Here is a 56667-nt window from a genome sequence, read left to right as displayed (position 1 = left end):
TTTTATGATTATTCTAAAATGTTCTTATAATAATCCGCCGATTGACAGGAACAGTGGTGCAAATACCAGTGATACAACTGTCATCAGTTTGATCAGGATGTTGATAGATGGTCCTGATGTATCTTTGAACGGATCACCTACAGTGTCTCCAACTACAGCTGCTTTATGAGCCTCGCTTCCTTTTCCACCGTGGTTTCCATCTTCAATGTATTTCTTAGCGTTATCCCATGCTCCACCTGCATTAGACATGAAGATTGCCATCATAACACCTGTTACAAGTGCTCCTGCAAGAAGTCCGCCAAGTGCAGAAGGTCCAAGAAGGATTCCGACTACCAGCGGTGCAAGTACTGCCATGACACCAGGAACCAGCATTTCTTTTAATGCTGCTGTTGTTGAGATTGCAACGCATGACTTGTAATCTGGTTTTTCTGTACCCTTCATGATTCCAGGCATTGTCTTGAACTGACGTCTTACTTCTTCGATCATCTGGTATGCTGCTCTTGATACAGATGACATTGTCATAGCTGAGAACAAGAACGGAAGCATTCCACCGATCAGCATTCCGATGATTACACGTGAGTCAAGGATATCAATTGACTTAAGATGTACTGCTTCTGCGTAAGATACGAACAGAGCAAGTGCTGTCAGGGCTGCAGATCCGATAGCAAAACCTTTACCCATAGCTGCTGTTGTGTTACCAACGGCATCCAGTTTGTCAGTGATCTGACGAACGTGTGGATCAAGCTCGGACATCTCTGCAATACCACCGGCATTGTCAGCGATCGGTCCATAAGCATCTACAGCTACTGTGATGGCTGTTGTAGAAAGCATTCCTACAGCGGCAAGCGCGATACCGTAAAGTCCGCATGTCTGGTAAGCAATAAAGATACCAACGCAGATCAAAAGGATCGGGATTGCTGTAGATTTCATACCTACTGCGAGACCACTGATGATGGTTGTTGCAGATCCAGTCTCTGACTGTTCTGCGATTTCTTTTACTGATTTGTAATCTCCGGACGTATATACTTCTGTGATGATACCGATCAGAAGTCCTACGATCAGACCAGCTACGATAGCGATTGCTGCCTTAAAGTCTCCGAAGAATACTTTACTGAGTACACAAGATACGATCAGTACCAGTGCACTTGCTACATAAGAACCAGTCTTTAATGCTTTGTGTGGATTTGAATTCTCATCACCTTTTACAAAGAATGTTCCAAGGATAGATGCAACCAGTCCGAGTCCTGCGATCAGAAGCGGGAAGATTGCTCCCTCAGCTTTATAATACACGATTCCAAGTGTCAGTGCAGAAACGAGTGCTCCTACATAAGACTCAAAAAGGTCTGCTCCCATACCTGCAACGTCACCTACGTTATCTCCTACATTGTCAGCAATAACGGCCGGGTTACGCGGGTCATCTTCCGGAATACCAGCTTCCACTTTACCTACAAGGTCAGCTCCTACGTCAGCAGCTTTTGTATAGATACCACCACCAACACGGGCAAACAGAGCGATTGAAGAAGCTCCTAAACTAAATCCTGTAATAATATCAACGTTTTTAGTCAGAATGTAAATCATGCTGACACCAAACACACCAAAACCAGCTACACACATACCCATTACAGCTCCACCGGAGAATGCAATTGAGAGTGCTTTGTTCATTCCTTTTTCTTTTGCTGCATTTGCAGTTCTTACATTTGCCTTAGTAGCTACTTTCATTCCACAGTAACCTGCAAGCGTAGAGAACAGAGCTCCTACTACGAAGCATACAGCAGTGATCCAGTTCCCGATTCCTACTCCGATGAGTATAAATAATACAGCAACGAAGATGATCAGAATCTTATACTCTGCTGTCAGAAATGCCTGCGCACCGTCACTGATAGCAGCGGCAATTTCTTTCATTCTGTCGTTTCCGGCGTCCTGTCTTCCTACTCTTGCTGCCAGATAAGCTGCAAAAAGAAGTCCAAGAATTCCAAATACCGGAACAAGGTACAATAACATTTCCATAAATTCTCTCCTTCCGTCCGACTTTGTCAAATTCATGTCAGACAGATATATCTTAACATATTCTTAACTTTTGATGGCATTATTTTTTATTTTTGTACGTTATTCCGATTATTTTCTGTGTATTGTCCAAATTTCCGACCTTTCATTGATTATTTATAATCTATTTTTACCAATAACTTTCTTGTATAGAAGATTAATTATAATCTATCTTCATAAGCACAAGCCCATTCGGTGGTGCCGTCGCTCCCTCTGAAGTATGAACTTTTGCATCCAGAATTTCCTTTACCTTTTCCGGAGCATAGAATCCTCTGCCAACGCGGATCAGGACTCCCGCAATAATACGGACCATATTATAGAGGAAACCATTTCCTGTAATACGAAGCACGATTTCATCGTCTTTTTTCTCAATTATCAAATCATACACCGTCCGGACGGTATCCTGCGTATTCGTTCTGATATTACAGAAGCTTACAAAATCATGTTCTCCAACCAAATATTTTGCACCGGCACGCATAGCCTCAACATCCATTGGAAACGATACGAACGTACAATATCTTGTCTTTAACGGATTTGGTACCGCCGCATTGTATATATGATATTCATAAGTCTTTGAAATATTTTCCTGATATCTCGGATGCCAGTCTGCCGAAACTTCATCGGACCTTACTACTACAATATCTTCCGGAAGCCTCTGGTTCAATGCATACGCAAATCTCTCAGGCGGAATGGAAGATTCTGTATCGAATACCGCTACATTTCCCAGTGCGTGTACCCCTGAATCAGTCCTGCTTGCCCCGATAATTCTGATTTCTTCCCCGGTAAGTCTTGCTAATGATTTATTCAGTTTTTCTTCAATCGTAACTCCATTTGGCTGGACCTGCCAGCCGCAGTAATTAGTTCCATCATATGCTACGAATATTCTGATTCTTTTCATGATGACCTCCACACAATCTGATACAATTATTTTTTAGTAACAAGATTACATAAATTTGGGACGGAGGTTTTTTAATTCCTCCGTCCCTGTATACATTTTAAAACACCCAAATATGCACCGGCACGCATCTTCCGATCACCACCACCAAAATCACATAAGCAATTACAGTAATATATGCCATTCTGTCTTCTTTATGATATTTTAACGGTTTCATCTTTGTGCGTCCTTCGCCGCCACGGTAACATCTCGCTTCCATCGCCATTGCCAGATCATTGGCTCTTCGGAATGCCGATACGAACAACGGAACCAGAATCGGTATCATACTCTTTGCTTTCTGAATCATATTACCGCTTTCCAGATCAGCTCCTCTTGCGATCTGTGCTTTCATGATCTTATCGGTCTCTTCCAGAAGGATTGGAATAAAGCGGAGTGCAATCGACATGATCATCGCAATCTCATGTACCGGAACATGGATCTTGTTCAGTGGCCCAAGTAACTCTTCGATTCCATCTGTCAGCTCGTTCGGAGTCGTTGTAAATGTCATAAGCGACGAACCGATGATCAGGTAGATTAGACGGATTGCCATATATACCGCAGTCCTTAATCCCCCTTCTGTAATCGTGAAGATCCACGCGTGAAACAGTACTGCCCCGTCTCTTGTAAGAAACAGATTGAACAACACTGTAATCATCAGAAGCATGATGACTGGTTTCAATCCCCTTACAATAAAGGAAAATGGAACTCTTGACATTTTAATAATAATGATCAGGAACAATGTTGTCATCACATATCCCGGAATGCTGTTGAATAAAAACAATGAAATCAGATATAACAGCGTCCCCACCAGTTTCACTCTTGGATCTAATCTGTGTAATACACTCTTTGCCGGATAATATTGTCCGATTGTAATATCTCTTATCATATCTTCTTCTCCAGTGCCTGCATAATCTCATCTGCCGCTTCTTCTACAGTCGTTACATTTACCTTGACTGGTAAACCTTTTTCTTTCAGGTCATGCATGACATACGTCACCTGCGGAGCTGCAAGTCCGATTTTTTCCAGTTCCTGATAATGTGCAAATACCTCTTTCGGCGCACCATTATACATTACAGACCCTTTGTTCATCACAATGATCCGGTCTGCATATCTTGCAATATCTTCCATACTATGTGATACCAGAATGACCGTCATATCACTCTGTTTATGCAGGTATGCGATCTGATCCAGAATGTCATCTCTTCCCTTTGGATCAAGTCCCGCCGTCGGCTCGTCAAGAACCAGTACTTTCGGACGCATTGCCAGAACTCCTGCGATCGCTACTCTTCGTTTCTGACCGCCCGAGAGCTCGAACGGAGAAGATTTATAATATTTTTCTTTCAATCCTACCAGTTTCAGTGCTTCCAACGCACGCTTTTCACACTCTTCTTTGCTCAGCCCCTGGTTTTTCGGTCCAAAGCACACATCTGTCAGTACGTCAATCTCGAACAACTGATACTCCGGATACTGGAACACCAGTCCTACCTGATTACGGAGTGCACGCATATCATATCCATTTTGGTAAATGTTCTCTCCATTATAATACAGCGCACCGTCCGTTGCTTTCACAAGTCCGTTCAGATGCTGGATCAGAGTCGATTTCCCCGATCCGGTATGACCGATGATTCCCACAAATTCACCGTGTGGAATCTCCAGGCAAATGTCTTTGAGTGCATGTTTTTCGTATGCAGTCCCGGGACTGTATACATAATTCAAATGTTCTATCTTAATTGCAATGTCTGTCATTTCTTCTCACCATTTCTCACATCAAATGTTCTATTGTTGTAAATGCGTAATTGCTTCTACCAGTTCTTCTTTTCTTAAGATTCCTTTTGGAATATCCAGTCCACGTTTTCGAAGTTCATCTGCCAGGATTGTCACCTGTGGTACATCCAGGCGATAGCTCTTAAGCTCATCCACCCTTGAGAATATCTCTTTCGGAGTTCCCTCCATCACAACTTTGCCGTGATCCATTACAAAGATCTTATCCGCATCTACTACTTCTTCCATATAATGCGTGATCAGAATTACTGTAACATTCTTCTGTTTTCTGAGTTTGTGGACCGTCTTTAAGACTTCTTTTCTTCCAACCGGATCAAGCATCGCCGTTGGCTCATCCATAACGATGCATTTGGGTTCCATTGCTACAACCCCTGCAATTGCAACCCTCTGCTTCTGTCCACCGGAAAGCTTATTCGGAGAATGATGTCTGTACTCGATCATTCCAACTGCTTTCAGGCTTTCTTCTACACGCTGCCAGATCTCATCTGTCGGAACTCCCAGATTTTCCGGACCAAATCCTACATCTTCTTCTACTACAGTACCGATGATCTGATTATCCGGATTCTGAAACACCATTCCTGCCGACTGTCTTACGTCCCAGAGTTCTTCTGGATTACTTGTATTCTTTCCATTCACCCATACGGAACCTTCTGTCGGAACTAAAATTGCGTTTAAATGCTTCGCAAGCGTTGATTTACCGGAACCATTGTGTCCGAGAACTGCTATAAACTGTCCTTCTTTTGCTTCAATATCCACTTCATCAATAGCACGCGATGTTCCAATCACATTGCCTTCTTCATCACGTTTTTCATATTCATATACTAATTTTTCTGTCTGGATCATTTCCATCTTTTATTTTCCTCCGCGTCATATGTGTTGGAAGTTGCTATGATTCTGCTGTTTCGTTTCTTTTTTTTATGTTTTTCTTATGCTTTTTCCGGTTCCGGATACTCTGTTCCCATTGTATCAACGGTTACTTTTTTCATCTTCTGCTCATCAAGCGGTCTGTCACTGTAGTCTGTATCTGTCTCAGCAATCTTATTTACAATATCCATTCCTTCGATGATCTTACCAAATGCAGCATATGCACCGTCCAGATGTGGTGCAGCTTTATGCATGATAAAGAACTGTGAACCTGCTGAATCCGGATGCATAGCTCTTGCCATAGAAAGTACACCTTCTGTATGTGCAAGATTATTTGCGAAACCGTTCTGAGCAAACTCTCCTTTAATTGTGTATCCCGGGCCTCCCATTCCTGTTCCGTCCGGGCATCCTCCCTGGATCATAAATCCATTGATGACACGGTGAAAGATCAGTCCGTCATAATAACCTTTCTTCACCAGTGAAACAAAATTATTAACTGTATTCGGAGCAACTTCCGGGTACAGTTCTGCTTTCATAATATCTCCATTTTCCATCTCAATTGTTACGATTGGATTTGTCATTTTATTTTCCTCTTTTCTTTTTGTTATCTACAGGACCTGCCACTGGCAGCTCCTTATGAACGCATAGCATTACAAAAGCGCCGGCAAAACCGACGCTTCCATTTTAGCGGATAAATCCTTATCCGTAAAGACTTCTATATCATTTTTATGGATTATTCACTTTTTTCAAAATAAAATCCATCAAACTTGTATTTGAATACACGATAAATAAATTTCTCATAATCCATCTTATAAGTTACAATTGCTTTATGATCTGCATCATACTCTGTAAAAGTCCCCTTTAATCCCGAATCTACAAGTACATTATCTCCTATTTCCTGCGCACTGCTGACATATCTGGAATAAGGTACTTTAAACGAATCTACAAGTTCAAATGTACCTTCATTTTCATCCACCAGATATTTGTAATACTTGGAATTCTTTCCGTCAACCGCAGAACTTACTTTCAGACCTATCGACGACCAGTCATAATCCGGTCTTGTCTCACTGATTCCAATATTATTATCAAACATATACAGATAATACTGCCCGTCCGCAAGGCTTTCATCTGTCTCATATGTGATCGTATGCTGGCCACCCTGTATTGTAAAATCTCCTTTCTTATTCAGCAGAAGACTTACATAAGAAGTATCTTTCCAGAAATCTTTTTCACCGATCATATAAGAAACCACCGGCCCGTCATAGATATTATCTACTTTGATGATTGTTGACGTCTCTCTTGAACTTAAAAGTACTGACCCATTTCCTATATACTGAATCGTGTTGATATGCATCCAGTCCAGTTCATCGGAAGAATTTTTCACACAGGTCTTTTTATATTCGCCAAACAGATCTCCCAGGTCCAGTACCTCTGTCACCTCACCGGAATTTACATCCAGTTTCAACACAATGTCTTCCACGCTGTCCTGCGTCGTATCAGTTGCAAGAATCAACATATTTCCATTTTCATCAAACACATAATCATGGTGCAATTTGTAATTGCCAAGATCATATACCTTTGTTACCTGCCCAAGACGGTTCACCTGTGCCATCTTCTTTTCGGAAATACTGTAATACATCGAATTCTCGTCAAAGATAAGCCTGTGACTTCGGTATCCCAGAAGAGGAACTTCTCCTCTTAAGACTCCGTTATTGTCATAATAATACATAAAATCCTTAGAAGTACTGTCATTTCCAAGTACCACATACAGCCCGTCTTCTAACTTGTCCGCACTTTGTTTTACATCCGTATCAAGCTGTACTGCCTCTTCTCCATACAGACTTCCCATCTCATATACGATTTCATTCGTATCCGTAGAACCGTCTTCATTCGTTATATAGAATGTAATCGTATTCTCCGTATCCGGGATCAGACCGATCACCTGAAATTCATGCTCTTTCTGATACTCTTCATCCTGATATACATTTCTGCTAAAGTCGGCAATATCATCCTCCTTTACATGAATCGTATAAGAAACTTTCACCGCCGAATCTGTCTCAAAATAAACATACAATGACTGTGTATTGGTTCCAAAAGGATTGTATTCGATCAGCATATTACTCAGTGTATACTCCTGAGATTCTTTTTTCTTTTCCAGTTCGTCCGCTATTTTCTGCTGTTCTTCTGCATTGTATGTTTTTTTGATCTTCTCGTAGATTTTTTTCTGTTTTTCATTCATTACATATGCTTCATTATCTGACTTTTTCTGTTCTTTCTTTTCATCAGACTCTGAAACCTGTTCTTTCTTCGTTGTGCTCTTCTCTTTCGTGTCTGCATTTGCACACGCTGTCATTCCCATCGCAAGTATCATAGCCAACATTCCTGCAGTCATGATTCGCTTTTTCACTTTTTCTATCCTACCTTCTTATTATTTTTTCACAGTTATAAATATTTTAACAAGAATTTGTGTTAAAAATATGAAATATGGTCATTTTTATTTTAATTATTCATTTTTACTCTGCACCTCCGTATTTTTCAACTCATATATTACGATTCCACCTTTTTCTTCACAGCCCGTTTTCCACAACTCCATTAGATCCAGTCTGACTTTTTCCCCGTAAGTAGCCACATCGATCCACATACCCTGTTCATTCTTTTCATATCCGACCACAAGAAACCAGTGCCAGATGAAATCTTTGTACTTTTCAACATTCAAATGTCTCAACATCAGATATGGTACCGGAAGTCCCTTATCAATCTGTTCGCATATGATCTTCTCTGCCTCTTCTGCAGTACCTGTCCCGTCGAATTTTTCCATATCAATCTGATAATCCGTTCCATATTTTTCATTCACATCTGAAATATATTTTGCCAGACCTTCAATATACCATTCCGGCTTTTTTACGCCCTGAACTCTTGGACGGATGTATGGTTTCATAATCTGACTGAATTTTTTGTATGCTTCTTTATCCATCTGTTCAAGATCGAACGGATATAATTTTTTCATTCCCTTATATTTTGCCAGATAAATACAGCTGTCACATGCCGTTGCAGCTCCACATCCACCAACATTCATAACAATATTCGTGAACCAGTCCTGATTTCCTCCGAATTCTCCATCAATCATAAAATATTCCAATTCTTTTTTCATATCTGCTCACCTGTCCTGTCTATTTGTCTATATAATAATGCAGCCATCTGCTTCCAACACCTGGTATTACTTTTTCAGACATCTGAAAGAAATTCTAACATACTTTCTCAAGCGTACGCAATGGGCGGGGATTGCAGATTTTCTGCAATCCCCGCCCATTATTTCTCTATATTTTGTTATTCTTATAAGCTTCTTGACATCTCTTCGCATACTTTCATAGCTTCGATGATAGAACTTCTGAAGCCGAGCTCTTCTAATGTACGAACAGCTTCAATTGTTGTTCCTGCCGGTGAACAAACCATATCTTTTAATTCTCCAGGATGTTTTCCTGTATCCAGAACCATCTTTGCACTTCCAAGAACAGCCTGTGCTGCAAACTGATAAGCCTGTTTTCTTGGCATTCCGCCTGAAACTGCTGCATCTGCCATAGCTTCGATCAGCATGAATACATACGCCGGTGAACTTCCACTTACTGCTGTTACTACATCCATCAGACGCTCAGGAACGATCTCTGCACGGCTGAAACTTTCCAGAAGGCTCTTTACATATGCGATCTCATCTTCTGTAAGATGTTCATTCGGGCAAACTGCTGTCATACCTTCTCCAACCATAGCCGGTGTGTTAGGCATTGTACGAACGATCTTTACATCTTTTCCAAACTGTTCTGCAAGCCATGCAAGTGTCTTACCTGGTGCAATTGTAATGATAATTTGTTTGTCTGTCACAACATCTTTGATATCAGCAATTACGCTCTCATAAAACTGAGGTTTTACAGACAGAATAATTGTCTCTGCTTTCTGTGCAACTTCTTTATTGTCTGCTGTTACATTGATTCCGTATTCTTTCTGAACTCTTTCTCTTCCAGGTGCAAAAAGATCTGCCCCGATAATTTCTTCTGCAGGAATTACATTATTCTTGATAATTCCGCCCATAATTGCTGATGCCATGTTACCTGTACCGATAAATCCTAATTTCATCCTTATTACCTTCCTTTTTAACCTGTTATGTTCTTTTTGCTCCCGGCACGTGACACATAAACATTCTGTTATGTCCGCTCCGTGCTTTTGTATACGTTTTTTAAATTTGTATACAAATCATTTCTACTGTGACTATATCACTCATTTCTCAAAAAGTCAACACACAACCTTGAATTTTCTTTGAAAACACGTTATAATTTGTATACAAATACAGAAAATGTATACTTTTATATAAAAGCTGATATGCACTGCTATAACTTACTACGTTATTGTGAAAGTACTATTTGAAGGGGGCATTTACTATGGCAGAAAAAAGTCCGTCTCTTGCCACACAGGCTTATCATACCATCAAAGAAAATATTCTGAATCTTACCTATCCTCCGGGCATGGTCCTTACCGAGGCTATGCTCACCAAAGAGCTCGAAATGAGCCGAAGCCCGGTACGCACTGCGATCCAGATGCTTCAGGTCGAAGGACTTATTGTCTCGGACTATTACAAATCTATGACTGTAAAAGAAATTACAGATAAAGATATCAATGAGATTTATCAGTTACGGGAATTATTAGAGGGGGCCGCTTTCCGTCAGATTTTTACCTCCGGGCGGTACGAAGAGTATTCTTACCGTATTGAAGAGAAAGTCGTGCGTATGTGCGCCGCTGCAGGCGATCTGTATGAATGGGAGATTGCAGATACTGCCATGCATATGGAGATTATCAGTATTTTTGACAATGACAGAATCAACCGGATCTATGAAAATAATCTTTCCGAACTGATCCGCATTGGCCAGTATTCTATCCGAAACGGGATGAAAATTCCCAGAACAAATGACAATCTGAAAAAAATGATTTCTTATATGAGAAAGGGAAACTATGAGAAAGCGTTTGAAATCTTGAAAAACGACCATTTCGGAACCGGCCGTAACACCGCATTAAAAATGCATTAATAAAATACGTATATAAAAAACTTGCCAGCTGTACGATCTGCAACTGGCAAGTTCTTTATATATCTCTTATTTTTTAAAATGTTCCAACATGATTGGCATACATTGTTTGGAATATTCTCCCAATGAATATGCTCCTTTGTTCAAACACCAGTCCGAAACCAGCGCACGTTCACACATCGAGTAATATCTGACCAGTTCATTCACCGGTACTTCATCCGATATCTCTCCTCTTTTTTGTCCTTCATCGATCACACTGCTGATCAGTTTATAATATGTCCGGTTCTGATCCAAAAGTGATCTGTGCCCCTGTGCTACAAGCTGTGTTGAATAAAGCGAAGCCAGAAGATCAATGCTGATCTTTTCTTCCAGCATCGAATGTGCTTCGTAGTTTAGATAAAGAAGCTTCTCATAACAGTTCATATCCGGATCCATCTTGGTCTTTAACACTTCGTAATTATCATCCAGAATAATCGACAATGTATTCAACAATTCATCTTTGGTATTAAAATAATAATAGAACGATCCTTTGGATGTTCCTGACAATTCAATAATGTCATCTACCGTTGTTCCATTATATCCTTTTTCATAAAACAACTGCCATGCCGCTGTTACAATTCTTCCTTTTACACTTTTTTTGTTGTCTGTTTCTATTTCCATTTGTTTTCTCCTTATCCGCCCTCTTTTAAAGTACTTTTAGTATAACATACTTATTTTAACAGTGTACACAGAAAATTCTTCTTAATACTTTACTTCAAAACTACTTTCCAGTTCCGGCTCCATCTCTTCGGTATCAATCCAGTCAATCTGGATAAACTGGTTCCGGTTCAATCCCTTCATGAGTTCAAAGATCAGAGTCTCTCTTCCCTGTACTTCCATAACTACCGTCCCATCATATTCATTCTTCACCCATCCGGTCAGATTCATAGATCTTGCCAGATATTTTGCTGTATAACGAAATCCCACGCCTTGTACTCTTCCATGGAATATCATATGTTTTCTTACTTCCGACATCTATTACCACCTCTGAATAATTCAGGGTACTGCGCTACGCAATACCCTGCCTTTTTACATCCCGCTATGCAAGAAAAGCGAATATTTTCAACTTCTTTTGCATAACTTTCTTCACTCGAAATTCTTATGAACAAGCCTGCTGTACTCTTCATAAGCTTCTACTCCCTCAAATGCATCTTTTAACGCATCTCTGATTCCTATATAATACCAGCCTATGATCTTTTTATCCTTCATCCTGAAACGGTTCCATAGTTCTTCTCCATATACCGGATAATCCCTGTCAATATCGCGCATATTCGATAACTTGTCCGCCAATCCTACCATCTGTACTTCTCTCGGTGCATTTCGTATATGTTCGATCGTTGCAGACTTGCGTTCCATCCATGTCTTGGTTTTATCTTCGCTTTCCTGTGCTACAATTCCTGCCACTCGTTCCGAAAATTCCCGTGCAAGGATTTCTCTCGATACACCTTCACAATCTTCAATCGTATCATGTAAAACTGCTGCACTGATAATCTCCTCGTCCTGCGTCATCGTTGAGACAATATCTCCCACTTCGATCGGATGCACAATATATGGCCTCCTGGTTCCTTTCCTGAACTGTCCCGCATGTGCTCTCGTGGCAAATTCAATTGCCTTATTAATCATAATGGTACCTCTCTTTTATCGCATATGGTCTTTGGAGCCGATGATACGGCCTGATTAGTTATGTCTTTAATATATAAATAATATCACCTGATACTTTAAATGACAATAATTTCAGTATATAATAAAAGAAAAGTTGCCTTTGGACCCCGCCGCCTGCTGTCCCTTTCAAGCGCATGGCGGTTTGGATATCCTGGCACTATAAATTGATCAGGGGGAGATAAATTATGGAACAAAAAACAATCTTTATTACAGGTGCTTCCAGAGGCATCGGGAAAAGCATCGCACTTTTATTCGCTTCCCGCGGATATCATACATTTTTGAATTGCTCTTCTTCTGTAGATGAGCTCAAAAAGCTCCGGGCATATATCACCGAAAAATACCATACTCCATGTACACTTGTACCGGGTAATGTAGGAAATCCTGACCACGTACGGGCAATTTACAATAAAATTTATCAGGAATGTACACATCTTGATGTACTCGTCAACAATGCAGGTATTTCCTATATTAATCTTCTGACTGATATGACAGATGAGGACTGGAACCGGATCATTCAAACTAATCTTTCTTCCGTATTTTACTGTTGCAGACAGGCGATTCCTCCGATGGTTTCCAAACGTTCCGGAAAAATCATCAATATTTCTTCCATGTGGGGGACATCCGGTGCTTCCTGTGAAGTTGCATACTCTGCTTCCAAGTCCGGCATCAACGGATTTACCAAAGCGCTCGCCAAAGAACTCGCACCGAGTAACGTTCAGGTTAATGCGATTGCCTGCGGAGTAATCGATACCTCTATGAATGATCAGCTTACCAGCGAAGAGAGAAAGGCTCTTGAAGAAGAAATTCCGGCCGGCAGATATGGTACTCCGAAAGAAATCGCTCAGATGGTATGGAATATTGTACATGCTCCAGAATATATGACCGGACAGATCATCGGAGTTGACGGCGGATTTCTATAAAATTTTTTTGACCAACCGATATTCATACAATACTGTTTCTTAAACATAAGCGAACCGTGCAATAAATATTGCACGGTTCGCTTATGTTTTTCTTTTTATATGTTTTTATTCAAAATCAAGTTCCACGGGGCAATGGTCCGACCCCATGATCTCAGTCAGGATTTTCGCATCTTTTATCCTGTCTTTCAGGCTTTCAGATACACAGAAATAGTCAATACGCCAGCCTGCATTCTTCTTTCTTGCACTGAAGCGGTATGACCACCAAGAATAGATTCCCTCTGCATCCGGATAAAAATAGCGGAACGTATCAATGAACCCCGCATTTAACAGATTCGTAAATTTTCCTCTCTCCTCATCCGTAAATCCCGCATTTTTACGATTGGTTTTCGGATTCTTCAAATCAATCTCTTTATGTGCTACATTAAGATCTCCGCAGAAGATCACCGGTTTCTTTTCTTCTAATTTCTTAAGATATGCAAGAAACGCATCTTCCCATCGCATTCTGTAATCCAGTCGTGCAAGTTCGCTCTGTGAATTTGGTGTATAGACTGTAATAAAATAAAAGTCTTCAAACTCTAACGTAATCACACGGCCTTCTTTATCATGTTCTTCTATTCCCAATCCATAGCTCACGGAAAGAGGCTCTTCTTTTGTAAAGATTGCCGTTCCGGAATAACCTTTTCTCTCAGCATAATTCCAGTACTGATGATATCCCGGCGTATCTAGTTCCAGCTGCCCAGCCTGCATCTTTGATTCCTGTATACAGAAAATATCTGCATCCGCTTCATTAAAAATATCCATAAATCCTTTTTGTGCACATGCACGGATTCCGTTGACATTCCACGATATAAACTTCATATCTTCCTCCCGACCGTTCTTACTTTTTTGTCCCGGATTCACCCATATAGGCGCAGTTTAATAATATACTTTTCTTAAAAACAATCCTCTTGCCGGAGCTAAAAATCCTGCAAGGCTTCTGTCCTCTGCTGCAATTACGACCGGCAGCATGGATGCATCCCTCTTTCCTGCACCAATCTCCAGAAGTGTTCCTGTAAGGATTCTTACCATATGATATAAAAATCCGGTTCCGTAATAGGTGATCCGCACTTTTTCTCCGCTGCTTACTATCTTAATGTTTGTAATCTTACGGATTGGATCTTTGCATTCTTTATCATCCGTAAAACTTGTAAAATTCTTTGGTCCTATCAGATATTTTGTTGCATCACGCATTGCCTCGATGTCCAGTTTTTCCGGATAATGATAGCAATATCTTCTGGAAAAAACATCCGGTTTTTCACGACAGTCAATATAATATTCGTATTTTTTCCCTTTGGCACTCTTGCGTGCATGAAAACCATTCTTGGCAAGTTCTACTTTCACAATACGGATATCTTCCGGAAGATATCTGTTCAGTGAATCTTTGAGTTCCTTGGTATCATATAATTTAGAAAGTTTCACACTTGCAACCTGTCCACGTGCATGAACACCCGCATCTGTTCTTCCCGATCCATCTATATGCACACGATATCCAACCAGTTTACCGATACTCCACTCCAGAATATACTGTATTGTGTTATCTGTTGTGGCCTGTCTCTGCCATCCCTGATATCTGCTTCCATCATAGGAAATGGTTAACTTATATGTTCTCATATTATTTCACCCAATCTATTCTATCGTTCATCTTCTATCATTTTATCTGTTTCTATTATTTCCATATACTGTAAAGATAATTCTATATCTGTTTTCTTTTTGAAAAAGGGAGAAGCAAATAATTTTTTGCTTCTCCCTTATATTCTATCACTTTATTACTTTATAAGCAATTCATTCTTATTCTAATATCTTCTTTAATTCATCCATAAACGTACTTACATCTTTAAATTCTCTGTAAACAGATGCAAATCTGACATAAGCAACTTCATCCAGTGCCTTCAGTTCATCCATGACTGCTTCTCCGATCGCACTGCTTGGAATCTCTTTTTCCTCCAGGCTGAAAACTTTTGTCTCTATTCTGTCAACAACTTTCTGAATATCTGCTGTTGCAACCGGTCGTTTATAGCAAGCACGCACAACTCCATTCTCTACTTTCCGACGATCATACTGCTCTCTTGTATTGTCCTTTTTGATCACAGTCAGTGGAATTGTCTCTACTTTCTCATATGTCGTAAAACGTTTGCCGCATACATCACATGAACGGCGGCGTCTGATAGAACTCCCGTCTTCTGCCGGTCTGGAATCGATAACTCTTGTATCCGGATTATTGCAATATGGGCACTTCATCTGAATCGTTCCTTTCTGTCCATTATACTGTCTTTATATTCAAATACAGTATATCTTTTCCACAAACATAAGTCAAACAAATTTCTCCTATTTTTCTTCATGGATTTCCACCAGAATCAGGTCCGGACCAATCCTTTTAATGCAGGAAAAAGGAATGATATACTCCGTCCCATCTCCGAAAAAATTACACCATTTTCCTCCCTCCGGTACCACCAGGGCCTCTATGCATCCTTTACATTCATCAATGATCAAATCCTCTATATAACCAAGCTTTTTACAGTCACAGCAGTTGATCACTTCTTTTTTCTTCCATTCACTTAATCGAACTTTTGCCATCTTCCCTCACCTGTTTTGACAATATTCTGCTCTTTATTCCATTTTATACTCATTTTCTGTAATAAAGAGTCCTGTTTTAAAATATGCAAAGCCCCCTTCTCCGGTCAAAAAAACAGCCTGTACATCCACAGTGCTACACTGCGTCTATACAGACCGTTTTCCTTTTTATTCTTCGATCATAATAACAGCCACCGGACACTCTTCTTTGGCCTCTATTGCTGCACTTTCATGTTCCGGTGTCACTTTGGCATAAGCTTCTGCCAGGCCGTCTTCATCAAATCGGAACACCTCCGGACATGTTGCGATACATGCTCCGCAGGAGATACATCCGTCTATAACCTTTGCTTCCATGAAACATCCCTCCTTGTAAAATCTCTACAACAGTATGTCTCATTTTCAGCAAATTATTCCTGTTCTTATCTAATCACTGTACCGGTTTTTCCCTTAAGTGCTTCATCGAATTTGTCAAATGATGTGATCAGCGCACTTCTTCCTTCTCTCTTTTCGAGAAATTCAACTGCTGCTCTGAATTTTGGATACATGTTATATTTTCCAAAATGTCCTTCTTCCATGTATTCTTTTGCCTGAGCGACGCTGATCTCTCCAAGCTCTTCCTCTTCCGGTCTGTCCATGTTGATCTTAACTTTCTCAACACTTGTCAGAATGATCAGTTCATCGGCATCTGTCTCTTCTGCCATCTTTCCTGCAGTCAGATCTTTTTCGATTACGGCACTTGCTCCTTTCAGGCGATGATCCTGTTCCAGTACCGGAATACCGCCTCCTCCGCAGGCTATAACAACCTGATCTGCATCCAGTAATGCTTTGATCGCATCAATCTCTACGATGTTGACCGGATTCGGTGCAGATACAATACGGCGGAATCCTTTTCCAGGCTCTTCTACTACATAATTACCTTTTTTGCGCTCGGCACTTGCCTCTTCTGCATCCATATAACGTCCCAGAACTTTTGTTGGTGTATAGAACGCTTCATCGTACGGATCAACGATCACCTGTGTCAGAACTGTACTGACAGTTCTGTAAATACCACGATTCATCAATTCTTCACGGATTGCATTCTGAAGGTCGTATCCGATATAGCCCTGACTCATAGCAGAACATACAGACATTGGTGCTGCCGTATACTCTTCATGTTCTTTGGCAAATTCATTCATTGCTGTATGGATCATACCAACCTGAGGTGCATTACTGTGTGTAATTGCAACCTGATATCCTTTTTCAATCAAATCACCGATAACTTTCGCAGTCTTCTTTACTGCCTCTTTCTGTTCTGGTAATGTCGTACCAAGTGCTCTGTGTCCTAATGCAACTACAACTCTTTTTTTCATAATCTATACCTCTGCTTTTCTAGTATTTTTCTACGAAATAAATATAAGAGAATTATAGTATTTTTCCATGTAAAATGCAATCTTTTTTACCCTTATATTCCCTATAATTCAGTCATTTATCCTGTATACATTTTATAATCTGTCAAAATCCATATCCAGAAGCTCATCAAAAGATTGAATAGAAGCGTCTGCTTTTTCTACTTTGCCGAATCCGTAAGCTGCATAGATCATCGGTATTTCTGCTTCCTTACACGAATTCGCATCTCCCTGTGTATCTCCAACATAAACCGCCTCACTCAGACCATTTCTTTCCATGATAATCCGGATATTCTCTCCTTTTAATCTTCCGGTATAAGCCGGGCAAGTGAAATCCTTAAAATACTCTCCTAATTTTGAATACTGCAAAAATGCTTCAATATATCCGTCCTGACAGTTACTTACAATATACAGTGGATATTTCTCACTTAATTTTTTAATTGTCTCCTGTACACCTTCAAATATCACACATGGACCGGCCGCAACCAATCCATTTTCATATTTCAACATTTTCTCCATGAGCTTCATCATCTCATCTTTCGGCATCTCCGGAAAAAGACTTTCACCAATCGCTTCCATTGGCTTTCCAAACTCTTTTTTCAGATCTTTTTCTTCAAGCTCTTTGTGTTCTATTCCTTCATCCTTGATCACTTTATTCCATGCAACTGCTACCATTTCGGTTGAATCCCATAAAGTACCATCTACATCAAATATAATTCCCTTCATTTCCTTCCTCCGTTATCTTTTTGTTCATAAAACTGTCTTTCCTAAGTATACTATACTTCAAGGCTTTACTACAAGCCCGGTCTTCTTTCAGTCTTTCAGCAGTATCTTTTCCCGTGATTCTATACCTTCCCATGGATTTATCCATATTTCTACATTCTTTTTCAGTTCTTTATTATAATATTTGATCTTTATTATAATCTTACCGTCTGTATAATCATCATACAGCTTTCCTGTGTTTTTATATTCATATGAATACCCCATCTGTCCGTGATTTTTCAGATCCTTCCATTCCCTGGATGATAATTCTTTATTCTTTCTTTTTCATCTTTACGTTTTGTATCTTCTTCGCATTCCATCCCCAAAAGCTCTGTTATGGACACTTCAAAAATCTCCGCCAGTAATTTTAATTTTTCTATATCCGGAATGGCACTGTCTGTTTCCCATTTGGATACAGACTGTCGTGACACTCCTATTTTTTCCGCAAGCTGTTCCTGCGTCATAGATCGTTTTGTTCTCAACTTATATATCTTTTCACCTAATGTCATTTTCTCACCTTCTTATGGTTGACAGCTTTCATTTTTCGTAATTTTCAGATTTTTCATCCACTTTTTTATTTCTTCATATTCACCCGCCTCTTGCTGTGCTATACTGAAGACAGTTTATACAATGTCTGAATCTGCAGAACGCATAGCGATATAAAATATGATTCAGCAACATATGACCGGTTTATGAAAGGAGACTACTATTATGAAAGTTATTGTAATCGGACCAAAAGGTAAAATGGGGAAACTGATCACACAGGTCGCTGCCAGTCGTGACGATATGGAACTGGTGGGTGCAATAGCACCAAAGGGACGGGATTATATCGGAAAGGATCTGGGCACTGTTGCCATGACAGGCTTCGAACTCGGAGTTCCTGTAACCGATGACCTTGAAAGTATCATTGATTCCTGTGATGTCATCATTGATTTTTCCACAAAAGAAATGGCCATGGAAGTTCTGGATCTTGCTATTGCCCATAAGAAAGCACTGGTATGTGGATCGACCGGATTTTCCGCTGAAGAAATGAAACGCTTCGAAGAAGCCGGCAAACAGATCCCGATGCTCTATGCGGCTAACACTTCAAAACTTGTGAATATCATGAACAAACTTCTGGAACTTGTTACTGCAACTTTAAAAGACGAGATTGATATCGAGATTCTGGAAATGCATGATCAGTGGAAGAAGGATGCACCAAGCGGAACTTCTAAAGAGATGGGTGAGATCATGGCTCATGCTCTCGGCAAAGAGCTTAGTGATATTGCAGTCTACGGACGTGAAGGCGAATCACCTCGTGAACCTGGAACCATCGGCTATCATTCCCTTCGTGCCGGCAATATTCCAAGCAGCCATACCGTATACTTCGGAGGCATGGGCGAACGTCTGGAAATTACCCATCACTCCTATAACTGGGAATGCTTTGCAAGAGGAGCCTGTGACTGTGCTGCTTATCTTGAAGGGAAATGCCCTGGGTTCTATTCCATCAAAGATGTGCTTGGAATTTAATCCACTAATGAATGGATCAAACACAGAACTACAAAAAATCCGCCATTGGAAGTTCCTTACGAACGCATGGCGATAAAAATAAAAGGTACATTCCCTTGCATTAAAGTCTGCACAGGAATGTACCTTTTATTTTATTCCGGCCGGATATCAACCTTTTCACACATTAAACAATCAGACCTTCCAGCTCGTCCTTGGACATCACACCCATATCTCTCTTAACGACTTCTCCGTCTTTGAACACCAGAAATGTCGGGATAGACATTACACGATACTGTCTTGCAAGTTCCGGTTCCTGATCTACGTCAATTTTGCATACTTTGATATCTGTACGTTCTTCTGCAATCTCTTCCACGATCGGTGCCATCGTCTTGCATGGTCCGCACCATGTTGCCCAGAAATCTACCATTACAGGTACTTTTGACTCCAGTACTTCTTCATTAAAATTATCTTTTGACAAATGTATAACTGCCATATCTATTTCCTCTCTTTCGTAATGACTATTATCATGTAACTACATGCTTATTATAACCGATTCCCCAAAGTTATCCATATAAATTCTATAAAATATTCTGAAAAAATTATTCAATAATAATTTTGTATGAAGCCTCAAATTCTCCGCCCGCTTCCAGAGCATTTTCCCAGTCTCTGTCTTTTAATTCCCCGTCGAATCTTTCACTGTCACAACGTCCATACCATGGTTCAATGCATACAAACGGAGCCTGTTTTTTCGGTGGTGACCAGATTCCTGCAAGTGGTGCGTCAAATTCTACTGCCAGATATTCCTTCCTCTGTGGATCCGTCAATGCGACCCTTTGAATCTGATGCCCTTCAATTACCAGCGCATCCCCGTCAAACAAATGCTCATCAATAGAAAGGAAGCCGTCTGTCAGCTTATATTCTTTTTTCTGTGTTGTAACAACTCCACCTTCTCCGAATACCGTATTCGTCAGTGATTCCGGTGCATTTCCTTCTCCATCCTTAAACTTCAGGAAATATTCTGACTGCTTCTCGCCTTCTCTGACCGGGCAGAAGAATGCCGGATGCGCACCGATCGCAAAATACATATTTTTCTCATTTGTATTTTTTACTTTCCACATTACCCTGACAGCTGTTCCTTCCAGTCTGTATCCAATCTCCAAATGGAAATGAAACGGATAGACTTTACGGGTTTCATCGGTATCCTCCAACGCCAGCCATGCCTCATCTGTGCTCCGGCTTATCAATGTAAAGTCCATATCTCTTGCAAATCCATGCTGATTCATCGGATATTCTTTGCCCTCATGTCTGTAAACTTTATTCTTTACTCCGCCGACAAATGGAAATAACACAGGCGACGTCCTTCCCCAGTATTTTGCATCTGCATTCCACAAATATTCCTGTCCGTCAGCCTTACTTTTCAACGACCGCAATTCTGCTCCGTGAATATTCACAGTTACTTCTATCTGTTCATTTTCCAATCTGATCTGTTCCATCAATCTCTCATCCTTTCTGTCTGCTCCATTCCTTCTAAACCTTTTCCAGATCCAGTTCTGTTCCATTTAGCACTGCTGACACCAGACCGTCATGTCCGTCATAAACGAGTTTCAGCGAGAAAAACGGAACCTTTTCTGCTATCAGTTTTAAAAATATCTTATCTCCTCTCCAGAGATTCAGATCCTGTATCTTATTAATATCAACCCATTCCAAAACGCCTTCATCACAGGCAATCTGTTCCCCTTCAAAACCATCTGCGTGAAACAAAGACATATATTCTGTCACTCCGTCTCCCGATACAAATGTTACAAGTCCACAGAACCTGTAAGAAGTAAGCGTATACCCGGTCTCTTCTTTTACCTCTCTTAGAACACATTCTTCAGGGCTTTCATCTGCCTCAAAGTGCCCTCCGACACCGATCCATTTTCCCTCATTCACATCATTTTTCTTCTTAATTCTGTGAAGCATCAGATATTTATTATCTTTTTCAATATAACAAAGTGTACTGAGTCCTGTCATTTCATCCTCTCTTTCTGTTATTTTTACATTTAATTTATCTGATTTTACTGCTTTAGTATCCACGGCATTCATGATATGATATGGATACCAGCGTTATAAATATCAGCGTTATACATGCCAGATTTTGTTTCTGGCATTATTATACCTATACTACAGGAGAATTGCAATGAACCGTACAATAGAATACCTGATTACCGAAAAAGAAGACGGACTCCGGATTGAACAATTCTTACGAAGGAAAGGATATTCCGGTCAGAATCTTGCCGAAATCAAACGTATGCCAAAAAGTATACTGGTAAATGGTGTCCATTATTATATGCGCCAGACACTGACTGCCGGAGACATTCTAAAAGTCATTATCTGTGAAACAAAATGCTCTGAGAAAATCCCCCCGGTGGAGATTCCACTGGATATTATCTACGAAGATGAAGACATCATCGTGATCAATAAACCCGCCGGCATGCCGATTCATCCGTCAATGAACAATTATTATAATTCCCTTGCCAATGCACTTGCATGGTACTACCAGAAGCAGGACAAACCTTTTATCTTTCGCTGTTGCAACCGTCTTGACCGCGATACCTCCGGACTCACTGTGGTCTCCAAACACCTTGTCAGCGGAAGCATCCTTTCTACCATGACTAAAAACCGGGAAGTACACCGCGAATATCTTGCAGTAGTAAAGGGCCGTGTCACACCTTCATCCGGAACAATCTGCGCCCCACTTGCCCGAAAAGAGGGAACAATCATTGAACGCATGGTAGATTTTGAACACGGTGAGGAAGCCATCACCCATTATAAACTGATAAGAGAAGCAAACGGACACAGTCTGGTCTCATTAAAACTTGAGACAGGCCGTACCCATCAGATCCGTATTCATATGAAATACCTTGGCTTTCCACTGATCGGTGATTACCTGTATAATCCAGATATGGAACATATGACCAGGCAGGCTTTACATTCCCATCATATGGAATTTGCACATCCGATCACCGGTGAATGGATGTCATTTACGGCACCTCTTCCTGCTGATATGGCAAATGTATTAAAAGACTAAAAAAGCAGTATTGTATTCCGATTTTTCATCGTTATACAATACTGCTTTTCATCTATATCCAGTTATTTTTTAGACTCCTCATATGCCTTCAGTTCATCGAGTGCCTGACCTCCCATCAGGTACAACGCTGCAATGTTGAAGATCGTCATCAGACCGATTCCGACATCTCCCAGATCCCATACAAATGTATAAGTCGCAATTCCTCCAATGAACAACATCACAAGTGCCAATACTTTGTATGCCGTCTGCCAGCACCATTTGTCACCAAACAGATATGCCACATTACATCTTGCATAAAAGAGAATTCCCAGAAATGTAGAAAAACTGAACAGGAATAAGGTCACTGCAATGAATATCACTCCGAATTCTCCCAGATGATATCTCATCGCAGTCTGTAACAGATCCATTCCTTCTTTTCCAGCGACCAGTTTTTCCGGTACCAGTAACATGATCATAGCGGTACAGCTACAGATTACGATTGTATCTACAAACACTCCAAGTGCCTGTGTTAATCCCGCTTTCACCGGTTTGTCACATTCTGCTGCCGCTGCCGCACATGGCGCAGAGCCTGAACCAGCTTCATTCGAAAATAATCCACGTTTTACTCCGTTCATCAGCACTGCTCCAAATCCACCGGCTGCCACCTGGCGGATTCCGAAAGCTTCCTGGAAGATTCTTGCAAATACCCCCGGAAGACTTCCGATATTGGTAATAATAATAAAAATCGTAATGCAGAAATAACACACCGCCATAAACGGAACCATCAGATCCAGTACTTTTACCGTCGCATTCTTACGAAGTACGATAATCGCCGCAAGGATCACCAGAACGATCGTCGTATAAAGTGGCGGAATAGAAAATGCATTTTTAAAAGATGCAGCCACAGAATTACTGATTACCTGACTGATCCCGCACCAGCAGATCAAACCTGAGATGGCAAATAATACTGCAGGCAGTACGCACTTTCTCTTCTTTCCGGTCCTGCCTTCCACATAATCATGGATATAATATGCCGGTCCGCCGCGGAAACCTCCGTATAAAGGATCTTTTTCTTTATGAATCTGAGCAAGTGTTGCTTCTATAAATGCTGTCGAAGAACCGATCAGCGCTGTCACCCACATCCAGAATATAGCTCCCGCACCACCTGCGGATACTGCCGCAACAACGCCGACCAGATTCCCCATTCCGACACGGGTTGCTGTCGATACGATCAATGTCTGAAAAGTAGACAGACTGTTCTTGTCTTCTTTCTTTCCTGTCAGTACCGTTACCATATCCGGAAATAACCTGATCGGAAGTACTCTGGTCCGGATGGTAAAATATATTCCTGCCGGTATCAGAAGTATGATCAACAGTGAAATTCCGACACTACCGCCTCCCGGAAGAGGTATCTGCAATAAATCTCCCCACAAAAAGCTATATACTTGTTCTATTAATTTAACTATCATAGTATAAATATCCTTTCAAAATCTCAGGACTTTAAAGCACTACACTTTAAAGCCCTGAATTACATCATACTATATTCTGATCTATATTGCAAACTGAAACTTACTTTTGTTCATTTATCCCTGTAATCATAAATATTAATCAATCAGGTCGTTCTGGAATCTGGACAAATGCTCATACGGAAGAATCAACCTTCCACGGTAAAGTCCACATCCGTCATTGATCAGACTGTTATTTACTGCCGAAAACATATTCACATCCAGTTCAGCCAGCTTAAGATTCAGAAGTTTCATTCCTCTCTCATAAGCCTCATCAAAATACAGACACTCTCCTTCCGGGATTGCATCTCTTCTGGCCCGTTCATGTTCCTGCTCTTTTTCATAACCGATATGATTTGCCGAGCCTATTTCTGCAATGTCATCCATCATTTTGGTTCGAAGCTGTACCTCCATATAACATCTTGAACTATTATCGTAAAATGTAATATGTAAAGACTGATAATTATTCGAACTATGGCTGCAGATATAATCTCTGTAATACGGTTTCACTGATTCGTTCAAAAGCGGGGATGTACTTTCCTTTATCCCCATGGCCGGTTCTGCACTAAATCCCTGCTCCTCCAAAAATCCCGGCAGTACATTTGCGATCTGATACAGGTATTTCCGCTCCTGCTCTTCTCTGTCTTCTTCACTGTTCAGATGGCATCTGGGAACTGAAATAATAATTCTGTAAGCGATTAAATCTCTAAAGCAACTCAATCGTTTCTTAACTTCTGCTATGCTCGGATATTTCCCGTGTTCTTCATAATAATCATAAATGAATTCCACCACATAACCATTGAATTTCTCTTCTGCCCGGATCAGTGATTTGATCCTTCCTTTGAAAGTAAATGCCATAAACGGATATTCTTTCGCCATATATTTGTAAAACTCTCTCATTTTCTGAGACTGCGCAGTTAAGAAATCATTATGCTCCAGAAGTTCCTGGATCTGCAACAGAAAATTACAATGAATCATATCTATTTCATTTCCTGTTTTCTTGGCATCTTTTCTCAGATCTTTGATGTAATTGTGAAGAATCCGAAGTACTGTATCTCCGGAATACAGATAGTCATTTAATATAACCATCTCTGTCACACTCCTCTTCTGTCTTTTTTCTTCTCTCCTGATTTTTTTATTTTACCAAATTTTTCTTAAACATGCCAGACTGGTAAAAACGAAGTTTTTCCCTTTTACGCTTCCATCCTTTTCAGCTCCGGCATCACTGTACATAGCATCGTGATAAAGCAGATACTTCCACCGATCACATTTGATACCGGCTCGGCAAGGAATACCCCATCCGTTCCCATATGTAATACATATGGCATCAGATAAGTAAGCGGAACTACAATGAACACTTTACGAAGCAGTGAAAAGAAGATTGCCTGCTTCTTCTTATTCAGTGATTTAAATACTGTTTGTCCCATATACTGCAGATCCATAAATATAAACGCCGCAAAATATTGTTTCAACGCCGGAACGGCATCTTTCATAAGAGTCTTATCCGAACTGAATATCCGGATCAGGACTTCCGGAATCATGATAATACTTCCCCACATCACTCCTGTATATATAAGGATCATAACTGCCAGAACTGCAATTGATTTTCGCACACGCGCAGGACGACGAGCCCCGTAATTATAGCTTAAGATCGGAGACGTTCCTTCATTTATCGCATGGATCGGAGTCTCCACAAGCTGACGCACACTGGAAATGATCGTCATTACAGAGATATAAATATCTCCGCCTGTAACAGACAGTACGTTGTTACAACAGATTGTCACCAGGCTGTTCGTAAGCTGCATAATAAATCCGGCCATCCCCAGACTTACAATATTTTTCGCATACCCTGTACATTCCGATATCTCATTCTTCCGTAAAAACCGTACTTTCAATTCTGCTTTTCCTGTAAGGAAAAAAAGAACAAAGGCTGCCGATAATGTCTGTGACAGTATGGTCGCAATGGCTGCGCCCCGCACTCCGAATCCGAGAACAAAGATAAACAGTGGATCAAGTATCAGATTCGCAACTGCTCCGATTGCAACAGAAAGCATTCCAACTACAGAATATCCCTGGGCATTGATGAACGGATTCATCCCGACTGCGATCATTGACGGCAATGTACCGAGCAGATAGATCATCATATACGGATACGCATACACCAGTGCACTCTTAGAAGCTCCAAACAAAATTAAAATCGGTCTTGCAAATAGTACCCCCGTCACCATCAATATCACACCACTGACACAAACCATGGAAAAAGAAGTATTCATAATACACACGGCTTCTCTCTCCTGCCTTTTCCCTCTGGAAATAGAAAAAAGCGGTGCACCTCCGCCTCCAAAAAGATTTGCAAATGCAGTAATGATCACGATCAACGGAAAGCAGATTCCAACTGCCCCCAGTGCTTTCGTTCCCACCTCCGGGATACGTGCAATATATACACGATCCACAATGTTATATAATAAGTTTAAGATCTGAGCAACGAGCATCGGAAGTGCTGCACCAAGAATATTCCCGGTCACGGTTCCATTTTCAAAGTCAACTCTTTTCATATTTTTACTCATTCCTTTTCTTTTTTCTTGCGTTTTCAGTATAACATCGGTTATTATATATGTAAATTATTGTTTTTATATGGCAATTCAACATTTTTTATATGGTTTTGTTCATAAATAACTCTTATATTTTTTATTTTTATCATATAGAGAAAGGAAATTTTATGGAACTGAAACAGTTAGAATATTTTCGTGCTATCGTAGATGCCGGGACCATCAGTGGTGCGGCCAGAGATCTTCATATGACACAGCCTCCTCTCAGCTATCAGATCAAAATGCTGGAAGAGGAATTACAGGTGCCGCTTTTTCTTCGTGGTAAAAAAAGAATCACTTTAACCGAAGCCGGGAAAACACTTTACGAACAGGCCGGAAATCTCCTGATGCTTTCCGACCTCGCCAAACGTGAAGTGATAAAATCCAGCCAGTCTGCCACTCTGCATATCGGTATGACCCCTTCCACCGTATCAATGATGTCCGATCATCTTCTTCATTTTGCAAAGAAGTATCCCAAAGTGCGTTTTGATGTACACGAAGGCTCAACCTTTACACTCAAAGACCAGCTGGAAAACCGGATCATCGACCTTACTACTCTGCGGACTCCCATTGCATTGAACGGATGTGAAACAAAGCCGCTCTTAAAAGAAAGCCTTATGGCTATGAGCATTCCTGATTCCCCGCTTCTTCAGGAACGTTCTTCTATCCCGCTTAAAGAGCTTTCCAGACAGCCGCTGATTCTTTCATACCGCTATCGTAAATATATGCTGGCAGCCTTTGAACGTGCCGGACTGATGTGTGATATATATTTCACTTGCGGAGATGCCCGCACTGCCATGACCATGGCAGAAAAAGGGCTTGGTATTGCTATCCTTCCTGCTTCAATGCAGACGCTTTCTTCAAAACTTACATCATGCAGGATCTCAGGCGCAGATCTTACTACAGAGATCCTGCTGGCATGGAGAAAAGAACAACTCCCGGAGGAGATTCAGGACTTTCTAAAAATGTGGGATTAGCAGATCAGAATCTTGTCCACACACAATCCCTGTCAATCTCTTCCAGACTCGTCACTCCACACATTTTCATCGTATCTTCCAGTTCTGTTCCCAGCTTTTCGATATAAGATTTCACGCCTTCTTCTGCGCCTCCGTATACAGCTGTCACAAATGGTCTTGCAATGATCACTGCATCTGCTCCCAATGCAAGTGCTTTAAATACATCCACACCACTGCGGATTCCACCGTCTACGAATATCTTCATAGAATCACCTACTGCCAGTGCAATCTCTTCCAGAACTTCTGCTGTCGCCGGGCACTGATCCAGTACACGGCCGCCATGATTCGATACTACAATTGCAGATGCTTCCGCCTCTTTTGCTTTCAATGCTCCTTTGACGGTCATAACACCTTTCACAATAAATGGTGTGCCTGCCATCTTCGCAATCTGACGGAGTTCTTCTACCGTCTTACTTCCTGCCGGTGGCTCCATATTCTTAAGAAACGGAAGCCCTGCTGCATCAATATCCATCGCCACTGCGAGGGCTTTCGATTCATGTACCATCTCCATCTTCCCGGCAATCACATCCAAATTCCATGGTTTCACAGTCGGGATTCCGATTCCATCTGTTTTCTTAATCGCTTTTGTTGCTGCAACCATCACATTACTGTCCACGCCATCTCCTGTAAATGCAGCAATTCCGTATTTTGCACAGGAAGATACCAGAATATCATTATATGCCACATCATCCAGGCAGTCTCCATAATGTAATCCTACTGCACCAACCGGACCTGCAAAAAACGGATATTTGAATTTCTTCCCGAAGAGCTCCAGTGATGTATCCACCGGTTTATTCTCGGCAATTGTATCCATCTGTACACGGATTTCCTTCCATTTGTCATAATTGCGGATAGCTGTATCCCCTACTCCCTTTGCGCCCGGTCCCGGCATCTGGTTCTTACAGGCACGTCCGTTACACTCCGGACAGGCTTTACAATAATTTCCAATACGTGTTCTTGCATTTTCTATACATTCTGAATAATTCATATTTTCCCCTCTTTTCTTTCGTTTCCTAACATCTTCCACAGTTTCTGCAGGGATTACATCTTAATTTTTTCAGTTTTAGATTCCAGTCTTGAATTTCCGGTAACTTTTCCCCGGTTATCCACCTTTTCATCCCATAATGATCTGAAACCGTAATTTTATCCCCATTCCACTCAATCTCCAGTGGATACAGTGTAATATTTTCAGGATTCATACAGTTCTGATGAAGTCTTGGTGAATACACTTCTTCTCCCCAGGATACGGCCTGATCTATTGTCCGAATCCGTATATGCGTCTCACTGATACGTAAAATCTCCGGTTCCGCTGCACAATGATATCTTTCAGGTATTTCATTCTTGAAAACAGAAATGATTCCTAACGGCATCCTGATCTTTTCATTCTTTTTCATCTTAATATCCGATCTCCTCCAGAATCCGCTCAACAAGTCTCACATTTTTCAGCGAAAATTCTTCCGTAACCGCCGGCTTCTCATTTTCATCGATACATCTGCCAAATTGTTCTACCTCCAAGCGATAATTCTGTGGAACTTCTACCGTCTTTACTTCTTCCTCCCCCTCAGCCGTACGAATCGTATAGCTTAATTCTCCATCACCATTGAATGAAAATTTGGTTCCGGTAATGCTTCCCTTCGTTCCATCTATCTCCAGACGGTCCAGTCTCCTGTCCTGATCCGTTGCAAGTGTCATGCCACAGGTAAATGCTGCTTTCTTTCCATCTGCGAATTCCATGACCACAGAAGTCAGCTTATCGATCTTTTCTTCCGAAAAGATTGCGGAAGCCTCGACTTTTTCTGGTTCTTCATTCAGAAGTCCTAACGTCAGACTTGTGTTGTATACTCCAAGATCGTATGTACACCCTCCAAGAGTCTCCCGTCTCATCCGGATATTTTCCTTATTATAATCCGATGTGATAAATGCAGAATCTATATAACAAACTTCTCCTATCGTTCCATCTTCTATCTCTTTCTTAATTGCAGTGATATATGGACTGTGCTGATACGCAAAAGCTTCCATAAGATATACATGATTCTCTTTTGCCGTGTCAAATAATTCTTTTACCTGCTTTTCACACGGTGCAAGCGGCTTTTCACACAGTACATGTTTGCCGCTTTTCATAGCTTTCACGGCCCACTCATAATGTAAAGTATTTGGCAGCGCAATATATACCGCTTCCACTTCCTGATCATCCAACAATTCTTTATAACTTCCATAGGCTTTTTCAAATCCGAATTTTTCTTTAAATTGTTCAGCTTTGTCTATGTTTCTTCCGGCAATTGCATATAATTCGCAGTTGTATGCCTGTATCATTCCCGGAATGGTACAACTTCTGGCAATTCCGGCAGTTCCTATAACGCCCCACTTGATTTTTTTCATTGTTTTACGCCTCGCTTATGTATGATAATTTTATTTTAGCACTTTTGGAAACATTATCCTACTAAAAAAATGTACCTTTTATCCTTATTACTCGGGCACTGAAATTTACTTTTTCAAATCAGCCGTTTTTCATATTTGGGGAATACTTTGTGCTGCACATAACGCCCCATACCCCACTTCCTCATTCGGATACTCGTCAAATCCCGGTACTTTTTTCGCTCCACGTCTCAGATATGCCTTCACCTTCTCCCCATATAGATATGGATCGTTTTCTCTCACAATCCCCCATTCCATCAAAAGCGCTGCACTTCCTGTCACAAATGGCGTGGCAAAGGATGTTCCTGTAAATGCCGCATATCCTCCGCCCACTGTTGTTGTCATAACTTCCACTCCCGGTGCCACAAGATCCGGTTTCACCATATTTGTAAGTCTGGTAAATCCTCTTCCCGAAAAATCCGCATATGCAAATGTCCTTGCGTCATATGCTCCTACGGATATTGCACGGCTGGAAGAAGATGGAATTGTGAGCGTCGTAGCATCTGTTGGAAACAAGAATCCTGTTCCACGATTCAATACATTGTCGCTTGGAAGCCACATTTCATATTGTCCTGTCACAATCTTCCCGGCACTTAGAACAATTCTCCATATTCCTTCTGTCAGATAACTTTCTACCGGAAGCAGATCTATATAGATTTCCTGGGAAATGCTGTAAGGACTTGGTTCCCCATAATAAAGCAGTATTTCTGTCTGACCAATTCGGAAGCGATGTGGTCCCAATATCTCCGGTACCGGTCCGACCCGCACTCCCGATGGATTGATGATCGAAATCTCTATTTGATCCGTATATTCTTTCCATATCTGGATACTGATCGATGACTGTCTGCTCTGAATTGCAAGCTGAATTGTCTCTTCTCCTTCTGAAATAATTCTACCGGAAGTATGCCCGGCACTTGCCGCTTCATTTCCGGTTCCGATGCAAAATACACTCTTCCATATATTGGACACATCATCGATATACCGTTCCAGAAGTGTCGTCCCGTCATGTCCGCCGTATGTATTCCCAAAACTGATATTCACAGCTACAGGCATCCGAAGCTCCAGTGCCTTTCTTATTATATAATCAATCCCCATCATTAGCTCTGTCGTTCTTGGGAATCCTTCCTGTATGGGATTACCAAGTTTTACAACGATCAATTCACTCTGCATGGCAACTCCGGCATAACGTCCTCCACTGTTGCTTCCATTTCCTGCTGCTACTCCCGCCACTGCCGTACCGTGTCCGGAAATGTCCTGGCTTCTCACAAGCCTTCTCTGTTCTGATACAGTTTGTGCATTTAATGCTTCATCTATTTGTCCTTTCGTATACTCCACACCGATGCTGTATCCAACCGGTGCTGTTTCCCCATCTGCCGGATTCAGAGACTGATCCCACAGATACCGAATCCTCGTGCTTCCGTCCGCATTTCGAAAATCTATATTCGCATAATCGATTCCCGAATCTATGATTGCAACCAATATTCCCTGTCCATACAGAGAAAGGCGTGTATCCTGTACCGCATTGATACAAGACACACGTCTTCCTTCTGCTGCCTGAAAGAACAGCCGTTTTGGTTTTTCTACATATTCAACTTCCGGAATTTCCGATAAGATGTCGATTCTGGATTCTGTAATTCGGATGACTGCATATTCATTTTGAAGTTCTGTTACTTTGGATGCTATCTTCCTGACTCGGTCCAGATTTACGGAATATTTGATGATCAGATCCCATTCCCGGTCAAGCGGATCATATCCAACATTTAAATTCAAGGATTTTTCCCGCTCATCTTCCGCGGAATTCAGTGCAAGATTTAAAAGATTTTCTAGTTTCTGACTGGTCATACATTAACTCCAGATGCTTTTGTTATTAATATATGTACTTTGTAAGCCATAGGGGACACTGAAAAAGCCACTTTTTTACGTCCCCTATGGCGTCATCACTTCTCCCAGCACTCGCCCCACTGCCCCGGCAAAATCATTAATATTCTGAATCTGCACCAGTTCTCGGTCGAATATCTCTCTTGCTGCCTCTCTGGATTTTGCACTTCCCATGAAGATTCCTATGACCTGGATTCCTTTTTGCTTTAACCTCTGAACTTCCCTTGCTGTATCCTCTATTGCTGGCTGGTCAGTATATTCCTTGTTCGTATAAAAAGCTCCCTCACCGATATTCTGGTCGTCCATAGGGTTTGCATCCGTCAGTACAAGTAAAATTCTTTTTGCTTTCTTACTTGCTTCCATCAAATATCCTGCTGCACGCAGAGCCAGTCCGTCCCGGTTATTTCCTGCCGCAACATATCCGAATAATTCATTTCCAACCTGTTCTTCTTCATAATCTTTAAAGATCCGCATCACCGTAAAGCCCCGGATACTGCAATAGGAATATATCTGTGCCGGTATTCCACACTCTTCCAGACTTTCTGCCAGGACATATGCCTGCGCCGCAATTTGTTCCTGCATCTGCTTTCTGGAAGACGATGCATCGATCAGCATATCGACTGAAAATCCCGGAATCTCCACTTCTTCTTTCCGTTCGAATACTCTTGGATTATCCAGATAAACTGCTTTCCATACTTCTCTCGGATTGATCTTCCCGTGCGTTGCCATTTCTGGAAATGTCTCGTCCTGTGTCTCCAGACAGATGCGTAATTTCTCTGTAAGTTTTCTTATACTGTTTCTGTATATTGCACGATTCTTCTCATAATACTGTTTATTTTTCTCATATTGCTGGGCAGATTCTTTTTGAAATTCCAGGATTTCCTGTCTTTCTCGTTTTCTTTCTATTTCCGAAAGTTCTTTTAATTTTGTTTTGCTCTTCTGCTTTTCTTTCCATCCTGATCTTCCTCTTGTAAAGAGTACATGACAATTCTTATGTTTATCCACACATATCTCCCGCTCTATTCTTTCCTGCTCAGTCTGCGGGTACATATTCTTGCCAAAGCAGGCTTCTACATATATTCTTGCCTCCCCCGGATCATTTTTTAATGAGAACTGCACCAGATAATGCTTTGACCGCTCTATAACTCCTGTTTTTTCCTCACTGCCAACGTCTTTATCTTCATAATGCTTCGCCCGTACATATGTGGCACTCACTTTTCCAACAGAATGGAATGCTCCGGCAACTTTCTGAAGAAAGTAAACACCCTTTTTTTTCGCAGCTTTTGACGGACGATAAGAAAAATATTTCCACAGATTCTCTCGTGTCTGTTCCAGAATCTCATCCGTTGTCATCTCTTCCGTATAGGAAAATGCATGCAAAAGTTCTTCCTCTTCTGTAGTTAGTTCGGATGGCTGTCCCAAAATTTCTCTGCAATGTGCATTCCGGATTTGTTCTATCCTTGCATATTCTTTATAATTCCTGTAACGGTTCAGATTATCCAGCGCATACTCCCTTCGCAGTTCTTCCATTACTGATCTTATTTTTCTTTCTTTTTGGTACAATGCATTCTCAAGTCCGATCCAAAGAAGACCTTCATACAGTTCCCGGTCTTTTCCTCCCAGCTGATTAAAAAAATCATCTATTTTCTCCTGATCGTACCATTTGTAAGTCAGACCGATAATCAGATTCAGATACATATCTGCCGTTCCGTTCGATGCAAATGCAAGGAAAAGTGGTTCAAGTTCATAATTTTCTGCCGCCGCCCATATAAAATTGCATGCTCTTTTTGCTTCTCTTAATTCTTGTTCTTCTATTTCCGCCATGCTATAACACACTACTTTCCTGCTACTTCACAAACAAATCTTTTTTCACCGTTTTCTTCGAAATTCTTGTACGGATCGTATCACGAATCAGGGTCTGTTCATAGGTATCAAATGTTTTATTGGTAATTCCCATATCCAGTGCCGTAAATATATCAAGTCCTTTTTCCATCAGACCGACTGCTCCTAAGAGACCACGCAGATCCAGAGCCTTGGAAGATATCTCTCCATTTTCACATTTCTTATGTAATTCCAGAAACATAAATGTCAGTTCTCCTGCTCCTTCTTCCCTGATGTCCGGATAATGCTTTTTTATTAATTTAATCAGACTTTCCTTTGAAATCATCGGCATCTGGATTACGACAAATCTGGATACCAGTGCTTCATTCAGTTCTTTTGTACCCGCATATCCGTAGTTCATCGTTGCAATGAATCTTGTCGCCGGATGTAATTCCATACGTTCGTATCCTGGAACATCAATCGTCCTCCGGAAATCCAGTGTCGCATGAAGTACTGCCATTGCTTCACTTTTTGCCATGTTGATCTCATCTAATATGGCAAATCCACCGGCTTTTGCCGCTGTATACACCGGCCCCGGTCTGAAAGATACCTCTCCCCCACGGAATGTATCCATACCAATCAATGAAGCTGCATCCATATTCACATGAAACGACACATCCCACCGTGGTCTTGCAAATACTCCCGCCAAATTTTCTGCAAACAGACTCTTTCCCGTTGCTTTCGGACCTGCCAACAGAATATTCTCTCCACACAAAATTGCGGTAATTGCCTGCTCCCAGACTTCTTTTCCATAGTAAAATTGTTCCAGTTTCGGAATTCTTGAACCATATTCTTGTTCTACCGGGTATGTTTCCCTATATTCTGTTATCTCACGAATCAGATCATCTCTGATTCCAAGTTCTCTTAATTTTTCCAGCAATTTCTAAGGCTCCCTTTCTGAAATGTTGTTATTTATAGATATACACTATCCACTTCTCCATATTTTATTACTTAAAAATACACGAATCAAAGATTTTCCCTTTTTCTTACAAACTGCAGGAATTTCTTCACCGCTACCGAAGCATTTTACTTATATTCTATTCTACTATATAATAAAAAACAAGAAAACTATTACATAGGAGGAATCGCCAATTATGTCGACAAAAAAAGCCAATCTGATTCTTACAACCTGCTCTATGGCATGGGGAACTTCTTATATATTTATGAAACTTGGAATTGAGGGACTTTCCCCTCTGATGCTGATGGCTCTGCGTACGGGAATCGCATTTCTGATTCTGGTACTTATATTTTTCAAAAGATTACTGAACGTTAATAAAAGACTTTTACTCTACAGTGCCATCACCGGCTTTTTGCTTTTTACAAACCTTACGCCAATCCTTTACGGATTAAATACGATCACTGCTTCTCAGAGTGGATTCATCCTCAGCACCACCGTTGTGCTTGTTCCGATCATTCATGCAATTATTTCCCGCAGACTTCCGGAGCATCATGTCAGGCTTGGAATCATTATCGTATTGATCGGAATGATACTGATCAACGGCGGTGATATATTTGCTGTCAAGCCCGGAATGCTGCTTTGTATGCTTTCGGCTTTCAGTTATTCAATCAATATTGTATTAAACAGCTATTTTACCAGACAGGTAGATCCACTTGCACTCGGAATCTACCAGCAGGGCTTTACCTGTCTTTATTCCATAATCGGTCTGCTATTGTTCGGATCCCCGATATTTCCGAGCACCGCGTTGGACTGGATCTCCGTTCTTGGACTTGCTCTTTTGTCCTCAGCTTACGGATTCGTTGTACAAACTGTTGTGCAGCAATATACAACACCGGAGAATACCGGATTCCTGTTCTCCCTGGAACCGATCTTTGCAGCGATTTTTTCCTTCATCTTCCTGCATGAGAAGCTCACAGAGATGGGATATCTCGGGGCCATTTTCATTCTTGCAGGAGTGTTTACCGCTATCGATGCCAAAAGTACGGTAATGGAATTAATCACCGGAAAATCCGTTGCAGAAGCTACATCCAAAAGATAGCAGAAAATCCGTTGTCTTGTCCTGATATGCTCCCTTTACTGAAAATCCAGTAAAACAGGAGATGCCATTGACTGACAACGGATTTTTATCTTTTCTACAAAATCTCTGCTTCTAATTTTCTATAAATCGCATCTGCAAGAATCTTATGACTCTGTCCATCCATATGCTCCTGATCTGCTTCCGACGGATTCGCATAATCTGCTGCCCGCATGAATCGTTTGCCATACTTTCCGGCCACTTTTTCATATACCGGTTCTAATTTCTTTGATACTTCTACGGATTCTGGCGAAAATTCCTGATCATATCCGTCCTGCCATACCTTTTCTCCCAGATAGATCGGAGATATCACAAGAACCTTCATCTTATCTGCATACTGATTGATCTGCTCCAGTAACCTGGCAATTCCTTTTCCGATGATTTCTGCTGACGCTCCGAATATAGTTTTGCAGTCATTCGTTCCAAGCATCAACACGACTGCATCCGGCGTGTGCGTCTCTAATAATGTCGGAAGCAATTCTGTTCCCCGTCTTCCCAGGCGAAGCGGATCTTCAAATATGGTCGTTCTTCCACACAGACCTTCCTCAACAATTCTAATATCTCGGTCCGCCAGTTTTTCCTGTAAGATTCCGGTCCATCGTTCTTCCCACGGAAAACGCTTTCCGGTCTCTCCATCTAACCCCCACGTATTCGAATCCCCAAAGCATAATATCTGTTTCATTACTTCCTGCACCTGCCTTCTGAGCTTTTCTCTCTTTTATCTTTTAATAACTGGAGTTTAACACCGTTTTCCTATTAAGTCAATATGTTTTATATGTTTTCTGTGTTTTTGCTTTCCATCCTACTTTCATTTATGTTATACTATCTTATAGTTTGTTTGTACCAATCATACAAGGAGGAATTCAACATGAATGAAAGATTAAAACAACAACTTGATTTCATTCTCGAAATTGATAAAGAAAAGAATATATTAAGACAAACCCACCTTTCCGGACACGGAAGACGTGAAAACGATGCGGAACATGCCTGGCATATGGCAATTATGGCATACCTGTTAAAAGATTATGCCAATGAACCTGTCGATATCGCAAAAGTTATGATCATGTGCCTGATCCATGACATTGTGGAAATTGACGCCGGAGATACTTATGCCTACGATACAGAAGGATTAAAGACGCAGAAAGCACGTGAAGATGCTGCCAAAGAACGGATTTTCTCACTGTTACCAGAAGATCAGAAAAAAGAACTGACTTCATTCTTTGATGAATTCGAAAATTACCAGACACCGGAATCCAAATTTGCACATTCCCTGGATAACCTGCAGCCATTGCTTCTCAATAACAGTAACGGCGGTGGCGACTGGCGTGAGCATCAGGTTACTTCCGAACAGGTATACGGAAGACAACGGAAAACGCAGCTGGGATCTGAGACTTTATATAAAGTAACAGACCAGATACTCAAAGAAAATATAGAAGCAGGAAATATTAAAGAATCATAAGCAATGTTTTTCTTTCTACAGGACCTGCCACCGGCAGTCCCTGTAGAATGCATAATAAACAAAACATCATATTATTTTTCTATTAATACCTTTTATTCTCTCCTATAATATTAATTTCTTCCTGCTCTCTATTAATTTAAAATAGAAAACGCCATAACCACAATCCCAAGAACCACTAATATCACACCCGTCGCCCGGTTCAATGTCTTCGGTGTTGCCTTATTCGCAAATACTGCCGCAATCCTTGCCCACAACAGTGTGAACACAATACATAAGATCCACACCGCTATATTCGGCATTCCCCCGATTGCAAAATGCGAAACTGCACCGGTAAAGGCAGTAAATGTCATGATGAACACACTCGTTCCTACCGCCGTCTTAAGCTCATAGCCCAGGACAGAGGTCAGGATCAAAAGCATCATCATACCGCCTCCGGCACCGATAAATCCACAGATAAATCCGATCATAACACCACAGATTAACGACTGCACTGCACGTTTCTTCGGCGATACTTTTTCCATGGCTTCTTTTGTCGTCATGACAGGTTTTACGATGAACTTAATGCCGAGCAAGAATGTCATAAATACCGAGAAATTTCCCATCGTTGTAGATGGTACCAGACTGGACACATAACTTCCCACAACGGTAAAGGCAAGTACACTGACCATCATGATCAGACCATTCTTCACATCCAGATTCTTATTCTTTCCATATGTATAGGCAGATACTGCGCTTGCAAGTACATCTGATGAAAGTGCAATTCCGACTGCCATATATGGATCCATTCCAAGAAATGTGATCAGCATCGGACTGATCACTGCCGCCGCACTCATTCCTGCAAATCCGGTTCCGAGTCCGGCTCCCATCCCCGCGAAAAATGTTACGATAATCATTAATATTGTATTCATCTAGTTCTTTTCCTCCAACATCTTCTCTATATTCGCTTCCATATGCGCCATTCCTTTTTGAAGAGCTTTTCTTGTATCTTCATCCATTCCTTCAAATAGTTTTTCAACGAACGACTGCTGAAGTTTCTGTCCTTCTTGGATAATCTCTTTTGACTTTTCTGTACAGATCAGATTGACTTTTCTTCGGTCACCTTCTACACTTTTCCGCTCCAGATAGCCTTCATTCACAAGTTTATCCACATTTACCGATACAAGATTGGCTTTAATTTTTCGTATTTCTACGATGTCTCTGGCAGTTTTGTATTCTGGGTTGTTCGCCAGGAAAAGTAAGATGTCAAATGCGGTCTGTGGAATATTCAGTTCATGACATAACGGTTTGCAGGTCTCACTGTATGCCTTTGACAGCTTTTCTGCAAATTCGATTCCTGTGTTCATATATGTAGCTCTCCTTTTATTTCAATTTTGAACTATTCATTTTTGTATTAATATAACACTTAGAAATAATTTTGTAAAGTACTATCTGATATGCACTTATATGCCAGTGCAAAGCAAAAGCCTTCCGAGTACCGACTCAGAAGGCTTTCCTGCTCTTTTAAAAATGAGCTGTTTTATTTCGATTACTATATTTCCATCATTCCGGACATAACACATCCTCCAACTGCTCCACATTTTTTCATATCATTCCACTGTTCTTCATCGAACTTTATTCCGCCTATTCCATACACCGGAATGCTGACTTCCCGGCAAACTTCTTTTAAGAATCCCAATCCTCTTGGCGGTAATCCCCTCTTACAATCTGTCGCATAGATATGCCCTGCCGTAAGATAGGAAGCTCCCAATTGCTCTGCTTCTTTCGCTTCTTCTACAGAATGTATAGAAATTCCAATCTTTGTAAATTTTTTCTTTTCTTCATCAGCTATTTTTTGCAAAATCGGAAGTGGCAGATGTACAGATGTACATCCCAGTTCTAGTGCAGTCTTCCAGAAATTATGAAGAATACAAGACACCTGATAACGGCGGCAAATATTCATTACTTCTTTTGCCAATGTCCCATATTCCTCTTCTGTCAGATCTTTTTCTCTTAAGATCACAGCTTCCGGATGTATCTTGCAGACTCTTTCTATCTGCTCTAAAAACGGGCGGTTGCATAATTTCCGATTGCTGACTGCAATGATTTTAAAGTCCTGATTGTTTACAGATTTTATCACTGACAACTCCTTTCAGCTGTATTCGGCATGTTTTTAACACAAGATACTCCCTGTTACACATAGATATAATCACTCATCACCGGCTGAAGATTGTGTTTCAGAAGTGCCTGATAGACCTCATCTACCGAACGTCCATCCGAGATTTCAAACTGATCGTCACCCTTGTCTTCGATATCTTCTACATGACTTCCGATACCGGTACTTACACCAGCAGATATCTTCGTTGCCGCAATACTTACCAGATTATCGCGGACTCTTTCACACTCTCGTGTCGAAACCGTGATGCTTGCAAATGGCATAAACAGGCGGTATGCACACACTACCTGCAAAAGCTGCGGTTCGTGCACATCCATCGGATTGATCCTGTCATTATTGATGATCGGACGAAGTCTCGGACATGAAAATGCGATCTCTGCATGTGGATATTTTCTCTGTAATAAATATGCATGATATCCGGTCGCAAATGCATCTTTTCTGAAATCATCCAGCCCCAGAAGTGCTCCGAATCCAACTCCACGCATGCCGCCTTTCAATGCTCTTTCCTGTGCATTTACACGATACGGGTAGATTCTCTTATGCCCTGCAAGATGAAGTGTCTCATATTTATCTGAGTTATATGTCTCCTGAAATACCGTTACATAATCTGCCCCACATTCATGCAGATATGCATATTCGTCTGAATTTACCGGATAAACCTCCAGACCAATAACTTTAAAATATTTTCTGGCGATCTTACATGCTTCACCGATGTATTCTACTGTAGATTTGTTACGGCTTTCTCCTGTCAGAATCAGGATTTCCTGCAGACCTGTCTCAGCGATCGCCGCCATCTCTTTTTCGATCTCTTCCGCATTTAACTGTGCACGGTTGATTTTGTTATGGCAATTAAAACCACAGTAAATGCAATAGTTCTCGCAATAATTTGCGATATAGATTGGTGTGAACATATAGACACTGTTACCAAAATGTTTTCTCGTCTCGATCTGCGCTGCCTGCGCTATTTCCTCCAGAAATGGCAGTGCTGCCGGTGACAATAACGCCTGAAAATCTTCCGGTGTGCGCTCTGCATGTGCCAGTGCACGTTTTACATCTTCTGCTGTATATGTATTATAATCATAAGCCTCCATGGCTGCCACGACCTGGTCGAGTATTTCTGATCCGATATCCTCCATGCCTGGAAGATAGGTCATGTGATCGATCCGGTTCTTCTTCTGGTCTTCCAGAATCTCCTCGCTTAAAATACTTTCATTAATATGTGTATCTTCATGATTTGTTCCCATTTGTCGTGCCTCCTAATCCTGCAGAAATCCGGTCAGCGGTGAAGATGCACTTGCACCACGCTCAATCGTTCTTCCAAGTCCGGAAAGGTACGCACTTCTGCCCGCTTCGATTGCTTTCTTAAATGCTTCCGCCATCGCCGGTACATCTCCCGCAGTCGCAATTGCTGTATTTGCCATAACTGCGGCTGCTCCCATCTCCATTGCCTCGCATGCCTGGGACGGACGTCCGATTCCGGCATCTACGATGATTGGCAGATCGATCTCATCGATCAGGATCTGAATAAAGTCTTTTGTGCTAAGCCCTTTATTTGATCCGATCGGTGCGCCAAGCGGCATGATACATGCTGCACCGGCATTTGCAAGATCTCTTGCAGCATTCAGATCTGGATACATGTACGGCATAACCACGAATCCTTCTTTTGCAAGAATTTCTGTAGCTTTGATCGTCTCATAATTATCCGGAAGGAGATATTTCGAATCTCTTACCACTTCCACCTTGACGAAATTGCCACATCCGACTTCTCTGGAAAGTCTGGCAATACGTACTGCTTCTTCTGCATTTCTGGCTCCTGATGTATTCGGAAGAAGTGTCACATCTTCCGGAATATAATCCAGAATATTTGCCAGACCGCCTTCATTTGCACGACGGAGTGCCAGTGTGATAATCTGTGCCCCTGCTTTTTCCACACATGCTTTCACCAGATCCAGTGAAAATTTTCCTGAACCTAATATAAAACGAGAAGTAAACTCTTTTCCTCCAAGTGTAAATGTATCTGTATTTTTTATTTCTTTTTTATCCATAATCAGGACCTTCTTTCCTATTATTTTCTGCTCATGCTTTTTTATTTATCTATCTTTTTTTGCGGCATGAATCTTATGTTTCTTACCTGTCTTCCTACACATCCTCTTCTCCAAGGATCAGACGTGTGATCATATTCGCCTCATGTGCTGCACAGATTGCAACTCTTGGTGCCATCAGGCCATTTCCATACGTTGGTGCCGTCTCGCGGTCTCCGCACAGGTAAAAGTTCTTCATTAACTTCTGTGTGCGAATCGTATTACTGCTTCCGTATCCGGCCATACCGGTTGCCGATACGAGTTTCTTTCCCGGGAAATATTCCAGTATTCCATTCACCAGCATTGCCTTCGCCTCTGGATTATCGAATGCTTCACATACAATAGGCTCGTCACGAAATAGTGTCTTAAGATTTTCTTCTGTGACTTTCACGCAGTCTGTATAGATATCCAGATACGGATTAATTTTTAACAGTAATGATTTTAACGCATCTGTTTTATACATTCCGATATGCTCCATAAAGTACTGCTGCCGGTTCAGGTTCGTAATATCTACTACATCAAAATCTATCAGATGGAGATGTCCGACTCCGATTCTGGCAAGTGCATATGCCACATTTGATCCTAATCCGCCAAGTCCGGCTATCGCAACCCTTCCTGCAGACAGATGCTTCTGCTTTTCCGGAGAATGTCTTTCATTAAGCGCAGCCATAATCTCTTCTTTACTAAGTACTTTTGCGTTCGCATTTTTCGTCATATTTTCTGATACGATTTCTCCCATGAATGTTAGCCTCCTCCTACAAATGTCACAACTTCCAGACGGTCGCCGTCTTTTAACATGGTATCGGAATAACTATATTTTGGAAGAATATCTCCGTTTAACTCTACAGCAATTCTTTTTACCTGATACTGATTCTGCTCCAGATATTCTGCAACAGTAGTATCCTCTGTCAGATTGATTTCTTTTCCATTTACGATAATCATGTATGTTCTCCTTTCCCGGATATATACAGCGAACTTGCCACTGACAACTTCTCTTGCATACTTTAGTATGAAAAAAGAGTTCACGAAGTAAATACACCCGTGGTGGTGCACCCCTTCATGAACTCTCGTTCACTCTCAACTTATCCGATATTCAATTGTTCCTGATTTCCGTCACATAGTAACAAAAAAGAGAGCTACCAACTAAATGCATCTCTCCTAAAATCTACGTTATACATTCCTACGTTGGCATTATCCAAATCAGGTATATGGGTCGAAGTTCTTAACTTCCTCTCAGCCTGGTACACAAGCTCCCCGTGTTTTATCTACACATTTAAGTATAAGAACTCATACACGAAATGTCAACTTATTTTTTATTCATTTCTGACTTTTTTCGAAACAACTATTTTTATTCATTCTATTTATTATCAAAAGTAATATTCCGTACCATATTTCTGTTAATCAGCTGTGTCCCTTTCTTTGTATCAACCTTTACCCACTGTATATCTGCGTCCATGAGCTTTCCTTTGATTGCTCCTACTTCGTTGAACAGACTTATCGTACATTCTTTTCCCATATACTGACCTAACATTGAACCATCCATATCTTCTTCCATCCTTTCTCCATTTACGATCGTGATTACATTATTTGCCGCCTGTACTGCCATCACTGTAACCATATTCAGGTTATTAATCGCTACCATCGTTGCAACATCCATGTAGTCCACCTCCATCTTTTTTTGCAGGTCTTGTTATCAGTATATCATACTTCCAGATGATAGAACGATTTTAATGCTCACACCCATTCCCGCTGCCGCCATCGCATATGTTGCCTGAATATCCATTGTCGAAAACTGTACATTCGGCTTAATCCCATGCTTATCCAGATAACGTGTTCCATCAATATCTAATCCTGGACATGTTACAATATAGGCTTCCGTCTCTGCAAATTTTGCCGAAAATATCTTTCTTTTTGCCAGCTTGTGTCCCTCTGGCAATAATGCAACCATCGGATCCTTGTACAAGGTACGATCAATACCGGCGGAACCTTCACCGGTACTTATAACGTACTTGGGAAAATGGTTCTGACGTTAGCCGGAAGTACGCTCCAGATTGCACTTCGCATAATCTTAACCTGGTTCTTCTTCCCTCATTTTGAGCTGACAGCCCCTGCCATTGCTACCGGTATCGGCTGGCTTATGGCCAATCTGCTCTGGCTTATCTGTCTGACCAGACTTCGTCGGCAATCTCTTTTACAAGCTTAAGCTTTGCCCACTGTTCTTCTTCTGTCAGCTTATTACCGATCTCGCAGGATGCAAATCCGCACTGCGGGCTTAAGTATAAGCGGTCAAGCGGAACATATTTTGCTGCTTCGTGGATTCTTGCGATTACTTTTTCTTTGTCTTCCAGTTCCGGTGTCTTGGTTGTTATAAGTCCAAGTACGACCTTCTTATCGCCGGATACCTTTGCAAGTGGTGCAAATCCGCCGGATCTCTTGTCGTCATATTCCAGATAATATGCATTTACATTTTCTTCTCCGAATAACAAATCCGCTACGGAATCATATGCTCCGGAACTGAAGAATGTAGAATGATAATTTCCACGGCATACATGTGTATTGATCACCAGATCTTCCGGTGCCTGTGCTACTACCTGGTTATTCAGTTCCAGAAGGAGTTTCTTGTAATCTTCCAGTCTCTGTCCTGTTCTTCCGGTCAGTGCAACTGCCATCTTCGCATCTACCATTCCGCCCCATACGCAGTCATCAAACTGAAGGTTACGGCAGCCTGCTGCATAGATTTCCTGCACGAATTCACCGTATGCCTTAATCACATCCTCGGCAAATGCTTCTTCCGATCCATAGATTTCTAATGTTGTATTCAGAAGCTGTGCCCCGGTAAAGTATGCATAGAACTGTCCCGGTGACGGGATAGTCTGTTTTGCGACAGTATTTTCATCTTCTAATGCTTTGATGAATTTGAAATGCTCTACGAAAGGATGATTCTTTACTGAAATCTTTCCCGTCATGTATGTATCATCAATCATTGCAGCTTCTGCGTCAAATGTTGTATTCCCCTCTACTGTCTTCTGATGCTCGATACCTTCAAATCCCCACATGAAATCCAGATGCCATGTCGATCTTCTGAATTCTCCGTCCGTGATCACATGATATCCAAGTTCCTTAATCTTTACCACCAGTTCCAGGATGCATTCATCTTCTACTGCGGTCAGTTTTTCCTGTGAGATTGTCCCTTCTTCGAAATTCTTTCTTGCGTCTTTTAATTTCTGTGGGCGTAAAAAACTTCCTACAAAGTCGTAACGAAATGGTGTGTTCATGATTATTTCCTCCTTGCCGGCAGAGACTTAGGTTTTCTGTCTTTTTTGTTGTCCCTGATGGCTTTCTTTTATATTTTTTATATTTTTCATATTCTTGATGATGTTCTCGATCGATGGATTTATTATAATTTGTTTTGATAAACTTGTATAATACAAAAAAATGTGTATTTGTCATAGTTTTAAACTATATCAAATATCCCTTTCAAATCATCAACCGACTATCTACAGAAGCTGCCACCGGCAATTTTTCTTACATATTTTGACATCTATATAGCCTGCCACCGCCACCCTTTCTTGTATACTTTGGCATAAAAATCTCAGATTTCACTTCTTTATTATATCACAATCATATATCCGCTATATTAATTATAGCTTTCACTTATCTTTATCACAGTTGTATAATTTATTCGGATGAAAAAATATGAAAGGAAGCGCTTTATTATGGAGGAAAAAACACTTTTTCCCAGAGAAGAAAAATCAGAAATCTTATTTAAGAAAATATCCGAAGATAAATGGGCATGTGAAAAACTGATGGAAACATTCTGCAGTTATTTATTCAGTAACGATGGGGTAGACCTTCCCGATTCTCCGTCATCTACAGAATTCGCACAGGCTCTTTTTAATTCTTATCGCAATCGGGATTTATCTGCGTTTCTGATGGCTATCTGTCAGAATACAGTCTTTGATCTTTTAAGAAATGCATTCCTGATTCCCTATCGGTTCAATGCGGACGGAAAACAGAATCCGATGATCATGACAGATGAAAACGGAATGTTACTTCCTGAATATAAGAGATCGATTCATGAACGGGAATACCGTCATTTCCATGAGGTATATACAGATCTCGGAGCTCCAAAGAATATTTTTCTGGCACAGGCATACCGCTACAGCCATTCTTATACATCCGACGATATGGAACCGGAACAAAACATTCTGGAAAAGAATAACGGTGTACTGTTGATCCGTGAATTACCGGATACCGTAAAATTAAAAGAAACCGAAGCAGAAGCTTATTCTGCTATTCTGGATATTGTCATAAAACTTCAGAAAGAGCTTCCTATGTCCTATGTATTCTATGGACAGGATTCTCTTGTTGAAGATAATACCCGTTATGATGAGATCGGAGTTTTCCTTCCGAATTCACATTTCTTAAAAAATCTGGAACGCCACGTTTCCAAAGCAGAGGCGATCATTTATGCAGACAACTAATTCTGACTTTATTGATATTATGGAAAAAAATCATATGGAGATTCCATGGCATGACTACGCCAATGATGACAGTAATGTGTTGATTGCAGAAGCCGGACTGATCGAGAAAGCTTCTGTCATCGGCCGTGTTGGGTTAATCATGCTCTCCTGTGGAACCGGTGCATGGCGTGTACGGACTTCCATGAACCGGCTTTCCAAAGAGCTTGGTGTAACCTGTACGGTAGACGTGGGATTGATGTCCATTGTATTTAACTGTTTCGATGGAAACGATTGTGTTTCCCAGTCGTTGAGTATTGCCAATACGGGAGTGAATACCTCCAAGCTTTACCGCATGGAACAGTTTGTAGATCATTTTCCGGAAGAAGAAGCACATATGACCGGTGAAGATATCCATAAACGACTGGATGAAATTGAAGAAATCCATGCTCTTTATTCACCTGCAAAGCTGGGGCTTGCCGCAGCTCTTGCCTGCTGCGGTTTTACTTTTTTACTCGGAGGCGGACCAGTTGAGATGGCTCTTGCTTTTATTGCCGCCGGGATTGGTAATCTGATCCGTACGAAACTGATCAAACACCATTACACACTGTTTTTGAATATAGCCGTCTCTGTTTCAGCAGCATGTTTTACCTATGCAGTCTTTCTGAAACTTGCGGAACTTGTCTTTCACATTCCGGAATTTCATGAAGCTGGTTATATCTGCTCAATGCTGTTCATCATCCCGGGATTTCCATTTATTACAAGCGGGATCGACCTTGCAAAGCTGGATCTGCGTTCGGGACTGGAGCGGCTTACTTATGCAATCATTATCGTTATGGTTGCCACTTTATTTGCATGGATCATGGCTTTACTTCTGCATCTGGAACCGGCCGATTTTACGGCACTGCATCTAAGTGCTGCTGCCCGTCTGATTTTCCGTGTGATTGCAAGCTTTTGCGGAGTATTCGGTTTCTCGATCATGTTCAACAGTTCTCATTCGATGGCGGCAACGGCTGCATTTATTGGTGCCATTGCCAATACACTCCGGCTTGAACTTGTTGATTTCACACATATGCCTCCGGCCGCCGCCGCATTTATCGGGGCTCTGACTGCCGGATTGCTTGCTTCTTTTATTAAAAAGAGTAATGGATATCCAAGAATCTCGCTTACCGTGCCTTCTATCGTGATCATGGTTCCGGGACTTTACCTGTACCGTGCGATTTATAATTTCGGGATTATGTCCCTGACGGATGCGGTTTCATGGTTTACTTCTGCGATTATGATTATTATGATGTTGCCGCTTGGACTGATATTTGCGAGAATTCTGACCGATCGTACGTTTCGGTATTGTACGTAAAATCTCTCATTTTAGATAGCTTCTTTCCACTCTGTCCGGCAAACCATAAACCAGTCAGCAGGAAATCTTAAATAAATCCGTAGTTTCTACAAAATCAGGCACCGGAAACGAGTTTTCATTTCGCCTCCGATGCCTGATTTTTTTACTTCTGCTCCTTATATTCCATCACAACATTAATAGTCTACGATAGAACTTGTACACATTTTTATTAATTATCTCTTACAGCATATGTGCTCTTAACTCTTCCGGTGTCATCTGAGACAACATAGCCGGTGCGATATCGAATACGCTTCTTGCTCCTGATTCACCTTTCTTAGAAAGTCTGTGTGCAGCACGTGCATAAGCTACCAGAACACTTCCTGTGAATTCCGGGTTGGAATCCAGTTTCAAAGAATATTCGATCACATGCTTGTTGCCTTCGCATCCTGTCTCACCGGTACGGATCACGAATCCACCGTGAGGCATCTTGCTGTGGTTTTCTTTTAATTCTTCTTCTGTGATAAATGTTACCGTTGTATCATATTCATCAAAGTAGTTCGGCATTGTCTTGATTGCCTCTTCAATGGCTGCTTTATCTGCTCCTTCTTCTGCTACTACATAACACTCTCTTAAATGTTTCTGTCTTGTTGTCAACTCCGGTTCGCTTCCGCTTCTTACCTGGTCAACCGCTGCTTCGATCGGTACCGTATACTGGATTCCGTTCTTCACACCTTCGATACGGCGGATTGCATCAGAGTGTCCCTGGCTGACCCCTTTTCCCCAGAATGTATAAGTGCTTCCCTGTACCAGGATAGACTCTGCATACAGACGATTCAGAGAGAACATTCCCGGATCCCAGCCTACTGAGATAATACTTACATTCTTTCCTTCTTTTGCTGCTTTATCTACATTTGCAAAATACTCAGGGATCTTAGCATGTGTATCAAAGCTGTCAATGGTATTGAATGATGCTGCTACCTTCGGTCCGATTACCGGAAGGTCTGTTGCTGATCCGCCGCAGAGGATCATTACATCGATCTCATCTTTCATAGCTTCCATATCATCAAAGTGCTTTACTTCTGCCCCTTCTGTCTGGATCTTTACACTTGCAGGATCTCTTCTTGTAAATACTGCTTTTAATTCCATATCATCATTACGCTTGATAGACTGCTCTACTCCGCGTCCGATGTTACCGTATCCAACGATACCAATTCTGATTTTTCCCATAATTCTACCTCTGTTTCTTATGATTTGCCGCCTTATTCGGTGGCCGTTTTTATTCACTGATATCAATCATTTCTACTGTTCCTTTACAGTTTTGCACTGTCTTTTCTGCCGCTGATATCTTTGTAAATTATATCATAGATCCTTTTCACGGCAATCTTTTTCTTTTGCAAATTTCTTTATTGATAATTTTTATGTTTCTACTCACAGAGCAGCTTCCGTTTTTCTTATCTTCTGCCTATCCCATCTCATTATAATGCGCATAGATTCCGCCCTGTTTTAACAGTTCTTCATGTGTTCCACGCTCTGCGATTCCATTATCTGCCACTACAAGGATCTCATCCGCATTGCGGATTGTTGATAATCGATGCGCGATCGTAATCGTTGTCCGGTTCTTTGCAAGCTCTTCCAGACTCTTCTGAATCCAGCGTTCGCTCTCATTATCCAGTGCACTTGTCGCCTCATCCAGAATCAGGATTGACGGATTCTTAAGAAATACTCTTGCAATCGAGATTCTCTGTTTCTGTCCGCCGGAAAGTCTTGTTCCACGTTCACCAACAAATGTATCATATCCGTCCGGCAGTTCCATAATAAAATCATGAATGTTCGCTTTCCTTGCTGCGTCTTCAATCTCTTCCATAGATGCTCCCGGCTTCCCATATGCGATATTCTCTTTAATACTTCCACAGAACAGATACACATCCTGCTGTACCAGTCCGATCTGATTACGCAGACTTTCCAGTGTCAGATCCCGGACATCTTTTCCGTCAATCATAACACGTCCGCCTGTTACATCATAGAATCTCGGAAGCAGAGAGCAGATCGTCGTCTTACCACTTCCCGAAGGTCCGACTAAAGCCACGGATTTTCCTGCCGGAATGTCGAATGTAACATTAGAAAGCACCGGTGTATCATCATCGCTATAATGAAACGATACATTTTCATAAGAAACGTGTCCGTTTACTTCATCTATTGATTCTGCGTCCGGTGCATTCACGATCTCCGGCTCGGTCTCTACCACATCCAGAAATCTGCGGAATCCGGACAGTCCTTTCTGCATCATCTCAGTAAGCTCGACCAGAATCTGTATCGGGCTGATAAAGATCCCAATATAGAGTGCGTACATCGCAAGATCCGCTGCCTCCATCTTCCCATGTGCGATCAGCCATCCTCCGAATACCAGCGTTACCAGATACATCATCCCCTGAAAGAACAGGTTGCCGCTCATAAAGCTTCCCATACATTTATAATTGGCATCCTTGGAACGCAGAAATCCCTGGTTGCTTTTTCGGAACTTCTCCCGTTCAATCTCTTCATTTGCAAAGGACTGTACAACACGGATCCCGGCCAGTGTATCCTGAAGACTCGAATTAACATCCCCGATCTTACGCCGGTTGTCCATGAATGTCGCCTGCATCTTCTTATTCTGCCCGTACGAGAAGAACAACATGAACACTACCAGAACCAGAAGCGGTATTGCCAGTCTCCAGTTGATCAGAAACAGGAATATGAACGAACCGATAATTTTGATCAGCGAAATAAATAAGTTCTCCGGTCCGTGATGTGCAAACTCTGAGATATCAAAAAGGTCCGATACCAGCTTGCTCATCATCTGCCCGGAATTATTCTGGTCATAATATGAAAATGACAATTTCTCATAATGGTCAAAAAGCTGCTGCCGCATGTCCCGTTCCATATTGGCGCCCATCATATGTCCCTGATAGCTGACATAATATTTACACAGCGCCTGTAAAATATAAATTACAAGAAGCCCCGCTCCGATTGGGAGAAGGGCCTGTAATATACGGTCTGCCGGTTCTGCGAACAAGGTCTTTGTAAGTGTCCGCAATATCTGCGGAAATGCAAGATCTACCAGACTTATAACCGCCGCACAGATCAGATCCAGAAAGAATACCGCCTTATACGGGGCATAATACCAGATGAATTTTTTCATTGTATGCATTGTATATTCCCTGCCTTTTCCTATAAACTCAATCCACTATATTATAGGATATCCGGAAGGAATTGGGAACCATTAAACTCATTTATAAGAAATTTTCTCTATCTCACCACACGCCAAGCATTTTCAGAAGCTCTGTATGCGGATGTGCCTGATCCTTCTGATATACGTCCACATAATTGAGTGCTGCTGCGCCATCCATAAATGCCGGGAAAAGAAAGCCGCACTCCGGTTCTCCGGGCTCATAGTCTCCACTCACCGGACAGATAGCGCAGATCAGATATTCGAACATCTCCTCGGATTCCCCCTGGCGGACATGATCTTTGCCCTTTGCCGGAATGTCATACCTGTCATGAAATACATAGACCGCATAATCTCCCATTGCCTGATATTGTTCCCCGACAATCTCATAAAAGGTCTCCATTAATGCATCATTTTTCAGTCCACACACACGCATTCCCATTAAAAGCTTCCACATACTGTCACCTTTCATCTTCTCACTGGAAAATGCATATTCTTTCAGATTCTGATTCGTATCTGCAAATGGGATTACTTTTGCTATCTGTAAATTTTTTTCTTTCTCATCTGGGCTCAATTTTAAAAATCCCGTGTTAAATGTCCCGTCTATATACCCATCCATGTCCAGATATCCTCCGGCGATTCTGGTCATAGATGTTCTCTTAACTGTCATTCTTCTGGTCAGTGCCAGCATGTCTTCTCTGTTAATCATTTTGTTTCTTTTCCTTTTACTTTCCGATTCATGACTGGATTATAGATTCCAACTTCTACATTCTGATGTGCTGCCAGTGCCTGAAATACCGGACTCTTTTCCAAAAAGAGCTTCTGATAGATCCCGTCGATCAATATCTGTACCTGCACACCCCTTTCTGCCGCCGTATACAATGCCGCAATGATCTTCGTACCACTGTCATCCGAACGCAGATCAAATGTGGATAACACAATACTTTTTTTCGCATTTCCGATCATACGGATTTCTTTTTATCAGCGGCAGAATGATATTCACCGCCAGAATCACAATCAGTATGAATCCTGTTATTTTTGCTAATATACCTATGTACTTTTTCATAACATTCCGGCTTTCCATGTTTTTCTTTTTTATCGATCAGTCATTTAATTCTACTCTTATCAGATCCTGATGCGGATTCGTCTTCGCAAGTCCTATCTCTGCCACCGTCACTTCCATCGGTATAAACAGTTCCTGCATCACCGAAAATGCTTCCTGCATCTGTTCTTTTGAAAGCTTCTTTCCCAGTGTGATATGCGGAAGCCACTGCATAGGCTGATAATACCGGCTCATTCGGACCTCCGGAATGTGCTTTACCATATCATGTACCTGTTCGATCATATCTTCCAGATACAGATTCAGAACCGGTGCCGCATACAATACATACGGCAATAACACTCCGACCGAGACCAGCTGGATCTGCCCTTTGGTCAGGGACCTCTCCAACTGTTCCATCACCTCTGTCAATTTTTTTTCCTCTCTTACCTCTACAGACATAATTGTCAGATGTGGTGGAACATGATTATCTGTCATAAACGTATTTCCCGTCTTTTGCGCAATTTTATTTATATAATTGGAAATTATTTTATTACTTTTGTCATCAAAATACACCGATATCAGATACATTTTATCTCCTGCATCACCGAAAAGGCTTCCTGCTTCTTACATCCAGCTCTTCAGCCAGCTTTCAATCTCCGCTTTACCTGCTCTGTTTAACAGTTTCTCTGATACGAATTCTGCCGATTTATCCACAGAACCTTCCAGTCTGGATACTGTTTTCCCAAATCCGCTTCCACCTGATGTGGCAAAAAGTGCGATCTTCTTTCCAGCGAAGTCATAGCTTTCCAGGAATGTGTTAATAATTGTCGGTGCAACATACCACCAGATTGGAAACCCGATAATTACGTTATCATACTGCTCCATATTCTCTACCGTTCCTGTAGTAGCAGGTCTGGAAGACGGATCGTTCATCTCAACCGTACTTCTTGCTTTTTTATCCATCCAGTTCAGATCTGCATTTGTATATGGTACTTCTGGTTTGATCTCGAACAGATCTGCTCCTGCTGCCTCTGCCACCTTCTTTGCTACACCTTCTGTTGTTCCGCTTGCACTAAAATATGCTACTAATGTTTTCATGATTTCTATCTCCTTTCAAATATTTTCATTACTTCAACATCTTTTTCACTGCCGTATACGTCAGTTCATATACCGAATTATAAGTATAATCAACTCCTGCTTCTTTCATCGCTTTCTTCTGTTTCTCCGTCACCACGGTATACGGATAAATTCCAAACATAAACGGAAAAAATGCATAGACAAATTCCTGTCTCTTTTCAATATCCATATCCGGTCTGAATTTTGCAAGAATTCCCATTACAGCTCTCAGTGAATTTCCATAAGATACTTTGAATTCTATCAACATCTCAATACGGCTGTTTTCCTCCAGATCATAATGATTCATGGAAAGTATCTTCAGAAGTTGATGACGCTGATCCAAAGATTTTGCAATCGCCGATGCAATCTGCTCATCGTCCATGCTTTCATGTTCTTCAACAATCTTATGTAGATCCAGAATCCACGCATCGTATTCTCTTTTTAACAATGCAAGAAAGATTTCCTCTTTCGTCTCAAAATAATTATATATCGATGTTCTGGAAAAAGAGGTGACATTTCCGATTTCCTTTATCGTAATATCTTTAAAATTCATCGTCTGATACAGCATTTCGCATGCATTGATGATCTCTTCTTTTCTCGCATTCGTTCTTTCTTCTGATCTCGCCGGCATGAAACTTCCATCCTTTCGCTTTCTGACATACTGTCATGATAGCACAATCTGCCAGGGATGAAAACCTCTAATTCATCTTTGCACAGTCTCCCACTTTTTCTCCCGTCACAAAATATTCATATGTCGGAAATTCAAAAAGTACCGGTTTGAATGTATGATAATCAATCTTACCTGATTCTGATTTGTCTTCTTTATTTCCGCTTATCACTCCCATACGGTCAGTTTCTTTTAGCCATGCTTCGTCTACGATATTTACTGATAATTTCTTACTCTCGATAATTTCCTGATTAATGTAGTGTGCATGTACCAGCGACACCATCAGATGACTATACGCCATAGTTCCTGCATGTGCCACCAGTGTCCATGTCGGTTTATCATTTACTATTGCTCCTACTACAATTACCGGTGCCGGATATAATGCCAGCTGTGCTCCAATATTTTTCTTCATAATCAATTCTCTCTTCTTTCCTTCCTATATACTGGCTGATCACTACCGCACCACCGGAAGCAAGTGCTGTAAACGAATTGATGAATATAGTATTAAATGAGTTTACAAGTGATACTCCGGATACCTCAGCCTCCCCTACAAAACCAATCACAAATACATCTGCGATTCCGACCAGTGCCATCAATAACTGTTCTAAAAACAGCGGTACAATCAGATTCTTCAAATCTTTATTCGAAAACATAATGAAAACCACTCACCCTCATTTTATAATAGATATTAATTTTTTCAGCTTATTATTGAAGCTATTTTTTCTTAATATAGTTTACGTCGTATATTTTAAAATGTAAAATGCCTATGCTCGATAGTAAGATATAGTTAGAATATATATCTTACCTCCAATACCTAAAGTTTTCTTTTGAAAAACAACTTTGGAAAATAACTTTCATTAATTTGTAACCTTTCTATGTTTTCATTTGTATTATAAGTGAAAGGCCTTAAGAAACGAACGTCTGATGCCCCACTCAGTCGCCAGAACATTTGTAAGGAGATGCTTATGGCAGGTCTTACGGCAACAGGTTCTGTAGATACAACACAAAAAAAGGAGTACTCATGAAACCAGCAACACAAGTTTTAATCGAACGATATCAAAAGCATCTGTATGCGATTGCATTTAACATATGCAGAAACCAACAAGATGCAGAAGATGTCGTTCAGGATACATTTATTCAGTATCACACATATAAAAAATAGTTTGATACAGAAGAACATATCCGTGCCTGGCTGATCCGGGTTGCAATCAATAAAGCAAAGAATATCACCCGCTCATTCTGGCACAGAAATAAATGCAACTTAGAAGAATATATGGAAACATTAACCTTCGAAACACCGGAATCAGAAACTCTGTTTGACACAGTGATGAAACTTCCCGAAAAATACCGGATTGTCCTGCATCTCTTTTACTATGAGGATTATACAACACAAGAGATCAGTGATATCCTGCATCTTTCTGTCAACAATGTAAAGACCCGGCTTTCCCGCGGACGTGCTCTTCTCAAAGAAACCTTAAAGGAGGAATGGAACGATGACGAATAAAGAAAAATACAAGCAGACTTTTGATACACTTTCCGCCTCCGTCAATTTTTCCCTGGAGGTAGACAAAATGAGTATCTTAAATAGGAAGCACAAATTAAAAACATTAGCAGCCGCAGTTGCCGCATGCCTGATCGTAACAGTCGGAACCGGAACAGCCTACGCATCCGATCTTGGCGGAATTCAACGTAAAGTCCAGCTCTGGATCCACGGAGATCAGACAACTGCTACTTTAACAATCAATTCTGACGGTTCTTATACCGGAACTTATGCAGATAAAGACGGAAAAAATAAAGAATTTGGCGGAGGCGGCATTGCATTTAACCAGGATGGCTCCGAACGCAGCCTTACACAAGAAGAAATTATGGAAGAACTAAATGCTCCGGATATAGAATATGAAAAAGATGGTTCCGTCATCCTGTATTACAAAAATCAGTCCATCGATATCACACACAAATTCAACAAAGATAATATCTGCTATGTGAAACTGGTTGATGGTGATGACTCTTTATATGTCACAGTGAAATATAACAATGGATATGCTTCATCTCCAAATAAATATATTTCTCCATGGGAGTTCAATTAGCTTGCTCTTCCAACTGAAATACTTTATATTAATATACGGATGGCTCTCTTGCTGTCCGTATATTTTTATACAAAAATATGCAAGCGAGGCTGTCATTGACAGGTTCTCTGTATCCATTATCTATCTAGAAAGGATTTTGCACAATTATGAATGACCATACACATACCGATAAAACTTTACAAGGCAATAACAAGATTGAATCTGCCATTGCAGCTCTTCAACAGGAACCATCTCAGGAAATGCTTGCTCATACTCTAACTGTCATCCGCCGGCGTATGAATGAACACGGCGAACTGATTATCGCAATTGATCCTTCTTCCGCTGCTTCCGGCCTCCAGGTACAGGCAATCCAGACCGATGATGGCCGCAAATGGTGGGCGGCATTTACCAGCTTCGATGAAGAACTCAAAGGTTCCGGAAGCGTAATGTCTACATTTCTTACTGATATGAAACAGTTATTTAATTCTGCCATTACAGCTGATAACATTCAGGGTATCATCATCAATCCTTGGAACCGGACGATTATGTTGGATAAAGCACTGTTGAGAATTATTTTAGGGGAGATTTCTATTTAATTAATTATCGCGGCCTCTCAGTCCATGAGAAAAACTTGGTGCTCTATTTGCTACTAAGATTCCGTGATGTAAGAAAATCTAAGGATGTCCAAATCTCCTAAAAGCAAAGGCATTCCACTCATAACTCGCTTCGCTCAAACAATTCGTTCCATGCCTTTAACGGAGATTTGAACACCCTAAGTTTTTCTAAACATCACTCCATATACGCGACAAACAGAGCACCAAGTCTTTCTCATGTCGTGCTTGGCCAATGATAATGAATTCAATAGAGTGTTGTAACCTTTGTGTGCAGCCGGAAAGTTGAGGTGGAAGCCTTGATTTTCCGAATTTTTTGTACACTTTCGGTATCACGCCGGTTACGCTTCCACTATTGAATCATTACAGTATGCGATAACGTAAGGAAGAAAAGGAAAAGAGTCCCGCTGCGTGCATATGAAATCATGGTTAGTATTTCTTAAGCATCAAAATTGGCCGTTAGCAGTCAAAAAATCATTGTCTGAGCTTGCGAGTTATGTTTTTTTGACTGCTGCTTTTAGGACAATTTTTATGCTTTAGAAATACTCC

At 41.1% G+C, this 56667-nt stretch carries 64 protein-coding genes, 1 pseudogene and 1 riboswitch; of the genes and pseudogenes, 13 read left to right on the top strand and 52 right to left on the bottom strand.

Annotated elements, in window-relative coordinates; all coding sequences use genetic code 11:
- Positions 1-24 precede the first annotated feature (24 nt).
- The 9 genes from NCY30_RS02095 to proC form a co-directional block, all read right to left on the bottom strand.
- Entirely contained in the window at positions 25-2007 is a 1983-nt protein-coding gene (locus NCY30_RS02095) for a sodium-translocating pyrophosphatase (protein ID WP_022416265.1), read from the bottom strand.
- Positions 2008-2200: 193 nt separating this feature from the next.
- Positions 2201-2941, bottom strand: coding sequence for a tRNA pseudouridine(38-40) synthase TruA (gene truA / locus NCY30_RS02090; protein WP_250818437.1), 741 nt, complete (start codon positions 2939-2941; stop codon positions 2201-2203).
- 97 nt (positions 2942-3038) lie between these two features.
- Positions 3039-3863, bottom strand: coding sequence for an energy-coupling factor transporter transmembrane component T family protein (locus NCY30_RS02085; RefSeq protein WP_022416263.1), 825 nt, complete (start codon positions 3861-3863; stop codon positions 3039-3041).
- Positions 3860-4714, bottom strand: a complete 855-nt coding sequence (locus tag NCY30_RS02080) for an energy-coupling factor transporter ATPase (RefSeq protein WP_055303562.1) — start codon at positions 4712-4714, stop codon at positions 3860-3862. The genes NCY30_RS02085 and NCY30_RS02080 overlap by 4 nt, the downstream gene beginning before the upstream one ends.
- Before the next feature lie 39 nt (positions 4715-4753).
- Entirely contained in the window at positions 4754-5608 is an 855-nt protein-coding gene (locus tag NCY30_RS02075; protein WP_006426391.1) for an energy-coupling factor transporter ATPase, read from the bottom strand.
- A 77-nt stretch (positions 5609-5685) separates the two neighbouring features.
- Positions 5686-6204 carry a peptidylprolyl isomerase gene (locus NCY30_RS02070; RefSeq protein ID WP_006426392.1) on the bottom strand — a complete coding sequence of 173 codons (519 nt, stop codon included), beginning with the start codon at positions 6202-6204 and terminating at the stop codon, positions 5686-5688.
- A gap of 152 nt (positions 6205-6356) precedes the next feature.
- Positions 6357-8030, bottom strand: coding sequence for an aryl-sulfate sulfotransferase (locus tag NCY30_RS02065; RefSeq protein ID WP_250818436.1), 1674 nt, complete (start codon positions 8028-8030; stop codon positions 6357-6359).
- 96 nt (positions 8031-8126) lie between these two features.
- Positions 8127-8774, bottom strand: coding sequence for a hypothetical protein (locus tag NCY30_RS02060; protein ID WP_006426394.1), 648 nt, complete (start codon positions 8772-8774; stop codon positions 8127-8129).
- A gap of 182 nt (positions 8775-8956) precedes the next feature.
- Complete coding sequence (gene proC / locus NCY30_RS02055; protein WP_006426395.1) at positions 8957-9751, bottom strand: pyrroline-5-carboxylate reductase; 795 nt, start codon at positions 9749-9751, stop codon at positions 8957-8959.
- Positions 9752-10053: 302 nt separating this feature from the next.
- On the opposite strand from proC, the gene NCY30_RS02050 reads away from it, so the two are divergent.
- Complete coding sequence (locus NCY30_RS02050) at positions 10054-10695, top strand: GntR family transcriptional regulator (protein WP_006426396.1); 642 nt, start codon at positions 10054-10056, stop codon at positions 10693-10695.
- A gap of 66 nt (positions 10696-10761) precedes the next feature.
- Here the strand turns inward: NCY30_RS02050 and NCY30_RS02045 are convergent, their stop codons facing one another.
- The 3 genes from NCY30_RS02045 to NCY30_RS02035 all read right to left on the bottom strand — a co-directional run bounded on the left by NCY30_RS02045 (position 10762) and on the right by NCY30_RS02035 (position 12354).
- Entirely contained in the window at positions 10762-11352 is a 591-nt protein-coding gene (locus NCY30_RS02045) for a TetR/AcrR family transcriptional regulator (RefSeq protein WP_055303516.1), read from the bottom strand.
- 81 nt (positions 11353-11433) lie between these two features.
- Positions 11434-11706 (bottom strand): acylphosphatase, encoded by a 273-nt coding sequence (locus NCY30_RS02040; protein ID WP_006426398.1) that lies wholly within the window; start codon positions 11704-11706, stop codon positions 11434-11436.
- Between the two features lie 111 nt (positions 11707-11817).
- Positions 11818-12354, bottom strand: a complete 537-nt coding sequence (locus NCY30_RS02035; RefSeq protein ID WP_006426399.1) for an HD domain-containing protein — start codon at positions 12352-12354, stop codon at positions 11818-11820.
- A gap of 224 nt (positions 12355-12578) precedes the next feature.
- Between NCY30_RS02035 and ymfI the strand changes: the two genes are divergently transcribed.
- Positions 12579-13313 (top strand): elongation factor P 5-aminopentanone reductase, encoded by a 735-nt coding sequence (gene ymfI, locus NCY30_RS02030; protein ID WP_006426400.1) that lies wholly within the window; start codon positions 12579-12581, stop codon positions 13311-13313.
- 105 nt (positions 13314-13418) lie between these two features.
- Here ymfI and NCY30_RS02025 read toward each other — a convergent pair whose 3' ends face one another.
- From NCY30_RS02025 to NCY30_RS01990, 8 genes are all read right to left on the bottom strand, one after another.
- Positions 13419-14171 carry an exodeoxyribonuclease III gene (locus NCY30_RS02025; RefSeq protein ID WP_006426401.1) on the bottom strand — a complete coding sequence of 251 codons (753 nt, stop codon included), beginning with the start codon at positions 14169-14171 and terminating at the stop codon, positions 13419-13421.
- A 57-nt stretch (positions 14172-14228) separates the two neighbouring features.
- Positions 14229-14963 carry a tRNA pseudouridine(38-40) synthase TruA gene (truA, locus tag NCY30_RS02020; protein WP_006426402.1) on the bottom strand — a complete coding sequence of 245 codons (735 nt, stop codon included), beginning with the start codon at positions 14961-14963 and terminating at the stop codon, positions 14229-14231.
- Positions 14964-15140: 177 nt separating this feature from the next.
- Positions 15141-15590 carry a transcriptional regulator NrdR gene (gene nrdR, locus NCY30_RS02015; RefSeq protein ID WP_006426403.1) on the bottom strand — a complete coding sequence of 150 codons (450 nt, stop codon included), beginning with the start codon at positions 15588-15590 and terminating at the stop codon, positions 15141-15143.
- An 87-nt stretch (positions 15591-15677) separates the two neighbouring features.
- Positions 15678-15926 carry a YlmC/YmxH family sporulation protein gene (locus tag NCY30_RS02010; protein ID WP_006426404.1) on the bottom strand — a complete coding sequence of 83 codons (249 nt, stop codon included), beginning with the start codon at positions 15924-15926 and terminating at the stop codon, positions 15678-15680.
- 165 nt (positions 15927-16091) lie between these two features.
- On the bottom strand, positions 16092-16277 hold the full coding sequence (locus NCY30_RS02005) for a ferredoxin (protein WP_022416257.1): 186 nt from the start codon (positions 16275-16277) through the stop codon (positions 16092-16094).
- Positions 16278-16342: 65 nt separating this feature from the next.
- Entirely contained in the window at positions 16343-17272 is a 930-nt protein-coding gene (gene arcC / locus NCY30_RS02000) for a carbamate kinase (protein WP_215727213.1), read from the bottom strand.
- 132 nt (positions 17273-17404) lie between these two features.
- Positions 17405-18034 (bottom strand): HAD family hydrolase, encoded by a 630-nt coding sequence (locus tag NCY30_RS01995; RefSeq protein ID WP_055214951.1) that lies wholly within the window; start codon positions 18032-18034, stop codon positions 17405-17407.
- Between the two features lie 275 nt (positions 18035-18309).
- Positions 18310-18579, bottom strand: coding sequence for a helix-turn-helix domain-containing protein (locus tag NCY30_RS01990; RefSeq protein WP_173787690.1), 270 nt, complete (start codon positions 18577-18579; stop codon positions 18310-18312).
- Positions 18580-18781: 202 nt separating this feature from the next.
- Between NCY30_RS01990 and dapB the strand changes: the two genes are divergently transcribed.
- Complete coding sequence (dapB, locus tag NCY30_RS01985) at positions 18782-19579, top strand: 4-hydroxy-tetrahydrodipicolinate reductase (protein WP_250818435.1); 798 nt, start codon at positions 18782-18784, stop codon at positions 19577-19579.
- A 163-nt stretch (positions 19580-19742) separates the two neighbouring features.
- Here the strand turns inward: dapB and trxA are convergent, their stop codons facing one another.
- From trxA to NCY30_RS01970, 3 genes are all read right to left on the bottom strand, one after another.
- The gene (gene trxA / locus NCY30_RS01980; protein WP_006426411.1) at positions 19743-20051 is read right to left on the bottom strand and encodes a thioredoxin; all 309 of its coding nucleotides are present in this window, start codon (positions 20049-20051) and stop codon (positions 19743-19745) included.
- Between the two features lie 106 nt (positions 20052-20157).
- Complete coding sequence (locus NCY30_RS01975; protein ID WP_055182416.1) at positions 20158-21051, bottom strand: aldose 1-epimerase family protein; 894 nt, start codon at positions 21049-21051, stop codon at positions 20158-20160.
- A 34-nt stretch (positions 21052-21085) separates the two neighbouring features.
- Positions 21086-21571 carry an NUDIX hydrolase gene (locus NCY30_RS01970; RefSeq protein WP_055194938.1) on the bottom strand — a complete coding sequence of 162 codons (486 nt, stop codon included), beginning with the start codon at positions 21569-21571 and terminating at the stop codon, positions 21086-21088.
- 166 nt (positions 21572-21737) lie between these two features.
- On the opposite strand from NCY30_RS01970, the gene NCY30_RS01965 reads away from it, so the two are divergent.
- Positions 21738-22628 carry an RluA family pseudouridine synthase gene (locus NCY30_RS01965; protein WP_006426414.1) on the top strand — a complete coding sequence of 297 codons (891 nt, stop codon included), beginning with the start codon at positions 21738-21740 and terminating at the stop codon, positions 22626-22628.
- A gap of 62 nt (positions 22629-22690) precedes the next feature.
- Here the strand turns inward: NCY30_RS01965 and NCY30_RS01960 are convergent, their stop codons facing one another.
- The 3 genes from NCY30_RS01960 to NCY30_RS01950 form a co-directional block, all read right to left on the bottom strand.
- Positions 22691-24076: an alanine/glycine:cation symporter family protein gene (locus NCY30_RS01960; RefSeq protein WP_006426415.1), complete on the bottom strand. Its 1386-nt coding sequence runs from the start codon at positions 24074-24076 to the stop codon at positions 22691-22693.
- Positions 24077-24211: 135 nt separating this feature from the next.
- The gene (locus tag NCY30_RS01955) at positions 24212-25201 is read right to left on the bottom strand and encodes a guanosine polyphosphate pyrophosphohydrolase (RefSeq protein ID WP_055214947.1); all 990 of its coding nucleotides are present in this window, start codon (positions 25199-25201) and stop codon (positions 24212-24214) included.
- Between the two features lie 104 nt (positions 25202-25305).
- The gene (locus tag NCY30_RS01950) at positions 25306-26667 is read right to left on the bottom strand and encodes an MATE family efflux transporter (protein WP_250818434.1); all 1362 of its coding nucleotides are present in this window, start codon (positions 26665-26667) and stop codon (positions 25306-25308) included.
- A gap of 164 nt (positions 26668-26831) precedes the next feature.
- Between NCY30_RS01950 and NCY30_RS01945 the strand changes: the two genes are divergently transcribed.
- Positions 26832-27677, top strand: a complete 846-nt coding sequence (locus tag NCY30_RS01945; protein ID WP_022416246.1) for a LysR family transcriptional regulator — start codon at positions 26832-26834, stop codon at positions 27675-27677.
- Positions 27678-27681: 4 nt separating this feature from the next.
- Here NCY30_RS01945 and NCY30_RS01940 read toward each other — a convergent pair whose 3' ends face one another.
- The 6 genes from NCY30_RS01940 to NCY30_RS01915 form a co-directional block, all read right to left on the bottom strand.
- Positions 27682-28704, bottom strand: a complete 1023-nt coding sequence (locus NCY30_RS01940; RefSeq protein WP_250818433.1) for an alpha-hydroxy-acid oxidizing protein — start codon at positions 28702-28704, stop codon at positions 27682-27684.
- A gap of 25 nt (positions 28705-28729) precedes the next feature.
- Entirely contained in the window at positions 28730-29110 is a 381-nt protein-coding gene (locus tag NCY30_RS01935) for a hypothetical protein (RefSeq protein WP_055194838.1), read from the bottom strand.
- A gap of 1 nt (position 29111) precedes the next feature.
- Positions 29112-30095, bottom strand: coding sequence for a Gfo/Idh/MocA family protein (locus NCY30_RS01930; protein ID WP_055194840.1), 984 nt, complete (start codon positions 30093-30095; stop codon positions 29112-29114).
- Positions 30096-30224: 129 nt separating this feature from the next.
- Positions 30225-31973 (bottom strand): S8 family peptidase, encoded by a 1749-nt coding sequence (locus tag NCY30_RS01925; protein ID WP_250818432.1) that lies wholly within the window; start codon positions 31971-31973, stop codon positions 30225-30227.
- A gap of 84 nt (positions 31974-32057) precedes the next feature.
- The gene (locus tag NCY30_RS01920) at positions 32058-33833 is read right to left on the bottom strand and encodes a hypothetical protein (RefSeq protein WP_006426424.1); all 1776 of its coding nucleotides are present in this window, start codon (positions 33831-33833) and stop codon (positions 32058-32060) included.
- A gap of 22 nt (positions 33834-33855) precedes the next feature.
- On the bottom strand, positions 33856-34770 hold the full coding sequence (locus NCY30_RS01915) for an AAA family ATPase (RefSeq protein ID WP_055181672.1): 915 nt from the start codon (positions 34768-34770) through the stop codon (positions 33856-33858).
- Positions 34771-34984: 214 nt separating this feature from the next.
- Here NCY30_RS01915 and NCY30_RS01910 point away from each other — a divergent pair, with 214 nt between their 5' ends.
- Positions 34985-35887: a DMT family transporter gene (locus NCY30_RS01910; RefSeq protein WP_055181671.1), complete on the top strand. Its 903-nt coding sequence runs from the start codon at positions 34985-34987 to the stop codon at positions 35885-35887.
- A gap of 94 nt (positions 35888-35981) precedes the next feature.
- On the opposite strand, the gene NCY30_RS01905 is transcribed toward NCY30_RS01910, so the two are convergent.
- Positions 35982-36605, bottom strand: a complete 624-nt coding sequence (locus tag NCY30_RS01905) for a GDSL-type esterase/lipase family protein (protein ID WP_246945735.1) — start codon at positions 36603-36605, stop codon at positions 35982-35984.
- A gap of 186 nt (positions 36606-36791) precedes the next feature.
- Here NCY30_RS01905 and NCY30_RS01900 point away from each other — a divergent pair, with 186 nt between their 5' ends.
- Positions 36792-37382 (top strand): HD domain-containing protein, encoded by a 591-nt coding sequence (locus NCY30_RS01900; protein ID WP_022416035.1) that lies wholly within the window; start codon positions 36792-36794, stop codon positions 37380-37382.
- 131 nt (positions 37383-37513) lie between these two features.
- Here NCY30_RS01900 and NCY30_RS01895 read toward each other — a convergent pair whose 3' ends face one another.
- The 10 genes from NCY30_RS01895 to NCY30_RS01850 all read right to left on the bottom strand — a co-directional run bounded on the left by NCY30_RS01895 (position 37514) and on the right by NCY30_RS01850 (position 44890).
- Positions 37514-38290, bottom strand: coding sequence for a sulfite exporter TauE/SafE family protein (locus NCY30_RS01895; protein ID WP_055181668.1), 777 nt, complete (start codon positions 38288-38290; stop codon positions 37514-37516).
- A complete protein-coding gene (locus NCY30_RS01890; protein WP_006426432.1) occupies positions 38291-38725 on the bottom strand; it encodes a MarR family winged helix-turn-helix transcriptional regulator in 435 nt (144 codons plus the stop codon).
- A gap of 185 nt (positions 38726-38910) precedes the next feature.
- The gene (locus NCY30_RS01885) at positions 38911-39498 is read right to left on the bottom strand and encodes a thiamine phosphate synthase (protein WP_250818431.1); all 588 of its coding nucleotides are present in this window, start codon (positions 39496-39498) and stop codon (positions 38911-38913) included.
- 53 nt (positions 39499-39551) lie between these two features.
- Positions 39552-40778, bottom strand: a complete 1227-nt coding sequence (thiH, locus tag NCY30_RS01880) for a 2-iminoacetate synthase ThiH (protein ID WP_006426434.1) — start codon at positions 40776-40778, stop codon at positions 39552-39554.
- A 12-nt stretch (positions 40779-40790) separates the two neighbouring features.
- Positions 40791-41579 (bottom strand): thiazole synthase, encoded by a 789-nt coding sequence (locus tag NCY30_RS01875; protein ID WP_006426435.1) that lies wholly within the window; start codon positions 41577-41579, stop codon positions 40791-40793.
- A gap of 94 nt (positions 41580-41673) precedes the next feature.
- The gene (gene thiF / locus NCY30_RS01870) at positions 41674-42354 is read right to left on the bottom strand and encodes a sulfur carrier protein ThiS adenylyltransferase ThiF (RefSeq protein WP_161169733.1); all 681 of its coding nucleotides are present in this window, start codon (positions 42352-42354) and stop codon (positions 41674-41676) included.
- Positions 42355-42359: 5 nt separating this feature from the next.
- Positions 42360-42557 (bottom strand): sulfur carrier protein ThiS, encoded by a 198-nt coding sequence (thiS, locus tag NCY30_RS01865; RefSeq protein ID WP_006426437.1) that lies wholly within the window; start codon positions 42555-42557, stop codon positions 42360-42362.
- Between the two features lie 218 nt (positions 42558-42775).
- Positions 42776-42882: riboswitch (TPP riboswitch) on the bottom strand.
- 90 nt (positions 42883-42972) lie between these two features.
- A complete protein-coding gene (locus NCY30_RS01860) occupies positions 42973-43272 on the bottom strand; it encodes a hypothetical protein (RefSeq protein ID WP_250818430.1) in 300 nt (99 codons plus the stop codon).
- 36 nt (positions 43273-43308) lie between these two features.
- A complete protein-coding gene (locus NCY30_RS01855) occupies positions 43309-43578 on the bottom strand; it encodes a LysR family transcriptional regulator substrate-binding protein (protein WP_284709547.1) in 270 nt (89 codons plus the stop codon).
- Positions 43579-43771: 193 nt separating this feature from the next.
- Entirely contained in the window at positions 43772-44890 is a 1119-nt protein-coding gene (locus NCY30_RS01850; protein ID WP_250818429.1) for a 5-methyltetrahydropteroyltriglutamate--homocysteine S-methyltransferase, read from the bottom strand.
- Between the two features lie 441 nt (positions 44891-45331).
- Here NCY30_RS01850 and NCY30_RS01845 point away from each other — a divergent pair, with 441 nt between their 5' ends.
- Both NCY30_RS01845 and NCY30_RS01840 read left to right on the top strand, forming a co-directional pair.
- Positions 45332-46099: a DUF4866 domain-containing protein gene (locus tag NCY30_RS01845; RefSeq protein WP_022416028.1), complete on the top strand. Its 768-nt coding sequence runs from the start codon at positions 45332-45334 to the stop codon at positions 46097-46099.
- Positions 46086-47432 carry a threonine/serine ThrE exporter family protein gene (locus NCY30_RS01840; protein ID WP_022416027.1) on the top strand — a complete coding sequence of 449 codons (1347 nt, stop codon included), beginning with the start codon at positions 46086-46088 and terminating at the stop codon, positions 47430-47432. Before NCY30_RS01845 ends, NCY30_RS01840 begins: the two co-directional genes overlap by 14 nt.
- Positions 47433-47651: 219 nt before the next feature.
- On the opposite strand, the gene NCY30_RS01835 is transcribed toward NCY30_RS01840, so the two are convergent.
- The 9 genes from NCY30_RS01835 to NCY30_RS01795 all read right to left on the bottom strand — a co-directional run bounded on the left by NCY30_RS01835 (position 47652) and on the right by NCY30_RS01795 (position 54094).
- Positions 47652-48638: a diaminopimelate dehydrogenase gene (locus tag NCY30_RS01835; RefSeq protein ID WP_118224192.1), complete on the bottom strand. Its 987-nt coding sequence runs from the start codon at positions 48636-48638 to the stop codon at positions 47652-47654.
- Between the two features lie 235 nt (positions 48639-48873).
- Positions 48874-50598: an ABC transporter ATP-binding protein gene (locus NCY30_RS01830; protein WP_250818428.1), complete on the bottom strand. Its 1725-nt coding sequence runs from the start codon at positions 50596-50598 to the stop codon at positions 48874-48876.
- Between the two features lie 103 nt (positions 50599-50701).
- The gene (locus NCY30_RS01825) at positions 50702-51325 is read right to left on the bottom strand and encodes a DUF4317 family protein (RefSeq protein ID WP_006426445.1); all 624 of its coding nucleotides are present in this window, start codon (positions 51323-51325) and stop codon (positions 50702-50704) included.
- Complete coding sequence (locus tag NCY30_RS01820; RefSeq protein WP_243272182.1) at positions 51322-51582, bottom strand: phospholipase D-like domain-containing protein; 261 nt, start codon at positions 51580-51582, stop codon at positions 51322-51324. The genes NCY30_RS01825 and NCY30_RS01820 overlap by 4 nt, the downstream gene beginning before the upstream one ends.
- Before the next feature lie 136 nt (positions 51583-51718).
- Positions 51719-52153 carry a 2'-5' RNA ligase family protein gene (locus tag NCY30_RS01815; RefSeq protein WP_250818427.1) on the bottom strand — a complete coding sequence of 145 codons (435 nt, stop codon included), beginning with the start codon at positions 52151-52153 and terminating at the stop codon, positions 51719-51721.
- 129 nt (positions 52154-52282) lie between these two features.
- The gene (locus NCY30_RS01810; protein WP_044919464.1) at positions 52283-52759 is read right to left on the bottom strand and encodes a flavodoxin; all 477 of its coding nucleotides are present in this window, start codon (positions 52757-52759) and stop codon (positions 52283-52285) included.
- A gap of 25 nt (positions 52760-52784) precedes the next feature.
- Positions 52785-53405: a TetR family transcriptional regulator gene (locus NCY30_RS01805; RefSeq protein ID WP_006426449.1), complete on the bottom strand. Its 621-nt coding sequence runs from the start codon at positions 53403-53405 to the stop codon at positions 52785-52787.
- 67 nt (positions 53406-53472) lie between these two features.
- Entirely contained in the window at positions 53473-53853 is a 381-nt protein-coding gene (locus NCY30_RS01800; protein ID WP_250818426.1) for a hypothetical protein, read from the bottom strand.
- Positions 53780-54094, bottom strand: coding sequence for an MATE family efflux transporter (locus tag NCY30_RS01795; RefSeq protein WP_173784948.1), 315 nt, complete (start codon positions 54092-54094; stop codon positions 53780-53782). Before NCY30_RS01795 ends, NCY30_RS01800 begins: the two co-directional genes overlap by 74 nt.
- Before the next feature lie 368 nt (positions 54095-54462).
- Between NCY30_RS01795 and NCY30_RS15160 the strand changes: the two genes are divergently transcribed.
- The 4 genes and pseudogenes from NCY30_RS15160 (at position 54463) to NCY30_RS01780 (ending at position 56103) form a co-directional block, all read left to right on the top strand.
- Complete coding sequence (locus tag NCY30_RS15160; RefSeq protein ID WP_331476439.1) at positions 54463-54603, top strand: RNA polymerase sigma factor; 141 nt, start codon at positions 54463-54465, stop codon at positions 54601-54603.
- A gap of 12 nt (positions 54604-54615) precedes the next feature.
- Positions 54616-54945: pseudogene (locus tag NCY30_RS01790) on the top strand (sigma-70 family RNA polymerase sigma factor); the annotation flags it as partial.
- Entirely contained in the window at positions 54935-55528 is a 594-nt protein-coding gene (locus NCY30_RS01785; RefSeq protein ID WP_006426455.1) for a hypothetical protein, read from the top strand. The pseudogene NCY30_RS01790 and the gene NCY30_RS01785, both read left to right, overlap by 11 nt.
- A 146-nt stretch (positions 55529-55674) precedes the next feature.
- Positions 55675-56103 carry an SseB family protein gene (locus NCY30_RS01780; protein ID WP_006426458.1) on the top strand — a complete coding sequence of 143 codons (429 nt, stop codon included), beginning with the start codon at positions 55675-55677 and terminating at the stop codon, positions 56101-56103.
- Positions 56104-56667: the final 564 nt, after the last annotated feature.

Source organism: Dorea sp. MB18-49, assembly GCF_023669465.1.
Classification (GTDB): domain Bacteria; phylum Bacillota; class Clostridia; order Lachnospirales; family Lachnospiraceae; genus Dorea_A; species Dorea_A longicatena.
Note: the sequence above shows the minus strand (reverse complement) of the source record. Positions and strands in the feature narration are given on the sequence as shown.

Excerpts from the sequence above, each read along its gene's own strand:
- NCY30_RS02095 (WP_022416265.1), bottom strand. The coding sequence starts at position 2,007 with ATGGAAATGTTATTGTACCTTGTTCCGGTATTTGGAATTCTTGGACTT.
- truA (WP_250818437.1), bottom strand. The coding sequence starts at position 2,941 with ATGAAAAGAATCAGAATATTCGTAGCATATGATGGAACTAATTACTGC.
- NCY30_RS02085 (WP_022416263.1), bottom strand. The coding sequence starts at position 3,863 with ATGATAAGAGATATTACAATCGGACAATATTATCCGGCAAAGAGTGTA.
- NCY30_RS02075 (WP_006426391.1), bottom strand. The coding sequence starts at position 5,608 with ATGGAAATGATCCAGACAGAAAAATTAGTATATGAATATGAAAAACGT.
- NCY30_RS02070 (WP_006426392.1), bottom strand. The coding sequence starts at position 6,204 with ATGACAAATCCAATCGTAACAATTGAGATGGAAAATGGAGATATTATG.
- NCY30_RS02060 (WP_006426394.1), bottom strand. The coding sequence starts at position 8,774 with ATGAAAAAAGAATTGGAATATTTTATGATTGATGGAGAATTCGGAGGA.
- proC (WP_006426395.1), bottom strand. The coding sequence starts at position 9,751 with ATGAAATTAGGATTTATCGGTACAGGTAACATGGCATCAGCAATTATG.
- NCY30_RS02050 (WP_006426396.1), top strand. The coding sequence starts at position 10,054 with ATGGCAGAAAAAAGTCCGTCTCTTGCCACACAGGCTTATCATACCATC.
- NCY30_RS02045 (WP_055303516.1), bottom strand. The coding sequence starts at position 11,352 with ATGGAAATAGAAACAGACAACAAAAAAAGTGTAAAAGGAAGAATTGTA.
- NCY30_RS02040 (WP_006426398.1), bottom strand. The coding sequence starts at position 11,706 with ATGTCGGAAGTAAGAAAACATATGATATTCCATGGAAGAGTACAAGGC.
- NCY30_RS02035 (WP_006426399.1), bottom strand. The coding sequence starts at position 12,354 with ATGATTAATAAGGCAATTGAATTTGCCACGAGAGCACATGCGGGACAG.
- ymfI (WP_006426400.1), top strand. The coding sequence starts at position 12,579 with ATGGAACAAAAAACAATCTTTATTACAGGTGCTTCCAGAGGCATCGGG.
- NCY30_RS02025 (WP_006426401.1), bottom strand. The coding sequence starts at position 14,171 with ATGAAGTTTATATCGTGGAATGTCAACGGAATCCGTGCATGTGCACAA.
- truA (WP_006426402.1), bottom strand. The coding sequence starts at position 14,963 with ATGAGAACATATAAGTTAACCATTTCCTATGATGGAAGCAGATATCAG.
- nrdR (WP_006426403.1), bottom strand. The coding sequence starts at position 15,590 with ATGAAGTGCCCATATTGCAATAATCCGGATACAAGAGTTATCGATTCC.
- NCY30_RS02010 (WP_006426404.1), bottom strand. The coding sequence starts at position 15,926 with ATGGCAAAAGTTCGATTAAGTGAATGGAAGAAAAAAGAAGTGATCAAC.
- NCY30_RS02005 (WP_022416257.1), bottom strand. The coding sequence starts at position 16,277 with ATGGAAGCAAAGGTTATAGACGGATGTATCTCCTGCGGAGCATGTATC.
- arcC (WP_215727213.1), bottom strand. The coding sequence starts at position 17,272 with ATGAAAAAAAGAGTTGTAGTTGCATTAGGACACAGAGCACTTGGTACG.
- NCY30_RS01995 (WP_055214951.1), bottom strand. The coding sequence starts at position 18,034 with ATGAAGGGAATTATATTTGATGTAGATGGTACTTTATGGGATTCAACC.
- NCY30_RS01990 (WP_173787690.1), bottom strand. The coding sequence starts at position 18,579 with ATGACATTAGGTGAAAAGATATATAAGTTGAGAACAAAACGATCTATG.
- dapB (WP_250818435.1), top strand. The coding sequence starts at position 18,782 with ATGAAAGTTATTGTAATCGGACCAAAAGGTAAAATGGGGAAACTGATC.
- trxA (WP_006426411.1), bottom strand. The coding sequence starts at position 20,051 with ATGGCAGTTATACATTTGTCAAAAGATAATTTTAATGAAGAAGTACTG.
- NCY30_RS01975 (WP_055182416.1), bottom strand. The coding sequence starts at position 21,051 with ATGGAACAGATCAGATTGGAAAATGAACAGATAGAAGTAACTGTGAAT.
- NCY30_RS01970 (WP_055194938.1), bottom strand. The coding sequence starts at position 21,571 with ATGACAGGACTCAGTACACTTTGTTATATTGAAAAAGATAATAAATAT.
- NCY30_RS01965 (WP_006426414.1), top strand. The coding sequence starts at position 21,738 with ATGAACCGTACAATAGAATACCTGATTACCGAAAAAGAAGACGGACTC.
- NCY30_RS01960 (WP_006426415.1), bottom strand. The coding sequence starts at position 24,076 with ATGATAGTTAAATTAATAGAACAAGTATATAGCTTTTTGTGGGGAGAT.
- NCY30_RS01955 (WP_055214947.1), bottom strand. The coding sequence starts at position 25,201 with ATGGTTATATTAAATGACTATCTGTATTCCGGAGATACAGTACTTCGG.
- NCY30_RS01950 (WP_250818434.1), bottom strand. The coding sequence starts at position 26,667 with ATGAAAAGAGTTGACTTTGAAAATGGAACCGTGACCGGGAATATTCTT.
- NCY30_RS01945 (WP_022416246.1), top strand. The coding sequence starts at position 26,832 with ATGGAACTGAAACAGTTAGAATATTTTCGTGCTATCGTAGATGCCGGG.
- NCY30_RS01940 (WP_250818433.1), bottom strand. The coding sequence starts at position 28,704 with ATGAATTATTCAGAATGTATAGAAAATGCAAGAACACGTATTGGAAAT.
- NCY30_RS01935 (WP_055194838.1), bottom strand. The coding sequence starts at position 29,110 with ATGAAAAAGAATGAAAAGATCAGGATGCCGTTAGGAATCATTTCTGTT.
- NCY30_RS01930 (WP_055194840.1), bottom strand. The coding sequence starts at position 30,095 with ATGAAAAAAATCAAGTGGGGCGTTATAGGAACTGCCGGAATTGCCAGA.
- NCY30_RS01925 (WP_250818432.1), bottom strand. The coding sequence starts at position 31,973 with ATGACCAGTCAGAAACTAGAAAATCTTTTAAATCTTGCACTGAATTCC.
- NCY30_RS01920 (WP_006426424.1), bottom strand. The coding sequence starts at position 33,833 with ATGGCGGAAATAGAAGAACAAGAATTAAGAGAAGCAAAAAGAGCATGC.
- NCY30_RS01910 (WP_055181671.1), top strand. The coding sequence starts at position 34,985 with ATGTCGACAAAAAAAGCCAATCTGATTCTTACAACCTGCTCTATGGCA.
- NCY30_RS01905 (WP_246945735.1), bottom strand. The coding sequence starts at position 36,605 with ATGAAACAGATATTATGCTTTGGGGATTCGAATACGTGGGGGTTAGAT.
- NCY30_RS01900 (WP_022416035.1), top strand. The coding sequence starts at position 36,792 with ATGAATGAAAGATTAAAACAACAACTTGATTTCATTCTCGAAATTGAT.
- NCY30_RS01895 (WP_055181668.1), bottom strand. The coding sequence starts at position 38,290 with ATGAATACAATATTAATGATTATCGTAACATTTTTCGCGGGGATGGGA.
- NCY30_RS01890 (WP_006426432.1), bottom strand. The coding sequence starts at position 38,725 with ATGAACACAGGAATCGAATTTGCAGAAAAGCTGTCAAAGGCATACAGT.
- thiH (WP_006426434.1), bottom strand. The coding sequence starts at position 40,778 with ATGGGAACAAATCATGAAGATACACATATTAATGAAAGTATTTTAAGC.
- NCY30_RS01875 (WP_006426435.1), bottom strand. The coding sequence starts at position 41,579 with ATGGATAAAAAAGAAATAAAAAATACAGATACATTTACACTTGGAGGA.
- thiF (WP_161169733.1), bottom strand. The coding sequence starts at position 42,354 with ATGGGAGAAATCGTATCAGAAAATATGACGAAAAATGCGAACGCAAAA.
- thiS (WP_006426437.1), bottom strand. The coding sequence starts at position 42,557 with ATGATTATCGTAAATGGAAAAGAAATCAATCTGACAGAGGATACTACT.
- NCY30_RS01860 (WP_250818430.1), bottom strand. The coding sequence starts at position 43,272 with ATGGATGTTGCAACGATGGTAGCGATTAATAACCTGAATATGGTTACA.
- NCY30_RS01850 (WP_250818429.1), bottom strand. The coding sequence starts at position 44,890 with ATGAACACACCATTTCGTTACGACTTTGTAGGAAGTTTTTTACGCCCA.
- NCY30_RS01845 (WP_022416028.1), top strand. The coding sequence starts at position 45,332 with ATGGAGGAAAAAACACTTTTTCCCAGAGAAGAAAAATCAGAAATCTTA.
- NCY30_RS01840 (WP_022416027.1), top strand. The coding sequence starts at position 46,086 with ATGCAGACAACTAATTCTGACTTTATTGATATTATGGAAAAAAATCAT.
- NCY30_RS01835 (WP_118224192.1), bottom strand. The coding sequence starts at position 48,638 with ATGGGAAAAATCAGAATTGGTATCGTTGGATACGGTAACATCGGACGC.
- NCY30_RS01830 (WP_250818428.1), bottom strand. The coding sequence starts at position 50,598 with ATGCATACAATGAAAAAATTCATCTGGTATTATGCCCCGTATAAGGCG.
- NCY30_RS01825 (WP_006426445.1), bottom strand. The coding sequence starts at position 51,325 with ATGATTAACAGAGAAGACATGCTGGCACTGACCAGAAGAATGACAGTT.
- NCY30_RS01820 (WP_243272182.1), bottom strand. The coding sequence starts at position 51,582 with ATGATCGGAAATGCGAAAAAAAGTATTGTGTTATCCACATTTGATCTG.
- NCY30_RS01815 (WP_250818427.1), bottom strand. The coding sequence starts at position 52,153 with ATGACAGATAATCATGTTCCACCACATCTGACAATTATGTCTGTAGAG.
- NCY30_RS01805 (WP_006426449.1), bottom strand. The coding sequence starts at position 53,405 with ATGCCGGCGAGATCAGAAGAAAGAACGAATGCGAGAAAAGAAGAGATC.
- NCY30_RS01800 (WP_250818426.1), bottom strand. The coding sequence starts at position 53,853 with ATGAAGAAAAATATTGGAGCACAGCTGGCATTATATCCGGCACCGGTA.
- NCY30_RS01795 (WP_173784948.1), bottom strand. The coding sequence starts at position 54,094 with ATGTTTTCGAATAAAGATTTGAAGAATCTGATTGTACCGCTGTTTTTA.
- NCY30_RS15160 (WP_331476439.1), top strand. The coding sequence starts at position 54,463 with ATGAAACCAGCAACACAAGTTTTAATCGAACGATATCAAAAGCATCTG.
- NCY30_RS01785 (WP_006426455.1), top strand. The coding sequence starts at position 54,935 with ATGACGAATAAAGAAAAATACAAGCAGACTTTTGATACACTTTCCGCC.
- NCY30_RS01780 (WP_006426458.1), top strand. The coding sequence starts at position 55,675 with ATGAATGACCATACACATACCGATAAAACTTTACAAGGCAATAACAAG.